This window comes from Peptoniphilus sp. HCN-40583 (assembly GCF_037892835.1).
Classification (GTDB): Bacteria; Bacillota; Clostridia; order Tissierellales; family Peptoniphilaceae; genus Aedoeadaptatus; species Aedoeadaptatus rachelemmaiella.
Map to the genome: position 1 here is coordinate 1 of NZ_JBBKBU010000010.1, position 57,671 is coordinate 57,671.

A 57,671-nucleotide genomic window follows, 5' to 3' on the forward strand; every position below is an offset into this window, starting at 1 on the left:
ATATTTTAGAAGAGACGCTAGAGCATTTGATAATGACGAAACTACAAGACCTGCTAGTATAAGCATTATCGTTGATGACCTAGTCTTAGCTTTGCCAATATATAAAGTCAAGACTACACCAATTAATCCAAAAGCTAAAGCAAATAATTGAATAGATAGGGTTGAAAGTGATAAAAGTATACCAATTACAGCTCCAAGACTTGCAGCCGAGCTTACACCTAGTATATCAGGAGTTGCCAAGGGGTTTGAAAAAACCCCTTGAAAGGCAAGACCTGCTGCGGAAAGACCAGCTCCCACTATTAGACCAGTAATAATCCTTGGTAATCTTACATTTATTATTACTGATTCAAGCATAGGATCAAAGTCTCCTCCTCCTAGATAAGCATTAAAAAATTCAATAATCTGTCCTATACTAAGAGGCATCCTACCTATGGCAAGTGCCAAAATACTAATTAATATGGGTAGACTTATGAGGATTATATATGAGCTTAATTTTATTTTTTTATCTTTGATAAAGATTTTTTTAATCATATATCAAACATATCCTCAACTTGTTCATTTGTTAATTCATAATCATACCATGTTTTATAGTAATCTTTAATCATTGCTTTTAGATCATAGTCTTTAAATTCCTCTGGGTAGGTTGATTTTGCAAGCCAAGCTAGTACAAGTGGTCCGTCTGGATTTGGTGTAAACCAATTCCACATACCAAGCTTAGTGTTATAAACTTTTTTATCCTTAACAGCTTTCATATTTGAAAAATTGATACCTTCTACTGAATTTTCAAATACATCTTTTGTTGTAATATCAAGAAGACCAGGTCCATCAAGATAAAGTATATCTGGATCCCATTGATAAAATTGTTCAATAGAAACTTTGGCAAAGCCTTTTGTTTCATCCGCTAAATTTTTAACACCAATTCTCTTTAACCAGAAATCCCCAAAAACACCCTTACCAGCAACCATTGGTACTCCTTCAACATACTTCCATAAAATCACACCACTTGGTTTTTTACTATCATCTATTTTTGAAATTCTTTCTTCAACATCTTTTACAATTTCTTGACCGGCTTTTATAAAATCATCTGTCTTCCCGCTTTCGCCAAATACATCTTCTAAGAGCTTTAACCATTGTGTGTACCTATCTATTGGGTCAGCTGGTCCATTTGTGCCAACTGTAGCAAATCCTACACAAGGAATCCCTGTCTTTTTAAGAACTTCATAGTGTTCTTTATTTGAAGCATTGTAAAAAATAACATCTGGTTTAAGCTTCATTATTTCCTCAATATTAATGTCAGATTGAGCTTGAACTGTATTTTGGCTATCAAGAAGCTCTGGAGCAATATCCTTTAAAACTGTATTTGAAATTACCTGCTTAAGAGAACCAGCATATCCTACTATATATGGGGCCTTTCCATGGTGATAAGCCATATAAGTAGATAAGATAGGAATCTGATCTATTACTATTCTTTCAATTTTCTCAGGAACCTCTACCGTGTTACCTGCATGGTCTGTGATTGTTCTAACTTTTTTATTTTCATCCTTAGGTTCTTCTGGCTTTTCTTCCTTTTTCTCAGTTTGAGCTACTTCCTTACTTTCTGAATTTTGTTCAGTTTTTATATTGCTACAAGCGGTCATGCCTGTTAAGGCAAGCACTGTCAGACATAAAATTAATGATATTTTTTTAATGGCTTCCATCTAATCCTCCTTTTTACCTAATCCTCCTTTTTACTTGCTAAAACTATATAATAAATGCTTGAATTTTTAGACCTCTCTAACATTTTTACAAATCTATCCCTATTTTCTTCTGAATAAGCGTTTTTATAAAAATTTGCAGCCCCTGCTGGTCCCTCATCTTTTATGATTGTATCCCTGTCTAAGAGAATCATCCTACCAGTCCTTTGTGAAAAAGGTCTAAAAGAATTTTCAACAAACAGTTTGTTCCAATTTTCTACGGTTAGAGGATACACGTCCATGTTTGTAAATCTTGAAAGTTGCCTTCTTATATCTTCACTTTCTTTTTCCACTGCCACATCATGAGTTAATAGATAGCCGCCTTTTTTTAAAACCCTGTGATAATTTTTAAGAGCCTTTGCTTTTTTTTCATTTGGAAGCATGGTAAGCATTGCTTCATTAATTATTAAATCAAATGTTTCATCCTCGAAATCCAACTTTAAGGCATCCATATTCATAACTTCAATTTCTTTGTCTAGACCTAAAAGCTTTATGTTCTCCAAAGCTTGATCTATGACAACTTGGTCATTATCTATGCCTATTATTTTGCATTTATATTTAGTATAAACTCTTATTAGGTTATCTCCTCTATTGCAAGCAACTTCCAAAACTTGCATATCTTTATCAATCTGTACCTGATCAAGTATCCAATCGGTCATAAGACCGCCGCCTGGTCTGAGTCTTGTTCTTCCAAGCATCTTTAAAAAATCATGCCCAAAAATAATTTTATTTTTTTCCATTTTCTCTTCCTCCTTGATAATAATTATCACTACATTTATAATTATACCAGAGATAAATTTTGTTGCAGTTGCAGAAGCAACAAATGGGGGATTTTATGGAAAAGATTATTTTTAAAAGTAAATTATTTTATAGTTTAGACGAAAGTACTATACACCACATACTTTCTTGTATTGATCATAAAACCTTAATTTATAGTAAAGGCGAATATCTATATGATTTCTCTAAGGGCTTTAAGGCAGGTATAGTTTTGAAGGGAAGAATTGATTTATCTACAATAGGTGATAATAAGGAAATTATAGATAGAATTTATGAGGCGTCAGATTCTTTTTCTCTAAATTTTTCCTCCCTAACTGATAGATTTATGGTTGCAAAAAAAGATTCTAAAGTTTTAGCCCTTGATGTTAGCGAAATCTTTGAAAAAAATAAAAAGTCTTGTTCAAGCAGGCCGATTTTTATGGAAAATATTATAAAATTGCATAATGAGCAAATTTCATACTTAACCTACAAATTAGATGTATATTCTAAACCTACGATTAGGGAGAAAATTAATAAATATATAGATAAATATGGTGAAGACTCCTTATTTTCTAATAAACTATCCAGAGAGGATTTAGCGAAATTTTTAGCTTGTAATAGGGCTGCCCTTTCAAGAGAGTTATCTCTTATGAAAAAAGAGGGATTAATATAAAAGTATTACTCATAGGACTGACCAAATATAAACAAAAATTGCAAAAAATCAATCTTAAGAGAATATGGATCTCATTTTAAACTCAAATGATATCTTTAACTCTTCAAAAACAAATCTCCATATTGAATTAGGTTCTTTTATCCTAGATTTTTACCCTTGAAAATTTCCATCCTTTAGTATTCTATCTACTTCAAATGATAAAACTGTTTTATATAAATAAACGGGAAGTCCTACTAAGGTTTCAGCTAAAAATCTCACACATGAATAAGCTGCTATTATCTACAGGGTAGTAGATTCATTGACATTTCTGCCAGCTGTTGTTCTTCCAAAAAAAATACGATGAAGATACCCTCTCCCTTTCTTTAGATATGTCTCCTGATTTGCTTGTACCCTTACTGTTAAATAGTTTATTTAGAAGTCCTATATTCCCACCTCTATTTTGGCATGAAAAAAGCACCTACTTTTGTAGATGCACTAATATAAATTATTGTTTTATAGCTATAAAGACAATCTGATCTTTTTTATCTAAATGATACTCACACTTAAAACCAAGTTTTGTTAAGATTCTAGTTAAATATTCTGGTGAGTATACTTTAAATTTAAGCATATCAGCCCATTTTTTTATGTTTTTATGATCTCTAAAAGCCCCTTCATTACATATTAAAAATTGTCCACCTTTTTTTAGAACACGATAGATTTCTTTAAAGCTTGTTTCTAAGTCACTCCAAAAATAGATAGTTTCAAATGCAGTTACAATATTTATTGATTGATCTTCAAAAGGTATTTTTGATACATCTCCTTCAATTATTTTGCACCTTCCATCTTTTATAGCTTCACTGTTTAATGATTTAGAAATATCTACACTAACTTTTGAATAATCCATTCCATATACCTTGTTAGCCTTAGTTAAAAAATATTGGATATTTCTACCTCCACCACAACCAAGGTCCAATAAAGTATCAGTCTGTCTAATGTTTAAAAATGATCTGCCCCACTTTGCTAACTTCTCATGACCAATATTCATGCCCTTAACCATAAAGCGACCACCAAAATTATCCTTTGGCTTTATTACATTCTCAAAAAAACTTTTTAACATTTTATACCCCTATTGATAATAATTCTCATTACAATCATATCATTTACTTACTACCATGTAAAGTATTTTTAAATAAATCCCTCTATTAGGATACTATTGTCCCTCTATCATCATAAACCGATTCACTTATATCATTCCCACAACTTATTGCCCTATCAAGTGCCATAATGGTAGCGATAACTCCGTCTATCTTCTCTATGGTTTTTCCTTGTCTGCCATGATGTTTCTAACAGGATCAGTTCGTATAAAAATATCATCCATCATCCATCTTAGAATTGGATGACCTCCATGGGCTATTATTCTTTTAAGGGTTAGTTTCATTAATTCTTTTGTTGGAGGAGACATGTCTTTAAAATTTCGACTAGATGTAATCTTAACTGTTTAAGTCATTTTCTTCAGTTGGATTTTACTTAGCTGATTCGCAGGTCTGTCTTGCCTTTTCTATCGGGACAGTTATTCCTAATGATGGATTTGCCTTATGCCATGCCTTTTCATCTGTTTGTTTACATTTGCCTGCCTCCGGCAATCATTCCTTTTCCACGCTGACAAAAAACAAAAATAGACAGCTTTTTCCGGCGAATTCTATTATAATCAGAGCCATAAGGAGGGGTCTATGGACGAGAAAAGAAAACTCAAATTCACCTTTTACTCATTTGCGTTTTTGCTCATCTTCGGCATGATCGGCTACAAAATTCTGCTGGATGTGGATTATATCGATGCCTTTTACATGACGGTGATCACCATTTCCACGGTGGGCTTCGGCGAAATCGGCACCACCAGCAATGCGTCCGAACTGTTCTCGGTCCTAATGATTTTTTTAGGCGTGGGCGTTGTGGGCTATGCCTTTTCCACGGTGGTGGCCATGTTTGTCGAAGGAAAAGTTGGAGATTTGTGGAAGGGAAGTAAAATGGACAAAAAAATTTCCGCACTTAATGATCACTACATCATTTGCGGCTCCGGCGAATTGGCCGAGGTCATCATCAATAAATTTATTCACGAAAAAATGGCCTTCGTCGTCATTACCGACAATCGGAAAGACTTAGACGATTTAAGCCACCACGATATTTTGGTCGTGGAAGGCCACGCCACGGAAGAAAGCGTCCTGGAACATGCCGGCATCGCGCGGGCCAAAGGGCTTTTGGCGACGCTGGATTCCGAGGTAGATAATATCGTCACCGTGCTCACGGCGCGGGACATGAACAAAGACATTTACATTATCGCCAACTCCGTGAGCAAATCGGGCAACGAGAAATTGTTAAAAGTCGGCGCCGACAAAACCCTCTCCGCCGTGGAAATCAGCGGCAAGCGCATGGCGTCTCTCATGATTAAGCCCAACATTATGTCTTTCTTAGATGTGGTCACCCGAATCGGCGATGTGGAGCTGGATTTGGAGGAAGTGGTGGTCTTTTCCGGCTCTTATCTGGAAAACAAGAATTTAATCGAGGCGGAAATTCCAAAAAAAACGGGCCTCGTGATCTTGGCCATTAAAAGGAAGGCCGACGGCAAGATGCTCTTCAATCCCCCGGTGGACTACACCTTTAAAACCGGCGATGTGCTCATCGTCTTGGGACAGGAAGAACAGGTAGAGAAGCTGCGCCACTTAGGCGACGAAATAAAAAAATAAAAAAGCGAAGGAAAATAATTTCAGGCGACCGCAAAAGGTCGCCTGTTTCTTTCGTTATTTAGTTGTAATTTTTAATTCACTTATACATTCTCGCTTTTGGTTATCTTCTGCACCTAATAAGTTGCCATCTTAAGTGTCTATGTCCTTATTATGATCGATCAAGTAAATTCGAGGAATTTCTTTTTTACGCAAGTTTCGTAATCCAGCTTTTTTAATCCTACTTCATCGAAATCAACAATCACCGAATTTCCCCGTATTTTTGAAATCGTACCTACGCCATATTTCCTGTGGCTTACTTTCTTTCCTACAATATCTGAGGGTATTTCTATTTTCTTTTTCGTCTCCACCTTCAATTCGACAGCCCGAGTAACCAAGGTCCCGCTTGTGCCCCTTCTTTTTTTATCTTTCTTCGCCTTCAGATATTCGGCGTCTACATTCTTCCCCCGTTTTAAGTAATCCTCCCGATTTTCAAATACATACATGGGCGGTTTTATAACGTCGTTATCCGGCACAGGCCGTATGGGAAAAATGCATACCTCTCTGTCCATGCCATCTTCGTCGGGCTGAGTATCCGTATATGGCGCCGATACCAGTTCAATCCTACCGCAGTAAATATACTCCGTCGGGTCGATTACCTCAAATAAATGCACGTCGACACCGTTTCTACCATTATCAGCTAAGGTTTGGTTCTGCGCCCATTGGATATCTTGGTCGCCTTTTTTCCCCATACCCGTGTAGTGGAGCACGCCCCCAATCCACTTGTCATGGTATATCCCCTTTGTGTAATCGGAAATCAACACCAGGGTGTTCGTTTTCTTTGACCGACGCATTCCCCCACTATTGCCGCATTTAAAAATTTCAATAATGTCCGCATTTTCGACGACCTGTCCAATGTTTAATCCCGGATCAAACATAGCGCCTCCTTTTTTAGTAAACCCAGACTCGTAACCTTACTCGACTCCTAGCGCCTTAAACACCGCGTCTTCGGCACTACGATAAAAAATCAAGTTGAAGCATCCGATTAAATCTGCCGGCACAGCACCAAGCTCTGCAGCCGAAGCGATGGGCAGGAGCACCCTCTTCGCGCCGCTGTCCAAACAAACCTGCAGCGAATTGGCCAGCTCATCTACCTTCATCATGGTTCCGCTAATACTAATTTCACCGAGAACCGCAAGGCTCCCAAGCGTCGGTTTCCCCAGTGCAATGGAACAGAGCGCAATAAGCGTAGGAAGGGCCAGCCTCCCCGTCATTCCGATGCCCTGCAAGTCCTGATAGTTAATGATGTAATCTTTCGTCGTAGTGCTAATGGCGCCGCTAATGCGATTCCCATTGGCCTTTAAAAAATTAAATGCCGTATTTGTCGATTCCTTTGCTTCGCGATCGCTGCCGATTCCCGTCTTTTCAAACTTGCCGTTTCCGGGAAGCATTTGGCTTTCCAGACGAAACACGCCAAGCATACCGCTCTTTCCCTGAGATACAGTATAGACTTGACCCGGGTTGCACATCCCTTCGGGGATTAATTTTCCCCCGCCTTGTTCCGGAACGGAAACATAGTCTTCCTCGAAAGTCTCCTTATCGATGTAAGAAAAATTCACGTCGTAAAATTCCATGCCGCCCAGCTTTTTGAGCTGCTCCTTGACTCGACGCCGCATTTCTAAAGAAATCTTCAGAGCCTCTTCTACATCCTCTTTCGTAAACACGCCATCGGGATAGAGAAGCTTCAAATAGCCGTCCACCATTCTGCGCACGGCGATGGTATCCCTCTGATTCAGATTCTTGCCTAAGCGGAAATAATGATCCATGGCATCGCCATACTGTTCCTTTCGAAGTTCGCGAATAAACTCCGCAAGATAATCGCTAATAAAGCCAAAGTCGTTGGTAAAATGCTCCGGACGGAACTTCGGAATCTCCCATCCCGGCAAATAGCAATGCATGCGATCGAGAAAAGCGGTATCCGTCCCCATCTCCGGAGGGAAGGGATCGAATAAGCTCGAAGTCTTCAAGAGAACGTCGACGCTTTGATTAATATTGCCTACGAAAACCATCGACGCCGAGGCCGCCTTTTCTTCCTTGCCACGGGCAAAGGAACCCGAGGCCATGTAGTCTTTCATGATCTGCACGCCATCTTTGTCCTTAAAGCGAATGCCTGCGACCTCGTCGAAGGCAACGCAATCCCACAGGCCGACGAGGCCCACCGTCTTTCGGCCCATATTATAAAACAAATTAGCCACGGTCGTCTGACCACCCGATACCAAGATGCTGTTCGGAGATATCTCCTTATAAAGATGGGATTTGCCCGTGCTTCGAGGACCAAGCTCGCAAAGATTAAAATTATTTTCCACCAAAGGAAGCATGCGCGTCAAAATGAGCCACTTCTCGCGATAGGACAACTCGTCCGGCTCCATGCCGATGGAGCGCAACAAAACATCGAGCCATTCATCCTTGGTAAAGGCCTTGCGACCCTGCTTAAGCTCATCTAAATCGATATGGGGCATTTGAATAGGCGTTAGCCTGCGAATGCTAATAGGAGAAATGTCCTTTTGTTTTTTCTGCTTTGTTTGAAGCGAATTGCCCTGTGAATCGATGATTCCGAAATTGTTGTCTCCCTCGCTTTCGTAATCCAGTTGAACGATACACCAGATTCCTCCGCACAAAAGCCTGTCGTATTTTTCAGGATAGTCGTCGATAATGGGAATATTAGATAAACCAAGATTGGAAAATTCGGCAAAAAAACAGTCCTTCTTAATGTCCAATCGCACCGTGACCATGTCGATGATGGTATGGCTGCCTCTGCTTCTGAGGCGCGACAAAATCTTTTGCGCTTCATCGGGCCTGACGAAATTATCGGCCAGGATTCGTTTGACATTTTGCACGCCCCGCTCGATGATCTCATCGTCGTCGGAACTGCAGTATTGTCCCAACAAAAACTCGAGAACATAAACCGGCACATTGGCGCCTTCCTTTATGGTCTTCGTCAAATCTTTGCGGACAATTTTACCGCTAAAATGCTGACGCAATTTTTCTTTTACAGTTTCACGACTGCTTTCGCCCGTTTTAACAACTTCGTCCAATTGCAACCCTCCTGTTTGAGGCATCAACTAAAAAAGTCAAACTCGTCCACCGCAAAGGCAATGTCGATTTGAAAGGCCTCCCTTTGTGGCATTTGAAGCCCGGTTTCATCTGCAATAACCAAGTAATAACTTGCCGTATTGTCATACTTCAGGGATTTCAAATTAAAACCACAGCGGAAGATTCGATCTTGACCATTGTCGCCGGTCTTGTCCGCGATGATCTTTACCGTATCACTGATCTGTTTCCCATCGGAGTCTTCGAAATACAGCAGATAATTCGCGGCGCTTCGATTGTCGGCGACCGCATCCTTTTGATAGAAATCCAGAGAAAACAACAGATTGCTGATCTTACGACTCGAAGAAAGGAGCCCTACCTCTACGGGCTTCGTATCATACTTCGCCTTATTTCGCTGATAAGTCTTTGAATCGTTGCGAAGGAAATGGTAATCGATAACCGGTACGACCATCTCCTGAAGGCTGATGCCGCCGTGAACGAAGTTTAAACCGCCGCCTTTTTTCTTGATGCGAATGCTCTCCCTCGGCGTAAACGCATCATAGCCTTCGTCCATAAACTTCACCGGAAGCAAATAATCTGGATCGGCGCCCTTTTTCGTAATCAGGTAGCGGCGGTCGATCTCGACATCCTGCTCACCGGGCGACGTCTTGTCCACCTTGGAATCTTCGGAGAGCGGGCTGTAGGTATAGAGAAAACCGTGATCCGAGGTAATGAACACGCGGGTGCCGCTAAACTCGTTGCGGATGATCCTCACGATATTTTTAATTTCTTCGATGGCCTCATCGCATGCGGGAAACACCATGTCGTCGGAAGTGTGGCTGGCCTCGTCGATCTTGTCGTGGTAAATATAAACCACATCCATCCCCTTGACCAAGGCACTTCGCTCCGCGCGCTTCATAGGGGCGATGTCCTTATACTTCAAGGCCACGCTGTTGTTATTGGCCCGTCGCAACACCTTCTCCCGATTGCCGGCATCCGTCGACATGCCGTCGGCCAAGACCTGTAAGTCGCCATTGCTTCGCTCGCTCACGCTAAGTTTCTTATGAGGAAGCAAGGCCGCCATGCCGAATTTCGTCACCGTGGGAAAAATCCCCGCACAAGAGGAAAGGGACACCTTGCTCTGCGTTTCACGGCGCAGCTGCTCTGCCAAAGACGCCGCCACCTCGTAACGAAGGGCATCGGAAATAATGACGAAGACGCGACTGTCTTGCACCTTTACGTACTGATTATAAAAGCCCGTCTGCTGAGGCACATCCACAATGCGCCCATATTGAGCCAGCTCATCGGCACAGACATCGGACCAATTTCTTCCAAGCTCGCCAAGGAACCGGTGGGTGTAAAGACCCTCCACCTTGTCCGTTACCTGCTTAAAGAGATCGTCCAAATAATCGTTGTCCACAGTGAAGCTCTTTCTAAAAGCCATGTGATACCGGCGATAAAAAGAATCCATGCGGTAGAAATCTTCGGTGTATTCTTTCCAGATTGCCTTCGCCTCTGCGGTATGGAAGCCTTCCCCATGGTCCGAGAAAAAGTCCTGCATCTTGGCCACTTCATAAATGCCCTCGTAATAGCACGCCACATCCTCATACCACGCCAAGGTGCGGCGCCCTTCGACCATCTTCACAATGCCCTCCCCATCGATCAGATGATTGGCAATGTCCTTCATCAGCCGAGCTAAAATACATTCGTCGACGCAGGGAAACACCTCCGTCGTCGTCAAATCGTCCAAGGGAATCCGATCGAATCGCTGTCTCAGATTAAGCGCATCTTCCACCCTCCGCGTCGTTTCGGCCAGGGCTCCTCGATCGCCCCTCCTAAACCAATCGGAGACAAAATCGTAGCACCAGGCTTGGTGAGGCGTAGAGATAAAATCATCCAAGCCCGCCAAATAATCCACGGCCAAGGTTCGCGTCGTCGCCGTCAATAAAATATGAGAAACCATGGCCTCAATGGATGCGTCATCGCCATCGGAGTAGCCGGAGACCTGCTTGACGAGAGCCCAGAAAGGTTCCTCCGCTCCATAGCTAGCGAGACGCTTATATACCTCGTTGGATTCCAAGAGAGCCCCGGCAAGGATCACCGCTCGAATGATGGTGTTGGGCTGTACATCCTCCGTGCCACAGATCGCCGCCATCACGGCCAAATGCAGCTGAGGCGCCGTCGCTATGCCGTGATTAAGCTTGGTAAAGGCGGCGCGCCTGGATTGTGCGGCAAAAAATTTCCTGTAATTCTTTACCAACTTCCGGAGCTCAGGCGATCCCGGTAAATTCATCTCATTCATCCAAATGGAAATCAAATCCGCCCGGAAAGATTCGCTGTAAAGCTCCAGATTTAATAGCCAGTTGTCTTCCAAAGAGCCGTATTGGAATGGACAGTAAACCAAATAATGGCTCGTCACATCCTCGACGCATAACCGCTTTTTCGCCGCAAAATTGTTCGTGCCCGTAAGCACCAAGAGCTTGGCGTTTTCCAACTGAAACTCGCCCAGCTGATCCGCAAATTCCCCTTCATCGTCGTGCCAGAAAATAATTCGACGCTTGTAAAACTCCGGCAGAGGCGCAGCAAATCGCTTGTTTAAATCTCGAATAATCGTATCTAAATGGCCCGAGCCACCTTCTCGCCCTTTCGGGCTCACCTTGTCCATACCGGCCACGCTGCCACCTCCTTACTTAACCTTCGCCAGCACATCTTGGAACTTGGCGTAATTGACCACCACGCCGTCGTCCAAATCCATGGCAATCATCTGATCCGCCAAGTGGTGAATTTTTTCCTCGTAAATCTGAACTTCCTTGGCCTGATCCGTCACCGCCTTCAACTTCTTGCTGAGCTTTACTCGCTCACTCGGCGATGCCTTTTCCATCCGCGCCTCCAGATCGTCTATGGCGCTCCGGTAACGGGCCTGCTGCTCGTGGACGTAGTCCGTGCGAATGCGGGCGATGGTGTCGGGACTGTAGCGATGCATATAGATCAAACACTTAAAGCCATTTTTTTTGCCAGAATCAAAGAGCCAATAAATGGGCCGCTTTCCAGAACCTGTTACAGAATATCTTGAACAATGGTCTGCATAAAAACCATTTAAGAAATAATTTCTGATGACCTCTTTTGGCTGGCCTTTGCCGCCGAGAGCATCGGCAATAAATTTCAGGTTTTCATCCAGCGTGTCTTTTCCATAAACCACTTCCACAAACTTCACGAAGCGGCTGAGAATATCGTCTTCGAAATAAACATCGTCGCTAATGGGAATAATATTATCCCTATCCGCCGGGAAGGAGAGGTATCTGCTTTCGTCCCAATCGCCGCCAGCATAGGCCAGGCCCTCCACGTCTAGGGAATAGCGTCCGAACATACAGCCCACAGCATAGGAAATAAAGGAGACGACCTCGTCCTCTTTCGTGCGGATATACCTGCTTCCCGCCATGGATTCCGGCACATCCTCCTTCGTGTCGAATACCCGGTACACCGTAATGTCCTTGTCCGCCACCTCCGGCGTGAGCTCGTCTTGTAAACCGTAAATGTCGATAAAGATGCGATTCAACTCTTCTTCATTTGCTTTGAGCTGGAGGAAGCGATCTTCACATTCGGCCTTCCATTGATTAAAAGATTCGGAGATAGTAGAACCCTTGCGAAGAAACGGATGATGTTTAAAATCCCATGAGGTTTCGTATGAATCCCAGTCTGTTCTCGCTATTACAACTGTATTTTCAACAAGCTTATTTATCCTTATTGAGGGCTTTTTTATAATAGGGACAAGTGCCATTTGACCTACTTCAAACTTCATATTTGGCGCCAATACTTCGAGACATTTTTGCGATACTACAGAGTTTAACAGACCAAAAAGATACATTAAATCCACATCCGCAAAAACACATGGACCTGATGCATTCGAAATGTAGCCAACCGGCTGATACCTAAATGCAATCTTTCCCTTAGCAGTCGTATCATTCCAAGATATTCCTTCCCTAAAGTAAAACTGCACATTTCGAGGACATGATCTGAGCTTTCCCTCTCCGTCCCTAAAGTTTCTTATTTCATCCCCATCATTCTCCCAATTAACGACATACTCATTATTTCCATACCATCGACGGAAATCACCACCCTTGGTCATCGGAAACCATTTGTCCCCATTCGAGAGCATACTGAATTTCTTTTCATCGACCTCATACCACAAGCGAGCGAAAATATCGTTATCGCCAGTTGTAAGGCCTTTACGAGGATAAGCAAAGTTTTTTAGTGGTTTTTCTTTGTCTAGAACTTCTAGCAATCCTAGACTCATCGAATATGCAATGGGGTAGCTTGCGATATTCAAAAATTTATTTTGTTTCGCAACAAAATACCCTTTCTTTTCAAAAAACCATTTCTCTTTCTGGTCAATCGAATCTACTGCACCCATTTCATCAAATAATTTATGAAATACAGCCGCATAGCCATCCGTATATGCTCTCCTAATTACAAAAGCAGTTGTACCAAAATCTGACCCGAATATACCCCTCCCACAATGGAGCATATTTACAAATGTATGCCATGCCAATATGCGATGACGCAACTCTTTAAAGCTTTTCTTTGACATCCATACTGGTATGTTTATCATTGCCATTATGCCTGTTCCATTACACATATCGAGCGTCTTTTCCATATAAAGAGTACTCATATCATATTTAGAAGTGGGATAGAATGTTTTTGCGTATTGATTGATTTTTTGGGAAGAATTACTGATTCTCAAATACGGCGGATTGGTCACTACTACATCGTATTTCTGCGCCAATGCCCGGGCGATCTCGACTAATGGCAACAGCTGTTTCCGTGCCGCTTCGCCCCGTAGGTCCACTTCTCCTTTTATGTCCTCGAAGCGATTATAGAGCCCCTCCCAATCCTGTGGGCTTACGGAAATAATGGAGCCGTATTCTTTGGCGTCGTGAAGTTCTTCTATAATGGTTTCCATAGCGTCTTTCAGCTTCTCGTCGCCGCCGCAGAAGTAGTCTACGGCGTGGGGATCCGCAGCATTGCTCTCTTCGATGGCATGGACGTGGGGTTGAATGCCCCGGTTGAAGAAGCTCCGGTCGTATTGCCGCGCCTTCATCATCACGGCAAAATAGGCCAGCTGCGCCGCCCTCTCGTCGATGTCCAGGCCGTAGAGATTGTTCTTCACAATGCTCGCTACCGCTTCTCTGGTCCTGTAGCCGTAGGATTCGTAAATCTGAACGAGGACATCGAAGAGGTAGACGAGAATATGCCCGCTGCCGCAGCAGGGATCGATGCAGCGAATGTCTTCGGGCTTCATCTCTCTATAAGCTTTGCGAATGGCCTCGAGCTCCTCCTCCACTTCCGGTTCCTGTTCCGCCTCTTCTAAGTAGTATTTCCAATTGGATTTCAGCGCCTCGTCGGGATGGCCTTCCATCCACAAGCGGCCCAGGGAGTTTTCCACCATGTAGCGCACGATCCAATCCGGCGTAAATAATTGGGTGACGGCGGGAATATTTTCCTTTGAAATTTTTACTTTATCTATATTAAGTGCAGCATTAACTTCGTCTTTCTTTTCGCTATTGTAGTATTGGTACAACCAGCCGATGATCTGAACGGCATCTTTCCAATCTTCTTCGGGTATGTTCTCAATCATTTGGTGAAGGACGCTGCCTTCTCGAAGAAGATTGTCCGGGAAGAGGAGCTCGGTGGCATCGGCGATCTTTTGAAACATCTTCGGGAGCACGCCGCTTAAAGCGTTGCACTGGGTAATCAGCAGGTATTTATAGAGATCGTCGTTGGCGTCGGCTTCTTTGTAGGCAAAGACTTTTTCTCTATCGAGCCCTTCCAACTCCAAGTGAATGGCCTCGGCGAGAATTTGCGGTTTAAAGGCGTTGTTCTCGTCGGTAAATACGCGCACGCGGCTGGGGAGGTAGCCGTTGACTTCCATGAAGCGCAGGGCGCAGTAGCGATTAAACCAAGTATAGGCCACTTCTTCCATGACTTGATCGTAGCTTTTTTCTTTGATCGCTTCGATTAATGCCGCCCGCTGTCTTTTTTCTATGGAAGAAAGCAAGCGGCCCTCTACGACATCATCCTCGGGATTGGCCGCGGTCTCCGGGGAAATTCCGTAAAGCAGCGCCCTTTGGCTCACCCGGGCCATGAGTTCCCGCCGCGCTTCTGTGGCGAATTTTTTTATCGCGTTTTTGTCCATTCCCGTCTCCTTACTTTACTTCGATTCCGTCGCAGTTCGCCAACATGGTGGTAAGTTGTGCTCTTATTCTTTCTACATAGGCATCAATGTCTTCCCGGCTCTGGAGGGTTTTCGACGGAAAGCTCTGTCTATACATGGTATGCATCTTTCTCTTTGGTTCGTTGTAGCCGCGGGGCTCATCGGCTGCCTCCGTTGTTTCTTCTTTCGCAGGCTCTGCCGGCCGTTTCTTGGCTTCCATTTCTCCGACGATATCATCTTTTAAGTTCCATATCTGTGGCTTCAAACCGTCGAGTAGTTGTAAACTTTTCAGCTCTTTTACTTGCTTCTTTTTCTCGTCGAATGAATGATCTGCCCGCCTGGAGATTGCCCTGGCCTCGGGAGCGTCGCTGGCCAATGTGTGAATTTCTTCTAAGCATTGGCGAATGATGTCAAGCACCTCTTCCCGCTTTTCCTCGAGAAGTCTGTCGTGGCCCTTCATCACCGTATCCATCAGGCCGTTTAACTCGGGTATGCGACGATAGACGCTGCTCTTTTCCCCATCCACCACGACGATCTTTCGAATCTCGTTTAGTGCTCCGTTGGCTTCATCATCTTCTTTAAGGTAGCTTCGATCGTATTTTAGTTCTGCCTCCATTTCCATGGCGGCATCGAATACTTGCACCTGATTTTTGAAAAAGCCTTCGACGTCTTGCATATCGTCTTTATTATCGAGAAGGTCGCCCGATCTGTCGATCAATCCATTGATCAGTGCCACATTGTCTTTGCGTTGCGAAAGGATATTTTCTATAAGGTGAAGGGCCTCTTCCACCAGTTGGCGATCCGGGTACTTTTTCCCCTTATAGCGTTCGTTTAGTTCTTCCACATGGGCCTTTTGCTCTTCAAATTTATCGACAATAGATCTGATGAGGCCATCTTCATCATCGGGAACGTCCATCATGTCGAAGTATTCCCGGAGCAGCTCTTTCGCCTCACGCATCTTCGCCGCAGCAATGACCTGGCGCTTGGCAATTTGCGTCTTTCCGATCTCGCTCTTTTTGCGAAGCATATCGGGAAGCTTCGGGTTCGTCGGCTGAATGGTTTCTCCCCCGTATTTGATGGTGACCTTTTGATCATAGATAAGCATGGCGGCGACCACGGCGATGTCGATTTCTCTCCAGCCGTAGGGAATTGCCTGGTAACGGCTTTGGATGTCGGCCATGGATGTGGGAAGGTTGGTCACGCTTCGCATCTCCAAATATTCTTCCACTTTTGCGGCCGCTTCGTGATTTTCTCTTTGTTCCGCCTCGAAAGCGTTCATCCCTACTCCCTGCAGTACGGCTCGCACGTCGGCGTCGGATTCGGCATTTTTTGTAATGAGGCCGAGCTCTTTGTAAACATGAGTCACTAAATAGTCCAAGACTTGATCCAACTTGCTCTTTGCGTCGTCGCCTTTAATTTCGATTCGCTCGCCCCCTACATAAAAGGTGGCGCCGACAATGGCCTTTTTCAACTCCTCTTTTGCAGTGGATTCGTCTTTTATGGCCTCGTCCCGATGATTGCGAATAATAGCCTGTATGGATCTGGGAAGCTGAGATACATTCCGCTGATTCACGTATTTATTCACTTTCATGGCCCTTTCCAGGGATTCGTAATAAGGCGTGTCGCTAAGCACGACGATGGCCTGATTTATGGATTCAGCCCTGAGGTGTATTTCGCTCTTCTCGTAAGCGTCGGTTGCTACGGTTAAAATGCGAAGTTGCATGCTGCCGGTCGCAGTGCCGATAATTGTCGTATCCACCATTTTATCGAACGAAAAATCGTACTTGCCGTGACGATATTTTCTCGTCGTGTAAATGTCCGCAAAAATTATATTGCCGATTCGTTGAACCACTTCCGAGGTGTCGACCATGATATTTTTGTAAATTTCCCGTTGAATGTCCTGCTCCTCGTCGGTAAGGAAGTTATAGATATCGCCGGCGCGTCCAATGTAGTTTTGGCTGAGAAGGCGCCCTAAACTATCGCGAACCGTTTCTTTCATGTCGATCTTGTCGAGACGAATGTCGTCGGCCATGAGGATGACGATGTTATCTAGATTTGCGGGAATGTCGTCCACGTAGCGTATAAGGTATAGGAGCTTTAATACATTCACGTCTTGCGGCTCGATGCCGTCGCCGCTATCTGCCGCTTTCTGGCACCGCTCTATAACCCGGCGAATAGTACTGTCGAGGAATGTGTGGACCGTGTCGTAAAATAGGTAGAAGGGCGCCAAGGCGTATTCGTCTCTATCCTGAATCTTTTGTGCCGCTTCTTGGAATCCGGAGAGCATGGAACGTTCCCCGCCGGAGAGGTGCTTACCGGAGTTGCCATGCTTGCGTATTTCAGCAAAGACTTTCTGCATGATGATGAATTGGTAGGGGACAAAGGGAAAGTTTCTGGTAAAATCCTGTGCCCCCGTGTAGCCCTTGATATCCAACATGGCATCGGTAAAGCTGAAAAGATTGCGAAGCACGGAGTCATTTTCGTTATAGACCTGCTCTAAGCGGGGCTCTACTTCGGGCTTTTTCTTTAAGATGCGCTTTTGAATGACTTCGTCGGCTGAAGACGACGTTAATGAAAGTCTGGTCTTAAAACGCGCTTGAATCCGAGAAAATTCGTTCTCCCGCGCCTTGATGATCTCGTCGATGGCTTCCTGCCCGGTGCAAACGATCCAAATCTTTCCGCCGCATTTGCTGCCGATTTCTTCGATCAAGGATTGTAGATTGAGAAGAAGCCCCGTATCGCCGCCGACGTATTGGCCTACCTCGTCGGCCATAAATAAAAGGCGAAAATCGTCGGGTTTCGCGTCGACGTATTCTTTCATCTCGCTTACGAGCTGTGCGATGCTCATCTCCGAGGTTTCGGTTCCGTTGAACCAATTACGTGCCGCATCTTCTTTCATGCCCAAGACGTCGACCATCGATTCGACGACTTCATTTTCTAAAAATACGAAGGTATTTCGGGATTCGATCCAGGGGCTGCCGTATTTTTCTTCAAATACGCGACGGAATTCCGCTGTCTTTCCTTTCTTTTCGACAAACTGCTCCAGCTTCGCCACCTTCAGATCTTCACCATAAAAGCCGAGATAATTGTAAAACATCTTTGCGAATACGCGGAGCACTGCCGTCTCGTCTTTATTGATGGAGCCTTCGACGTCGATATTGAAAAGGATGGTGTCCGTATGCCCTTTGGTAACGGCGTCGATTAACATAAAGGTAGCCGGGTCGTCGGCAAACTTTTCTCGAAATCGCTCCACAGTATGTACGCCTTGCACTTCACGATTGGCCAAGAGGTAAGAGAGCATCTTTAGAAAGTGAGATTTACCGCTTCCGAAAAAGCCGGAGATCCAAACGCCAATATCGGCGGTCTCTTCGTGAAAGGATTCGCCGTAATTATTAAAAAAGGTGATAAAGTGCTTCTTTAGATCCTTGGTAATAACATACTCATCTAATTCCTGAACGAGTACATCGTCCCTGTCTTGACCGACTTTAACGACGCCGTTGATTTTACGATTGATGTCCTTTTGGAATAATTGCTCTATAACCATTTACGTCCTCCTCTAAATTACATTAAACGCGCGGTAATAAGGATTTTTCTTCAAACAATTAAATAGCTGGACGTCCCGGCCGTCGTAGTTGCCCGGGTAAAGCACCAGGATCGGCACATCGGGAAATTCCGGCTGCATGGCATTTAGAAGATCATGAACGCGAATAAATGGAAATGCATCGCCAACGCCGGTGATGAGAATCACGTCCCCGGCCTGATGGGGTTCGTATTTCATCTTCTCTACAAAGGCAGAATTATTGGCCAGGCGGCTCAATTGATCGCGGATAAATTCTGTCCCCTTTTTATCTTCCATGGCCGGTATCTTTTCAACAATGCGCTTATCTTCGCATATTGAAAGAAATACCTCGTACAGGTTATACACGATCAGGTGGCAGTCCATGGATTGATCAGCCCTTATCTGCTCAATAAAATGTCTGACCATCATTTCCTCAGACGGATCGTAGCAAAAGATTCTTATATTTACCTCATTGCTTAGCCCTTTTCCCTCAAGAAATTCCGGCTTCTGCATTAAATCTCTAAGGTTATCGAGTCGTTCCTTTAGTTCCTGTTCACGCACGTGGCTTTACCTCCTTATGAGAAACAATTAAATGCAGATAGGGCAATTTCGTCGCCGCTCTTGCGAATCGACGCTTCGAGTGGTGGATGAATCCATACTAAATTAAGCTTTGTCCCACGAACGCTGTCAATGTATTGGTTCTCTGCCAGTACTTTCGTGATGACTTGCCTTAGCTTTTGCAATGTGGAATCGCTCCAGGTTGCCACCCAGTCGTCCTGTTCTTGTAAGCGAAGGAAATAGCTGTTCACATCGATTTTTCCAAAGGTAAAATCTGACGACCGATACTTCTCGCCTATGACGGTAATCATGAAATCCCAAATTAAACGATGCTGTTTCATCATGGCGTATAAGGAGATCTGTTTCGCCACATCAAAGGGCTGTGTTGCAATCGTTTCTACAAGCGTGTCGTCGCCAAGGGCGTTTAGTCGCCGCAACGATGCGAGTGCCATTCTTCGCATCGATTTTTCCGTAGGATATTGGAATAAATTTTCCGACACAATGCGCGCCACAGCTTCATCCGGTTTGTAGCCTTCATTAAGCAGCTTCGCGGTAATCCGCAATTCGTAAAACAGGAACTGTTCCCTTGTGATGATCGCGTTGTATGGACTCGCCGCTTGTAGAGCTGCTTTTTTTCTTTGATCCATTCAAATCCTCCCTACGAAGATACTTCTTTAATCGTATCTTCTCTTTACGTCACAAAGCCTTTGCTTAGTTCCAACTTTTTTACTACTTGTATTTATTGTCCTGATCATTCTTTCGAATAATGAACACTGGTTTTCTCTATTCGTATTATAACAAAACGATTAGCCTTTTGAGATGGTGCCACGAAAACTATTTCTATCCACCTTCCGCGCACCATAAATCCCTCATTATCCCGCATTATTCCCATTTTATGCTTGTTAAATTAAAATTTAATCCGACAATGTCGTCAAATTCATTTACTAAAGTAAAACGTTATATTATAATTGGAATGGTACATAGGAATCTTCGGATCCCATGCACGCATTTGATTTTTTAAGGAGGAGAACATGATAAACAAAAAGGTACGACTACTGTCGGTCCTCATCGCCTGTGTCATGTTGCTCGCAGCCTGTGGCGGCGCAGCAAACAATGGCGCAAACAAGAATGCTGAAGGCCAAAAGGTTTCCGGCGAGTCCGGCGGAACAAAGATTTTACGCACGAACAACAAATCTGAACCGGGCACTTTGGACCCGGCCATTGCAAAGGGTACCCACGAATCCTTCGTCCTTTACCACGCATTTGAAGGTTTGATGCGCTACGACGAAAACGATAAACTGGTTCCCGCACAAGCTGAATCTTACGAAGTCTCCGACGACGGCATGACCTACACCTTTAAGCTGCGCGACGGCTTGAAATGGTCCAACGGCGATCCGTTGACTGCCAAGGATTTCGAATATGCGTGGAAACGCGTCATCGATCCGAAGTTAGCTTCTGACTATTCTTTCCAAATCACCACTTATGTTAAGGGTGCGGAAGAATACTTTAACGGCAAAGGCTCCATCGACGATGTCGGCATTAAGGCTTTAGACGACAAGACCCTTGAAGTTCAATTAAAGGCTCCGACCCCCTACTTCTTGGACATCACCGCGTTCTACACCTTGCTTCCTGTGGATGAAAAGGTCGTCAGTGCAAATCCCGACTGGGCAAAAGATCCCCAAAACACGGAATTTGTCTCCAACGGTCCCTTCAAGATTACGGAATGGAACCACAAAGAAAACATCAAGATGGTTAAGAACGACAATTACTATGAAGCCGACAAGGTCAAATTAGACGGCCTTCAATTCGACATTTTGGAAGACGACAACACGGCTTACCAAAAATACGAAGGCGGCGAATACGATGTACTCGTTCAACCGGCACCGGCTGTTACGGCAAAGGCCGTACAATCCAAGGATCCCGAACTTGAATTAGGTAAGGACCTGGGTGTTTACTACTTCGAATTCAACACCACGAAGAAGCCCTTCAATAATGTCAATGTCCGCAAGGCCCTCTCTATGGCCCTTGACCGCAAGACCATTGTTGAAAACATTACCCAAGGCGGCCAAATGCCGGCTGAAGGGATCATTCCTTACGGTTTGAACGACGATACAAAGAAGGATTTCCGTGAAGCCAACGGCAACCTCATTACGGAAGATACCGCAAAGGCAAAAGAACTTCTGGAAAAAGGCCTGAAAGAAGAAGGCATGACCATGGAAGACTTCAAGAATTGCACCCTTTCTTACAATACCGATGAAGCGCACAAGAAGATCGCTCAAGCATTGCAAGAAATGTGGAAGCAAAAACTCGGCGTTGAGCTGAATCTTGAAAACATGGAATTCCAAGTCTTACTGGATAACCGTAAGGCCGGTAACTTTGAAATCGCTCGTGCCGGTTGGATGAGCGACTACAAAGACCCGATGTCCATGCTGGATCTCTTTATGACCGACAATCCGCAAAACAACTCCAGATGGTCGAACAAGGAATTTGACGCCCTCTTGAAGAAGGCTTCCTCCACCGGCGATCAAAAGGTTCGTATGGACAGCATGAAGGCTGCAGAAAAGATCATGATGGAAGAAATGCCCGTCATCCCCGTTTACTTCTACACGCAACCTAGATTGCAAAAGCCCAATGTCACCGGCGTTTATAAACCGCTTCTCGCTTATCCGAGATTTATCTACGCAGATATCGAAGCGAAATAATAAACCCAAGTTCAATTAAATGACAGGGATAATAATAGAGAGAACCGAAAGGCGGTTCTCTCTATTGTTCATCTCGGTTCCATTTTATGTAAAACGGAAAGGACGCACGATGAAAAAATTTGTGTTGAAGCGATTGCTCATGGCAATTGTCACAATGTGGGTCATCATCACCATTACATTTGTGATCATGCACGCCGTGCCGGGCGATCCCTTCGCGCGAGAAGGAAAAATGCCGGAACAGGTGTATCAAAACTTGCGCGCACAATATGGTTTAGATAAGCCCCTAGGCGAGCAATACGTTATTTACTTAAAAAATATTGTCAAAGGCGACTTCGGCAAGTCCATGAAGTCTCAAGCCGAAACTGTTAACCAAATGATCAAGCGCGGTGCACCCGTCTCGGCGCAAATCGGTTTGCAGGCCTTTATTATCTCCATTATTTTGGGCCCTGCCCTGGGGAGTATCGCCGCTTTATACCAAAACAAACTGCCTGATTACATCACCATGATCCTCGCCATCATCGGCATCTCGGTGCCGAGCTTTATCTTTGCCACCCTGCTTGTGCAGTTTGTGGCCAAGCAGGTGGCGTGGCTACCTATTAGCGGCTGGGGCACCTTCAGCCACTCCATACTGCCCTCGCTCTCACTGGCCCTCATGCCCATTGCGGCCAGCGCGCGGCTCATGCGCTCGTCCATGCTGGAAGTGTTGGGCCAAGACTACATTCGTACCGCCCGCTCCAAGGGCCTGTCGAAGTTAAAGGTCATTATGAACCACGCCGTACGAAACGCCATTATGCCTGTGGTCTCCACTTTAGGCACCACCCTTTCGGGCCTTTTAACCGGTTCCTTCGTTATCGAAAAAATCTTCGGGGTCCCCGGCTTGGGCAACTTCTTGATCTCCTCGGTTACCAACCGGGATTACACCCTGATTATGGGCACGACGATCTTTTATTCCATTGTATTGATCATTCTGCTCTTGATCGTGGACATTCTTTATGTCATCATCGATCCGAGAATTCAACTGACGGGAGGGAAACGATGAAAAACGAATCCGCAATGAACCCCATCGATCCCTCGCTCTTTACGCCGGCTCGAAAAGACGACAACAAGGAACGCATTACCCGCCCGGTCATCGGCTATTGGACCGACGTCTTCCGCCGTCTGCGCCAAAACAAATTGGCCATGGTGGGCTTAATTACGATTATTCTGCTTTTGATTATGGCCTTCGTCGGCCCCGCCATTGTGGGCTTCGATTACTCCACCCAAGATTACGCCCGGCTCAATATGGAGCCCAATCGCGTGAATCTTTTCGGCACCGACGAATTGGGCCGCGACCTCTTTACCCGCGTCTGCTACGGGATCCGCTACTCCCTTTTAATCGGAATTTTGGCCGCCGCTATGGACTTTGTCGTCGGCGTCACCTACGGCGGTATCGCCGGCATGGCCTCTTCCCGCGTGGACAACATTATGATGCGTATTGCGGAAGTGGTCTACGCCATCCCCTATTTGCTCATCGTTATCTTGATCTCGGTTATGTTATCCAACGATCAAGGGGCCAGTCTCTTTACCCTGGTTCTCGCCATGAGTATTACAGGCTGGGTGCCCATGGCCATTATGGTCCGTGGACAGGTATTACAGCTTCGCGAAAACGAATACGTCACCGCGGCCCGCTCCCTTGGGGCAGACAAAGGCTACATCTTAAAGAAACACATTATTCCCAACACCCTGGGTCCCATTCTCGTCAACATTACCCTCACCGTGCCCCGGGCCATTTTCTCGGAGGCCACTTTGAGCTTCATGAGTTTGGGTCTGCAACCGCCCCAACCTTCCTTGGGCGTGCTTTCCAACGACGGCCTCGGGGTCATGGGCATCGGCCTCTTTTATCAAATCTTCTTCCCTGCCCTCATGATCTCTCTTATCATGTTCTCGTTTAATGTGCTGGGCGACGGTTTGAGAGACGCCCTGGATCCGAGACTTAGAAAGTAGGTGGCATTGTGACAAACAACATTCTCGAGATACAAGATTTATCCGTCTCCTTCGCCACCTTCTTCGGCGAAGTGGAAGCGGTGCGCCGCGTGTCTTTCTCCGTAGGAAAAGGAAAGACCCTGGCCATCGTCGGCGAAAGCGGCTGCGGCAAAAGCGTCACGGCCAACGCCGTCATGCGGCTGTTGCCTCAACCGCCGGCCCTCTACAAGACGGGCAAAGTGCTCTTTGACGGCGAAGATCTCCTGACAAAGACGGAAAAAGAAATGACTGCCATTCGCGGAAACAAAATCGCCATGGTCTTCCAAGACCCGATGACCAGCTTGAATCCCACCATGAAAGTGGGAGCGCAAATCGTCGAAGGCGTGAAGCGGCACAGAGACATTTCCAAAGAAGAAGGCGAAAAACTCGCCATCGACATGCTGAAAAAAGTATCGGTGCCCAATCCGGAAAAGCGGATCAACCAGTACCCCCACGAATTTTCTGGCGGGATGCGCCAACGGGTCATGATCGCCATCGCCATGGCATCAAACCCCCAGCTGCTCATCGCCGACGAGCCCACCACGGCCCTGGATGTGACGGTACAGGCGCAAATCTTAAAGCTTATGAAAAAGCTGAAAGACGACATTAACGCCTCGATCATTATGATTACCCACGACCTGGGCGTCGTCGCCGACATGGCCGATGATGTCATCGTCATGTATGCCGGCGAGGTCATCGAAGAGGGCACGGTGGACGAAATTTTCGCCGCGCCGAAGCACCCCTACACGGTGCGCCTCTTGGCCGCCGTGCCCCAGCTCACCATGGACAAGGAAGAAACCCTTCACGCCATTGAAGGGACGCCGCCGGATCTTTACAAACCGCCGGAAGGCTGCGGTTTCTACGATCGCTGCTCCGAAGCCATGCGCATCTGCGAAAATCAAAAGCCCGAATTTATCGAACACAGCGAAGGCCACCGTTGCCGCTGCTGGAAGTACCACCCCTCCTATCCGAAAGCGAAGGAGTTGACACATGAATGAACCCATTCTGCAGGTAAAGAACCTGTCCAAACACTTTAAAGTAGAAAACGGCTTTCTCCAAGCTGTGGACGGATTAAATTTCGACATCTTCAAAGGCGAAACCTTCGGCCTGGTCGGCGAAAGCGGCTGCGGCAAATCCACGGCCGGGCGTACCATCCTGCGCCTCTACGAACCCACCGCCGGCGAAGTAGTCTTTGAAGGAAAAAACATCTACGACTTCAGCCCCAAGGAAATGAAGGAACACCGCAAGGAAATGCAAATGATCTTCCAAGATCCCTATGCCTCTTTGGATCCGCGGATGACCGTGGAAGAAATCATCTCCGAGCCCCTGGTCATCTACGGCATCGGCAATAAAAAAGAGCGCAGAGAGCGCGTCATCGAGCTGTTGGAAATGGTGGGCCTAAGCGCCGAGCACAGCCTCCGCTTCCCCCACGAATTCTCCGGCGGACAGAGACAGCGAATCGGCATCGCCCGTTCCCTGGCCCTGCGCCCCAAATTCATCATCTGCGACGAGCCCATCTCCGCCCTGGACGTTTCCATTCAGGCGCAAGTCGTGAACCTTCTGAAAGACGTGCAAAAGAAACTGGGCCTCACCCTGCTCTTCATCGCCCACGACCTTTCCATGGTTCGCTACATTTCCGACCGCGTCGCCGTCATGTATTTAGGCAAGCTCATGGAAGTGGGCACCACGGAAGACTTCTACACCAATCCCCTGCACCCTTACACGAAAGCCCTTCTATCGGCCATTCCCATCGCCGATCCCGACGAGCAACGCAAGCGCGTGCAAATCGAGCTGGAAGGCGACGTGCCGAGCCCCATTAACATGAAGCCCGGCTGCCGCTTCGTGGATCGCTGCCCCTACGGCGACGATACCTGCCGCGGAAGAGACCCCGAAATGGAAGAAATCCTCCCCGGTCAATACGTGGCCTGCTTCAAAGTGCGGGAAATCAATAAAGATCGACTCTAACGCAAAAGACCCCTGTGGCACATTGGCCGCAAGGGTCTTTTTTTGCGTTTTTCAAATGAACGGCGGCTACCTTAACTTTCGTGAAGGTAAATTTTGATGTCGATCTTTAGCCAGTTGCCCCGCATCTCCTTTTCGGCAACCGTTGCAAAAAGAAGCTTCCCTGCATCCATGAGGCGGGAGAAAACCACATTGTCCCGCCGGGGAACATAGCCGATCTTTTTCTTCTCCAATGTCTCGATGCGAATCGCCTGAGGGTCGTGGGGGTTGTCAGGCTCCCGGTAAAAAACCAACCGATCCCCGTCCCGAAGCGAAGCGGCCAGGGCTTCAATTCCCTCAATATGGGTCGTGCCTGCCACATAGGTATCGAAAAGATAAATGTCTCGCTCGAAAGGCGTCGGCAAGGGCACGGCCGTTTCATTATGTAGAAGGTACTTAATCAGCGCGCCCTGATCGCCCTTTGCCAAATGATTCATCGCACATCCCCCATTAAATCACAAATGTACGCTTCCTGGGTCTTGATGGCCGTTTTGAAATTCGCCAATTCCTCTTTCAGTTGACGCAATTTCTCCGCCTTTTTCTTCTCATCTTCCAAATAAATTCGCCAAGTATAGGGCGGATTGGATCGAATCCCTTCAATGTCCTTTTCCACCCCGTCGATTAAGCCTTCCAGCCGCTCCGATTCCTTTTCCAAGGCAACAGCGGAAGATAAATCATCGTCCTCAGCCTCACTGCCTTCCACAATGGCATCGATCAGGCGCAAGGCCTTTAGATCGCCACGCTTATAGGCTTCCGTGGCGCGGTAAAATAATTCGATTTCCGCCTCGGTCGCGGAAGGATTCAAATCCGGATGGAGGCACTTCACCAGCTGCTTGTAGAGCTTTTTAATCGCCTTCGTCTCCTCCTCCGACAAAAATTCCTTGGCCGAGTCCTTCAGTACCTGACTGATCTCCGACATCTTTTCGTCCAACTTTTTCTTGTACTGGAGAAATTCCTCATCCAGCTGTGCCTCCACGGCCTTTAAATCGATCCTTTCCCGACGATTCTTCTTCGCCTGAATCAAGTCCTTTTTTCTGCGCAAACGAAGGTAATCGCAGGACGCTTTGTACAGCTGATATTCAAGGCCGCCGAAAATCAAGGTATACTCCCTTTGAATATTCACACAAACCACGCTCCGGAGATGCTCCCTTTCCAAAAGAAGCGCCTCCAGATCCTGTTTGAGCTTGCGAACCGTCTCCCTTGATTGCTTCACATCGGGAAACTCAATCAATTCACCCATACCGCGCCCTCCTTTCTCCTTATCCAATTTATTATCCGACAAAAAGGTATTATTGCGCTTCTTCCTCTTCCAATTCCTTTAAGGTTCTACCGTCTTCCGTTTTCCATTCGGTTCTCCCATTTGCGTTGGTTCCTAAAACAAAGGCAGCGGCATAGGAAGGGCTGTTAAATAAATAGTTTTTACATAGCTTTCCGTCCAGTATTTCATTATGTTTTCTACAGGTATCCCGCAATTCTTTTATGGATCTCGGTATCGCCTGCGAATCGATCAATTCAATCATGCTGCCCTTCAGTACGACAAAGCCTTCACCGGTTCTTTTGCACCTGGCTTCAATCCGCCGATTTGATTTCCTGCTTTTTCTGGACAAAAACAAATCATATTGTTTCTCGAGTGCTTTTTCCTCCGACATTTCTTGCTGCCTTGCATCCACAATCGGCACAAAAACTTTATAGCCTAAGACGCCGAGAACCATTTTTGAATACTCGATAAAGTCTTCAAGTTCCGATTCTTTTTCCTCGGTCACATTCCCCGGATTCGGATCATTGTTGTTTCTAACTTTAAATCGATCCGTTTCTACGGCCATATTGGTAAATTTATTCTCCAAATAAGAAATTTCAGTGGGACCAAAGGAATTATTTTGAGTTGTTAGCATCACCGCGTCCGAAAAATACGTCTCATCCTTTAAGTGCTCCGCCACTCGAAACAGCACGCCCTCTCCGTTTTTTCTAATTCCGGCTTGGCCAATATACACCTCGTCTTCATCGTCGTCATTTTTCCCAAATAGAAAATAGACGCCACTTTGCTTTAAGTCTTGTCTATCTTTACTTTTATCCAAGTAAGATCTGGGAATTTTATATGCGAGGCCCGTCCAATTCGATAAGGTGCATTTTATTCTGCCCGTCACTTCGCCATCTATGAGAAAAAGATTAAAGTTTTTGCTGTTGTTCATTTTTCTCCTCTGCCTTCTCCATATAATACGACCTACTATCGACTAAAACATCCCGCCCGATCGAATGCTTTAGAGTAAACGATATTGATCAGAAACACACTACGCTTCCAATGACATATAAAAATGAATAAAGACGTTGATTGAATTCGCTAGGCGAGCGAAATGATCCTATCTAGGTTTTAGTAGATGATTTCTCTCTTAACCTCTCGATTTCATTCCATTTGAACTTGTCGGAATCTCCGATAAGTTTTTTCTTTATCTAATTTCTTCTCGAGATATATATTTTAAACAGGCTCTAAGATATTTGAGCAAGGCACATATGACAAATCAATCAGTTGAGGAACATTTAGTCATACTGTTTCACCTGTTCATCTTACCTCAAGTCTACTTGAGCCATCCTCACTTTGATAAAGAATCATTTCTCTTTTTGATTTCTCTTTATTCATGTCCTTATCTCGATCAAGTACACCTATTAGAATCGATACACATTCAATTTAGGCTTGCCCTAATTTTCACTTCAATTATTGACCCAAGTCTCCTCATGTTGTCACATAAAGCTAATACTTGCATCTATTTTATCGTCAATCAATGTCTTTATCCACTTTTCATTCAAGTATTTGGCAGATAAAGAGGGAGACATAGTAAATGATGTAGATGATGTTGAGCCAGCCGCCGCGAATAATCATGTGGGGGCCTTTGGGCAGTTTCCCCACCAGGGGTGTGACGAGTATAAGCACGACCGGGGTCAACAGCACCAGGAAGCGGGGAAATAGGGTTACACCGAAGAGGATCATGGCGCTCAGCGCCACGTTTCCTATGGCCATGATGCCGAAGGTGATAATGGCTTGGAATTTCAGGAATTTAAAAAATTCATCAAAGGCGCCTTGGCTTTCGTGGCGGGACAAAAGGCCCAAGTAGGCGCATTGAATGTGGTAGGCGCCGCCTAGCATGAGCCCGAGGGCATTGATGAGGTAGACGATGCGTCCCATGGTCTCATGGGGTTCCCGGCAGGCCAGGACCATGTGGTACAGGCCGATGCAGTAGATAAAAGCGCCGATGGGGCCGATGATGCCGCCGATGTATAGCCGTTTGACGGCCACTTGTTTCATAATGGCGGTAATGCTGTTGATCGTGTCTTTGCTGTCGTAATCGTCGCGACTGTAGTATAGGGTCATGTCGCCTGCAAACATAAGGCATGCGCCCACAAGGCCTATGAGGATGGATTGTTTCAGCGTCATCCTTTGTGCTCCTTTCATCTCGTTTTAGTGATAGTCGTTGTCGCTTTGATTATACCGCTCGGGAATTTTGAAAACCACCTCCATAAAAAAAGCACCTACTTTCGCAGATGCTTCCGGTGTTTTGTCCTCGTCGCGGGGCTTCCATGACGGGGAACTATTCGTCTTTTTCGTCTTCCAATGCTTCGGACACTTCTTCCGCCACGGCTTCTTTGATTTTTTTGTCTTCGATAATGGAGGATTCGGCCAGTTGATCCAGTTTTTCTTTGTCTTTTTTACTAAACTCCAGATCGTCGTCTAATTTCTTTCGAGTCAATCGAGTGATTTTTTTCCTTTTTTTAATCTCGGATTTTATTTCGCTCCGCTCCCGAATCCAAGCGCCGATTAAAATAAGGATCAGGATCAGTCCCAAATACCCTAAGATGGGATAGAGGATGGCCATGAGTTTTTTAAATCCCATAAAGGATAAGCCGAAGCCTGCCAAGGTGAAGAGGATCAGGTTTCGCTTAAAGCTGCCTTCTGTGTGGGAGAAGCGCCGCGCGGCGGAGTAGAAAAGGGACATGCCCGTGTTAAAGATCATGCCGAAGATGATGACGGACATGGCGAGGCCCATGGCGGGGTGCACGCTGTCCAGCACGGTCTGCATGGGAATGTCCGCGTCTTTTACGATTCCCAAGTCGAGAAAGAGAGTCGCGCCGACGAGCCCTGTCAGGATGGCCACGAGACCGCCGCCGATCATGCCGCCGATGCGGGCTTCGGCCGGGTCGGTTTTACTGCCCCCTAAGACGAAGGCCATGGAAATGCCGCTGATCATGCAGAGGCCGAAGTAGTTAATGGTGGAGAGGGGAAGGTTGGGTAGCGCCGGCGGCAGGCTTTTGCCCAGTGCGTCCAAAAACGCGGCATCCGGCGTGGCCTTGACCATGGTGTATACCGCGCCGATCAAGGTAAAGACCAGGACCAGGGGCGTGAAGGCCCCGATGATTTTCGCCACTTTGTCGAAATCCAACATGCCCACGACGACGATGAGCACCGTGCACAGAAGGGAACCGATCCAGGGCGCCAATCCGAATTGTTGATTCAGATTGGATCCGGCGCCGGCGATCATGACAAAGCCCATTAAAAAGCAATTGACGATGAGGGCGTAGTCCATGAATTTCGTCACGGCGGTGGAGGCCACCTCGTCGAGGACGTCGATGTGGCTCTCGGCGACGAAATGGCTGCCTAATTGCAGGACAATGCCACCCACCACCACGTGCAACACGCCCACGGCGGCGATGGCGTAAAGGCCCGAAAGACCGAAGGACAGAAAGTACTGCATGAGCTCCTGCCCGCTGGCCAGGCCGGCGCCGGTGAGGACGCCGACGTAGGCGAAAATTATGCTTCTTGTTTTTTTATTCATAAAACTCCTTTGTTAAAAATTACGACTTAACATAAATAGTTTATCATAAAATTTCCCTCCATCAAAATCGCCTGCCACTTTCTCCGATCCTCCGCCCCATCTCGACGAGGTTCACAAGGCTGCACTAGCGACCGAAAAGTTTGTCAAAGAACGACACTTTTTTGTACGGATTCTCCACCCCGATCCAATTGAAACTTCGACCCCATACTTAAACCTTCATAAAATTGAATGGGTTCCCCCTGAATCTGTTTTAAAATTGTGTCCTTCAGGTGTTTGGCCAATGCGTTCATGGCGCCCTTGACCTGATCGTTATTCATGCCAATGACGATTTCCGCACATTGAAAGTCTTTTAAGTATCTATTGACAAAAACAGGTGAAACGGAATAGGTCACGCCGATAAAATATTGGTACTTTTCTTTGTTAAAGATTTTATCGATGCTTAAATCATCTTCCTCTCCGTCCTTTACGATGTGAAGTGTATGGATCTTCTTCTCGCCCGATGGATCGTCAAAAAAGTTCATGTTTTCAGATTCCATAACGCCCTCCTTCACCCTTCTTTTCTCTTCATTATAACTTTATCATCCGTTTTTTCACCTTTGAATGCGAAAAATGTCCCTTTAGTCGAATAGGGCGCTCGCAATTTCGCTTCTATCGTCCTCATGCAACAAAAAAGCCCTCGTAAGGGCTGTGTTTGAGAGTCTCCTCGCCGGTTCTCTCTTTTATATGGAAGGCTTCTATAGTCGATGAGCTTGCGGCTTTCTCAGTCCCTATCCTCGTTCGGTTCTGTTTCATCTTTTATCTTCAGCAGATAGGCGCAGTAGGCCGCGGATATAACCGCCGTGGCGATGATGTAGATCCACAAAATGTTCGTCGTCTCTATGCCGAATTTCGAGCTTGCGTTGATGAAGCCGTGGAACAGGATCGAGGGCCAAAGGCTCTTGCTCTTATAAAAAACGATGGTGAACATAAAGCCCCATGCCACGGCAAAGATGATCTGGGCCACGGTCTCGGGTCCGCCTTGTCCCGTAAGCAGATTGATGATGTGGCCCATGCCGAAGGTGACGGCCACGATGACGATGGATTTCAGGAGGCCGTCTCTCGGCACCAGGGCTTTAAATAGGAAGCCGCGGAAGATGACTTCCTCGATGATGCCGATAAGGAGCATGGACAAACACGCCCATACTTGTGCGATGCCGCCATAGGCGGGGGCGATGCCGTTCCACAGATTGCCCGTGGCCAAGAAACACATGGGGAGAAAGTAGAGGTATTTTTTGCTTCCTTTCGGCCATGCATTCAGCCCGTATTTTCCCTGTAAATCGTATTTTTTCATCCACAGGCCGATTACCGCAGCCATGGCGGCTAGGGAAAGGAGCAGGTAGATGCTTTCGTCGCCGAATTGCCCGCGGAGGGTCATGGTCACCGCGCAATAGACGACGATCCACAACAGGGCAAAGGCCAGTTCGTTTCTCTTGTACAGGTCGTGCATGTCATTCCTCCTCATCGACATCGAATGTCTGAAGTTTATATCCTTTCCTCTAAGTTGCGATTCATGGTCCACATCAGTTGTCGCTTCCCATGCCATCGCCCTTTGCCGTATTCAGCTCCATTAATATGCTTGTATGCGGCAGATAGCTTACATCGGCCAATACATTTTCACCGGGTTGCCATTTTTCTTTTTCGCGATCATAAGTTTGAAAATTTATCTCGAATATTTCGATCGCATCTGTATCCGTATATCCGAAAAGTCTGTACATGGTGGAGTATTCATAATTGTTATCTCTTTCGAAGGTGACGTTATTAAGTCGCATCGATGCAGGTGAATTGATATAGGGCAAATCGAGGATTGGCGCTTTTAATAAACAAAATACGCCAATCGGAAAAAATATCGCACAGATCCACCAAATCACGACGGACTTTTTTCTTTCTTTTATAAAATAACCCGCTGCCAATACAATGGCGGCAATAAGGATAGAAAATATTCGAAGCACAAAATCGCAAATAAAACCGATCACGCCTTCTTGATAGTATCCGGCACCGTGACTTAGGATCAGGTAAAGGGACGCGACGGCCGATATCATAAGTATAAAGAATAAAATATCAAATGCCGCTTTTCTTGCAATAGAAATGTTCGCTCTTTTTTTCATGCGTCCCCTCTTAAGTCGTGAGAATTAGCTTCTTTATTTTCCGTAAGTCATAGCTAGCTATACGAATATCAAACCTACCCATTTAGATCTCCCAAAATTTATACATTTCAAAGATGACGATGACCATGCATTGGACTATGGCCAAAAGCACGGTGATGAGAAATTTCCTTCGTTCTTTCTTTGTCACATTTCCGTACGCATTTTTTCGTGCCGACAACATAGAAATGATCATAAGCAAAACCAATACGCCGAAAAATGCGCTTTGGATCATATAGGATACCGGGCCTCCGATGTCCCCCGTCCTGTATCCGGTGCTCAGTCGCGCAAAAAGAATGACGAGATTCGCAAGGGCAAGGGCCATCCACCCCGACAAGACATAGGCGTGCTTTCGTAGCGAATCGGTGGAAACATGGCGCTTTTTCTTTATTAAGGAATCTACGATAAGTCCGCCGACGATTTTTACCAATCCGTAGAGCCCCGCAAGGATGAAAAAAACCATGCACGACACATTGGCCACGGCCTGAACCGTGGATATGGTAAAGTCTGAAAAGGGCGTTTCCACCGTTTTATCTTCTACGTACCACCAATTGTCCAAATCTTCTTCACTGTAGGTGATCACGCCCATGGCTCCCAAAAAAGACAGGGGCCCTTCAATGAGTCCGCGGGTATTGAGCAAAAGACCCTTCGGTACCTCTCTTTTCATCCGGGCGAGCGTCGAGTCGGCAAACTTTCCGTAAACCAACTCATACATGTCGTCATTATAGATGGTTTCATGGGCTTGGTTGGTCGCCAGCACCATCCCCACACCGCTGACAGGGTCAAACTGCAACATGGAGGAGCAACCGAAGGTGTTTCCGCCGTGGCCGAGGGTCTCAATGCCGTAATAGCTTGCAAATAATCCATGGAGATTTTTTTCCACATCTGTCGATCCGTAAAAACCCGTCGGCGTTTCCATTTCTTTTAACGTCGCCTGCTTTTTAAATAATGGAGAAGGACGCTTCTCATCGGGGGTAAGCGCCCGGGCGAATTTCGCAAGGTCACCGACGGTACCCGCTGCGCTGCCTGCGGGATAGAGTAATATATAGTAAAGTCCGGCGCCGCCAATGGGTTCGCCGTCGGAATCGTAGCATTTCAATTTCAATCGATTATTATGCACCCATTCATTGTCGCCGTAAGTGGGGCTGATAGAGGTATGCTCCATATGAAGGGGCTCAAAGATATGCTCGTGAACATAGTTTACATAATCCATGCCGGAAATCCGCTGAACGATGTAAGCCGCCAAGGCTGCTCCCCAATTTGAATAGGCCGTGTGCTCTCCCGGCGCATAAACCTGCTTCGGCTGCCTTGTCCTCAAGGCCTCTTCAAGAGACGTCAACTCGAAAATATCCGCTGTTTGAATAAAATATGTATCTTGAAAACCGGCCTGATGATTCATCAAATCGATCATGGTAATGGGCTTGTCAAATCGCAAATTTGTAAGAAAGCCCTCAGGCAAGTAATTTTGAATGTCTGCCTTTAAATCGAGTTTCCCTTCTTCGTAAAGTTGCATGACACTGACCCAAACCATGAGTTTGGAAATGGAACCCCATTCGTACACCGTATTCGCATTCGACAAAAGAATGCTTTCTTTGTTGGCGTAGCCGAAGGAATTCTCGTAGATCGTTTCGTCGCGATCGTAAACAATCACGTTCAGACCACAAGTAGTTTTCTCGTGATTACTGACGTATGCTTCGATTGCCGCAGGAAGGTCGCCATACGCCAAACCTGAAGGAAGCATTTTTCCGGCTGCTTTTACAGAACATAGCGGTGAAACGATGAAAAAAAAGGCCAGGCTGAACACCAAAGCCATGCTGCGTGATTTTTTCATCCGACTCCCCTCCTTGGTCCCATTCTACCTTTCATGTCTACTGTTTATGTTATGACGACGTAAACCCCTTGTCAATTTTAGAACGGCTTCCTATTCCATTTAAACAGGTAATGACGAGGGGGAAATGCGGTTCTATCCTGAGGGTACATAAAAATACCGACGTCAGCATAAAATCTGACGCCGGTATTTTTATATCGATTCGTTTTCTATTTCCCAAATTTTATTTTTTTCTTGTTTAAGATAAAGGAGCCGAGGAGCACCAGTGCCAGTCCCACGGCCATGTTTAGGGTAAATGCCTCTCCCAACACGAGGACGGACAAAAGGGAGCCGAAAATCGGTATAAACAGTTTGTAGACGCCGAACTCATTGGCGTGGTAGTGTTGCAAAACCCAGGTCCACATGGAAAATGAGGTCGCCGAAATAAAAGCGCCGTATAAAATCATGAGGCAGCCTTTTGCCGTGAGGGCCAGGGGTCTCGCGGCAAGTGTGTGCCCCAAAAGAATAAGCACCACGGCACCGATGATGAATTGAAAGGACGTGAGAATAAAGGAATTTTCGCCTTTTCCGTATTTTCGAATCATGACCGAGGCCAGGGCGTTTAATGTGGTGGCGATGAGCACAAAGCCTTCCCCGGAAAAACGCACACCGCCTGTGCCCTCCGCCGGGCCATTGGAAATAATGATGCCAAGAGTCCCCAACACGAGGGCGATGAGAATGTTCGGGTTCACCTTTTCGTTGGGGATCAGAATCGCTGAAATCAACACCACGAGAAAGGCATTGGTGGATTGAATAATCGAGGATTTCACGCCGGCCACGTGGGAAAGGCCCACATAATAAAAAATGTATTGAAGGGACGTTTGGATCAAAGCCAGGATCACGACGAATTTCCAGTTCACTTTCTTAAATTCAATCCTCCGCCCCTTTTCGCTCACTTTAAAATAGACCATGGTCAAAAAACCGGCCAGCAAAAAGCGGATGCCCGCCACCCATATTTTCAGTCCCGTGTCCGTTTTTCCGATGCCCAGCTCCACAAAGGTGCATTTAATTAAGGGGATGGCACTCCCCCACAAAAGCATGGCGAGGATACTCATAACTATGGCTTTTTTCTTTTCTCTTAACAAATCTACCTCCGCATCGATACTTATCCCCGCTCCGCCGAAGCCCGCGAAAGGGGAATTCCATGGCACACGGCCAATGAAAAACCCCGACGTGGCAGGGATAAATCACCATGTCGAGGTTTGTTTTATTTATTTCTCTTTTTTCACGCTTATTCTAGAGCCATGGTTTCAACAAAAGACGTTTTCTGTTTCGACCCCATGGGATCGATGACGCCTTTATCATAACACAAAGTAAGGGGTTCGCGACAACAATAGAATCGCCCATGGCTATTCCGCTTCCCAGATCCTTACAAAAAATTAAAGGAGAAAAACGTAAACGCACCGGTGGTAGAGTAGCTGCCGCCGTTTTTCAACAGGCGGTAGCGGGTGTAGGAGTACAAAACAGCGCGATAAGAGGACAGGGCCCCCTCTTCGCCGGCGCAGGGAATGGGAATACACAGCAGGACACACAAAAGAAGCAATTTCTTTTTCTTACGCATTTGCTTTTTCATCAATCGCCGCTTTTCTCATGCCCGAGGCATTCTTAGCCCTTGCCCATGACGGACATGAAGCGTTCAAACATCATGTTGGAATAGCCGTCTTTTTCCACGAGACCCTTCCAATGGAGAACGGCCTCCGCGTCGGTGACTTCATCGGGGAGCGTCATACTTCCGTCCTTCAAGCTGATGGAGGGAGAAAATGCCGTAATATCGTCTCTGTAGCGAATGGTGATCTTGCCGTTTGGGGCGATGTCGCTGATGTTTTGGCAAATAAAGGTGGGTCCGGTGGTTCCAAGGGTATCCAAAGAGGGATTGTCCACTTCCTTCAGCTTTCCGCCCTCTGAAACCGCAAGTTCCTTGAGGCAAACAGAGGCGTTCTTGTACTTGGGAATCACAAGGTAGCATTCCTCGCCGTTGAGATGGGGCCTGCCTGCGCCCTCGCTCTCTTTCACGGAAAGAAGCATGTTCGGATCTTCCCAATTCGTGAACACGCCTGTCCAAACGTGTAATTTCGCCAGGGTCTCTTTCAAGCTCCCTTCGTCAAAGGCACCGCCCAGGTGGATGATGAAGGCCTTGTGGTTTTCATCGGCCGGATCGACGCCGAGTTTTCTCGCCATTCTTACATAAACATCGGATATGGGATCTGCGTCAAATTTGTCGGCCCTCAGTTTTAAAAGGGACGGGCACAGTCCCACGTCCGGGTCGATGGATTGGGCGCAGACAAACATAGGCGCGCCCACTTCGTCGATATAGATCCGTTGATCCGGAGCCTTGCCTTTGTCCCAGAGATTGTTAAGCACCAAACCGGTGTAGTGGTTCGGATTGTAGAAATAGGACGAATCGGTGCTGTCTCGATAATAAATGCTCGTTTCTTTCGCCTGCGCTTCGACCAAGCTGTTTTCGATGAGTCCCAACAGCTCGCCCTTCGCCACGCCGAAATGCTTCATAAGGGCATCGTCGTCGATGAACTTGCCGTCGGGAAGGGAGAAATTAAACACGGTGTAATGAGCCGGCCCCTGTTCCCAAAGATCGAAAGTTTCGATCATGACGCTTAGCACGTCCTCGTCTTGATAGGCGGAAAAAGCAGCACAGATTCCGGGATCGTTGCCTTCCATTTCCTTCTCATATTTCTCGTAGGTGGCATTCATGGCGTTCACCATGTCGTCGATCCGCTTGTTGGCCCCGGCCGCGTCCTCGGAATCCAATAGAATCCGCGGCACGTGGAGGCCGCGATCCTCCCGCTTTGCAAAGGCCGCGTACTTCTCGTCGACGAAATCTTTCCACACCTTTCTGTCTTCCACATAATAAGAAACGGATCCGATCGTCGCGCCTTTCACAGGGTTTAATTGGGCCACTGCCTTTGAAGCGGTATCATTCGCCGCCCCATTCCCACGCTTCGCACTTTCCTTTCCGGACTCGGCAGAGTGATTGGCGCATCCTGCGAGGAGTGCCGCCGCCAAAAAGAACATCAACGCCATCGAACTTCTTTTCATGTCATCGCCTCCTTTTAAAAAAATATTTCCTCTTTGCTTTATTATAGTATAGAAATGGCGTGAAAGGATAAGAAAAAACGCTTCTATGGACCACTTCGTCGTAAGTACTTAAAAACAATCTTTCCCCAATAAAAGCTGTCGCACTACGTGATGCAAAAAAAATATGGCTTCTACGGTTTTTAAAACCTTAAAAGCCATTGCAAAGAGCGCAGACTTCATCGGATCGCCCGAATCCAGTGCCGATGAAAATAAATAAACCGCAAACTTGTTTCCTTCTATAAAATCAAAACACTCCGGTTTGGGTTGATTCCCTATTCCGGAGCGTTTTGTTTTATTTCTTTTCTATTCATAGATTAGCAACATTTCTTGTCGCGTACGGGCGTAAAGTGCTTGGCTCCTTCGCCGCTTTTGCCGCCGAATAATTGAATCCCATCTTTTCATTCTTTCTCTTCATGATGAAAAACAAACCGCATTCCTTACTTGATTAATCTGCAAATTTACTTTCCATTGAATTCGCCACTCTGACCAAGAACAACATGACGGGAACCTCCACCAGAACGCCGACCACCGTCGCCAAGGTCGCCCCCGACGATAAACCAAACAGGGAAATCGCCACGGCGACGGCTAGTTCAAAGAAATTCGAAGCACCGATCATGGCGCAGGGCGCCGCAATACTGTAAGGCAATTTCGCAAGATGTGCCATGGCAAAGGTTATGGCAAAGATAAATAAGGTTTGAATGATAAGGGGGACGGCGATGCGTAGGATGTTCATCGGTTGCTCCGCAATGTGATGCCCTTGAAACGAGAAAATAATCACTAAAGTGAGCAATAAGCCGACCATCGTATACTTATCAAATCGAGGAATAAATTCTTTTTCTAAGTACGCTTCGCTTTTTCTCGTCAGAATATACCGCCTTGTGGCGATGCTTGCCACCAGGGGCACGACGATGAATAGGACAACCGATAAAAACAATGTTTCCCACGGAATGGTGATATTGCTCATATTCAGCAGAAAACTTACAATCGGTATATATGCAATGAGAAGGATCAGATCATTGGACGCCACTTGAACCAAGGTGTACGCACTGTCCCCATTTGTCAACTTACTCCATACAAAGACCATGGCGGTGCAGGGGGCCGCACCCAATAACACGGTACCCGCCAGGTATTCGGCGGCTAAATCGGGGCGCAGGAATTTTTCGTAGACACCAAAAAAGAACGCATGAGAAATCAAATACATGGATAGCGGCTTAATGACCCAGTTGGCTATCCAGGTGATAAACAAGCCTTTCGGGTTCTCTTTAATTCCCTTGATGCCGGCAAAATTAATTTTTAGCATCATGGGATAAATCATGATCCACAATAAGATCGTCGTGGGAATGGATACATTGTAAAACTCGAATCGAGCCAAGGTGTTTGGAATGATCGGTAGAAATTTCCCGATGAAAATTCCAATCACCATGCATATTAAAACCCAAAATGTAAGATTTCGCTCGAAAAAGCTTATCTCTTTTTCTTCCGTCATATTATTCCCCCTCCTCTTCGGCCCTTTTAATCAATTCAATCACTTTTTCCTCGATCCTGCGGATCACGTTTATGAATGCTTCATCGCCTTTTCCCGTGGGATCTTCCAGGCCCCAATCCTCACTTTTGTAGGAAAAGGGCAAAACCGGGCATACGACATTGCATCCCATGGTAATCACTTCATCCACCGGCGGAATTGCTTGAATCAATTTGGGTTTTTGCGTTTTTTCCATGTCGATACCATGCATCTCCATCATCAACCGTCGGGCATCCGGATTAATCTCCTCTTTTATTTCAGTGCCGGCTGAATACACCTCCAGCACATCGCTCCCTAATTTCTTAGCCAAGGCTTCAGCGATTTGGCTTCTGCAGGAATTATGCACGCAGACAAATGCAACTTTCTTTTTCATAAATCACCGTTTCATCTTATTTACAGATACAATCTGTTTTTGCCGTGGTAATCGTCGCGAGAAATGCTTTTAATTCAGATATTCTGGATTGATTCAAGGTGTATTTCATCCAGGGGCCGTCCTTTCGTCCGTCCACAAGCCCACTTTTCGTCAATAAATTCATATGGTAACTTAATGTGGACTGCGAAATACTTAATTTTTCTAAAATATCGCAGGCGCACAGTTCGCCGCAGGAAAGCATGTCGATTATTTTTAAGCGCGTTTCTTCGGAAATGGTTTTTAACATGAGGACGTAATCCCCGTAAGAATCCTTCATTTTATTTTTCCCCCTTGCTGCAGAAAGTAAGATCGATATTCATCGATGTCCCCGGCATTTTATCAAGTACATCGATGGTTGTCAATGTGTTTCGGCCTGCGCGCTCCATAAAAATCGTTTATTCCATGAAAAAAGTTAGGGTATCTCACCTAACTTTTTTCATCCATTTGCAAAAATTTACATAAGCGCGTCCGGCGTCGATTCGAACACACCGGAAACGAATGATCGTATCTTTCGACGCAGTGCGGGCTACTCTATGCTTCTTCTATTGCACCTACGGGACAGCTGTTCTTTGCTTCCGTTGCCGCCGCTTCCGATTCCGGAGGTACGTCTGTTTCAATGGCCCTGGCCATGCCTTCATCGGTCATCGAAAAACTTCCGGGTAAATCCCTGCGCAAAGTCCGCATCCGATGCATTGATCATTTACTCGATACTTCATAAATTTTCATCTCCCTTTCTTTTTATTCCAAGGTAAGAAGAAGCGCCATCTTAAATTTCTTCGTGGCTTTTACCGAGTGGAGGCCGCCCTTGGCAAAGTGAAAATTTTCGCCGGCGTGAATCACATGCTCTTGCCCCTCGTATCCGATCACGGCCTCGCCGTCCAAGGCGAAGACAATTGCCTCGCCGGGAGCGGCGTGCTCCGAAAGGCTCGTGCCTTCATCAAAGGCCATAACCACAAGCTTCATTTTGTCATTGTGGACCACGTCCATGTTGACGATTTTGCCTTCTGCATAAGGAACAAGGTCTTCCAGCCTAAAAACTTCTCCTGCTTTAACTAATTCGTTCATCGTGCTCTCCTTTCCTACGGACACTTCCGTATACACACTGCCTTCTGTCGTTTGCATGCCCACGGGGACATCCGTCGGTGTTAAGATGCTTTCCCCGGCACGCACTACTTGCGAAAAGCCGTCTTTTCCGTAAACCGCCACGCTGCCTTCTGCCACGATCAATAGTTTATGGTAGGGATAAATTTCTGCGCTGATATCCGTATGCTTCGCAAGGGAAAAAAAGATGATCCCCTTATCGCCGCCGAAGGCTTTTGAGACGGTGCATCCCGGAATCGGCGGATTCTCCTTTCCGATGGAAAAGACTTCGCCGACTGTTTTCTTTTCGTTGCCCTTCATGTCCTTCATCTTTTTCCTCCTCTCTCGCTTTTCTACTTGTATTATAGTAAAATCGTGACAACAGGTACGTTGTTATGACAACACTTCGGAGGTTTTTATGAACACTTTTTTTCTGTCGAAGACGCCGCTTTTTCTGGGCATTAGAGAAGACGAAATTGCAGAGCTTCTTCTCTGTCTCGGCGCCTATGAGCGGAAATTTCAAAAAGGCGACGTCATCTTTCGAGCCGGATCGCCTGTCACCGATATGGGGCTTGTGGTACACGGCAGCGTCAATATCGTCGTGAACCTTTATTGGGGTAACAGCATTATTTTCGGGCATGTAGGTAAGGGGGAGGTCTTTGCGGAAAACTACGCGGCCATTCCCGGAAAAGAGCTCCTGTGCGATGTGGTCGCCTGCGAAACTACCACTATCATCTTTCTGAAAATGCAGAGTATAATGACGACCTGCCGGAAGGGATGCGCCTACCATAACCGCATCATTCAGAATATGCTTCGCATTTCCGCTCAAAAAAATCTGAACATGTCTTCCCGCATGATGCATACGGCTTCAAAATCTCTAAGGGAAAGGCTCTTGTCTTATTTCTCCGAGCAAGCCTTGGAACACGGAAGCGCACACTTCACCATTCCCTTTAACCGGCAACAGCTTGCCGATTACCTCGCCGTCAACCGCAGTGCCATGTCCAATGAACTTTCGAAAATGCAGGCGGAAGGGCTTATTGCCTACCGCAAAAATGAATTCCTGTTGAAGGAGGTCGCACATGATGAATGAGTTTCGATGCAAGCGCATTTATGAGCCGGCGGCGGACACCGATGGTTTCCGCGTGCTCGTAGACAGGCTCTGGCCGCGGGGCATAAGAAAGGAAAATGCCGGAATCAATTTATGGGCAAAGGAAATTGCTCCATCAAAGGAGCTTCGAAAATGGTTTTCTCATGATCCTGCAAAATACGATGCGTTTGAGGCGCTTTACAGACAGGAATTGAATAGAAACCCGGCGTCACAAGAATTCAAAAATTTGTGCATGCAAAAAGCACAGGACCAACAGGTAACTCTGCTGTACGGTGCAAAAGACGAGAAGTACAATCATGCCGTTGTCTTGAAAGAATGGTTGGAGGAAAGGATCGATCCGTAAGATAAACGGTTGATCCCATGCAAGGAAAGCGGAAGTCACAGCGCACAGAACTCTGCATACCTTGTGGCATCATTTGTTTGCTCGACGATCGCCTAAAACACATGGTCCGGACACCTTCACGAGATATGTGATGATAATGCGGAATGTACAACATGTCAAAAAAAATCTCTGTCCATGATAGGGACAGAGATTCTTTTTTGTTGCGTAAAATCAGGCTTTGTCCCCGAGAAAATGGTCTTTTGCAAACATCATGTCCTGAACCAATTCCATGGTGCCGAGGTAGTTGCCGGCCCTGTCCCGCACGGCCATGTATCGAACCAGCATGGTACGCCCTTCTTTTTCCATCCATACTTCCACAGAATCGCGACGTCCGTGTCTGAAATCATCGATGATCTGACGAACCATGGGCTCGATTTTCGGCGGATGACACGAGAACACCTCGCGGTTCAGCGCCATGAGGGGCCGCTTGAATACCTTCGGCCCTTCGTCGAAGAAGCGATTGATATTGTCTGCATCGACAAAGGTGATCTCCATGGGGATCGTGTTTAAAAGGGCTGTCAGCTCCTCAATCTTCAGGCGACCGCCCGGCATGACGATCTCCCCTTCCCGAACGGCCGCCGCCGCTTGCGCCATAGTTTCGGCCTCTTCCCACGTCTTTTGTTCCACGCCGAAGCAGCCAGCATAATCTTTGGCATCCCGATAAATGCCGTACCATTCCTCTTGCGTAAAATTAACCGCACAGATGGGAAAGAGAATGTTCTGTTCCTTATAAATCATCTCCTCCGCACGGGTAAGTGCGGCATCCAGGCGGGCGTTCCATGCGTCGTCATGTTCTTTTTCCTTGACCAGGGAAGCGAGGGCGTCGCGAATTTCATCGTCGACCGTCCACATGACATCGGAAGGACCGGAGATTTCGTAATGAACCTTGAGCAGCGGGTAGAGCAGATCGCCTTTCTTGGCGTAATGAATCGAAAGCTCGCGAATTTTTGGAAGGAGCGATTCATCTCTGTGCTCTTTAAATTCAGCGAGCAGCGCCGACAAGGCGTCGTTTTCTTTCTTGAAGGTGTACAGAGGATGCCCCGTGATGGCTTCCAGGGCCGCCGTCTTCGCCTTCTTTTCTTGCTTAACCGCCTGCGCCTTTTTTCTTATGGCCGATGCCTCCACTTCCCTTTCGGCATTGGCGATTTTTTCTTCCGTGGTGGAACCGTGGAACAAAGCCGAGTGCACGTCACACAAGCGCTGCACCTCGCTGAGGGGCGTGCCTTCTTTCAAAAGCGCCTGCTCCGCCTCCATAATCTCGGATGCTTCCACTTCCCCGAACGCGCGAACGAAATCCGCCCGCACATCTTCCAAGGCTTCTCCGTCGCCGAGCCTTTTCAGATACGCCTTCAATTGTTCCCTGCGGTCCGCAGAAGGATGGCTTGTTTTCTCTTCCTGCCCCTGCGTCGTCGTAACCGAAGCCATATCCGGCATATCGCCCACGGGCTCAAAGCCATGGCGCATCAGCGTGGTCACCACATCGATCATGGAGATGTTCTTCATCTTTGCGCCCTTCGGGATGGTCATCATTTTGCCCACGGAATACAGCATGGCTTTTTTTGTAATTTCAGTAAACCCGAGTCCCGCCATAATATCGACCAGTTCCGGGTATTCCTGTGTCAGTTCGAAGACCGTTTTATTTAAATCAAGTTTCTTTGTCATGTCCATAACTCCTTTCATTTCTCTTTTTCTTAATCATAAACGCAAACAGATCCAAAGTATGTTGTTTCAGCAACGTTTTTGGTGATCTGGGGTTGATTTTTCGTCCAATTTCGGAAACAGTGCACGAAATCTTTCCACGCCTTTCTATCTTCCACATAAAATATGGCTTCTACGGCTATTAAAATCCCAAAAGCCATTGCTGCTACAATTTTTTAGCCTTAACTCAATTTTTCAAGACGATTGACCATCTTACAATGATTCAAGTTGCTCGCCCTGATTCCGTTTCACGTAGATCACGGAAGTATCTGTATTTCTTTCTTTTGCTCATCAATTAAAAAGATGATACTTGGGTCCCATTCATCCGTTGAAGTGCTTCGCTCTTTCATCCTCTATAAATCTTAAAGCAGACCGGCGACAGTATCGCCGTGTCGAGTTTCGTCCTTTCTCACGCTTTCAATCACGGGAAATTTTTCCACAACCGGCGCGTAGTTTTCGGCGGCAGCGTATTCTCCCTTTGCGATAAGCGGGTAGAGCCTCTTTTTTCCGATTATCTTATAAAGAATGGGCATGAGGATGGCCAAGGTTTTCTTTGGCTTTAAATTTTCGTTTGTAAGTCCGTGAAACACGGCCGCGTGGTGACCTTCTTCTGCAGCCAGCTTTCGAAAGGTGTCTGCGTCCTTTGTATCTTTCACTACCTCTGCAAGGGCTTGATACATAAGGACCGCATCCAATTCTCCTTGCTGGGATTTTAATAATATGTTCCTATCGTTGTCGCTTCTGGTCATTTCATTTTCCTTTCAATCACATGGATTTGTACCTACTCTAAAAGATACCCTCTTCCTTCATTATTAATATCAAATATCGAAACGTGAATAAGGTCCGATGCTACTCTATATCCATCGCTCCTTCGGCATAGAAAAAGGCCTTTAAGATTTAAAACCTTAAAGACCCTTTGTCTTCACGCTTCATTTACTATTGATTTTATTTTCTTTGTTTCTCAATTTTACCGATTGCAGGCAGGAATCTAATTTTAATATCTCGAAAAATTCATCGATGTCGTAATTTTTATGAAAAGTTAACGTGGCTTCAATGATTGTTTCGTCCTCGATGCCCGCGTCAATGATATCGAGTTTTCTCACTTCCACGCCCTTCTCGGAAGTGTAATTCAAAAAGCGGCCCCAGTCGAAATTCGCACTGTTAAATACCATAATATAAGACACTGTCGTTCGCTCATTGAGCGCATCGCTGAATCCCATGAGTGAGATTAAGGTCACCAGACAAACGACGGTCGCTATAATCGCGCCTTCATAATAGCCGATTCCCACGGCGAGTCCGATGGCGGCAGATAGCCACAAGGTGGCGGCGGTGGTGAGGCCCGATATCCCATCCTTTGTTTGAAGGATGGTGCCGGCACCTAAAAAGCCGATGCCGCTGACCACTTGGGCGGGAATCCTTAAGGCATCCCAGCCTCCGCTGCCGGATACTTTGCCCACGCCGTCGATACCTATGAGCATAATTAAACAGGCACCGACACTGACGATAATATGGGTTCGGAAGCCGGCGGCTTTGTGTTTCGTTTCCCTCTCGATGCCGATAATCGCCCCTAAAAAGGCCGCCAGAATGATTCTGCTTGCCACTAATAATACATTCATTCCCTGTCTCCTTCTATCCCGCCTCGTACCGGTTTAAGTCATTTATTTCGCAAAAGCCAATCCTCGTTGGAGATGCGCCGAATTTCAATATGTATTAAGATTACCACGGTAATAATTATACATCAAGACGGGGCCCTTCAGCCAAAGAACAAATTACACCAAAGGCAGGTGGCGGTCAACGTCTGCGATGCCGCATCCTCCTTGGATTGTCCTGCGCCTTTTGCGTGCATGGGAGGTTTCCTGAGATTTGGCGTAAGAAAAGCACCTACCTTCGTAGATGCTTTCAAAAAATTTACGCTTTTTTAAGACTTCAACAATTCAATGATTTCATCTTGCGCTTCTCTGCCTTCTCTGAAAAACCGCACCAAGGGATAGCAGTGGCACATGCCTTTGCCCACAGTGATTTCGTATGGGACATGGTATTTTTCCATTGCTTTTTTAAATTCGTCCGCATAGGCGTAGAGGCATTCATTTTCTCCGTAATAAAAGTATGTTTTCGGGAAGTCGGTAAAATCGCCCACCGTTTCGTCTAACATATATTCCGGGATATCTTTATCTCCCTTTAAGATCTCTCTCGCCGTTTTAAAATAGGTAGGCTCAATCATAATGTCTTTATGGTTCAGTTCATTGACCCTTTCCCATATTTCTTTATTTTCATCGAGGTTGACATCGGGAACACCGCCGGGAGATACGGAAATAATTTTTCCGGGCATGGGAAGGGGCTTGCCCAAGGCATTATTGTGTAAAAACAGCCCGAGAGACAGACCGGCTCCTGACGAAAATCCTAAGACGCCAATGTTTTCCGCCTTATAGGTTTCCGTCATTCGCCGATAGGTTTCAAAGCAAACGTCGTAGGTCTTATCCACCTTTACATCTTCCGAGCAGAGGGGATAGAACAAAAACCATACGTCTTTACCTGTTTTTTCCATGATTCGTTCCGCCAAAGAAAAATCCATTTTGTCCGGCTGCGTAATCATGCCGCCGCCGAAGAGATAAAGAACCGCCCCGTCGGCGGGCATTTGATCTTTTTGGTATGAAAGTAGCCTGTATCCCATGACCTCTCTTTCGAAAAGAAAATAGTTTCTCCTCTCGGCCCGCTTCATTGCCCTGTCCAAATCAAAGACTGCTTTTGCATTCTGTTTCTTTGCGTAGGCGAGTATGTCTTCTTTGTTTTTAATAAATATTTTTTTGACACCGAGAAGTCTTACGATCGTCGATGCCATCTTGTAAGTTAAACTCATTTTTCCCTCCTTGAAAGCAGCCTTCCATCCGGTTTCCCCCATGCTTTCGGTTTATTCTTTATCCCCTGTAATAAAATAATCGCAACAATCCGCTCCATTTGCTATGGTGTCTTTTCTGTGGAGTACGCCGTGTTGAAGACTGATCATCACATCATCCAGCTCGCAAAACAGGGGCATTAATTCAGCGACCCCGAGCTTCTCGGTGTAGGCACAAATCGGGCAACGAGTGATTCTGTAGTAGCAGGCGCCCTCATAGGGTTCGCCCACAAAATCCACTTTGAACGACGTGGGGTAGCGCTTTTCTTTTTCCGGCGTGTACCATTTGTAATACTTGAGGATGTTTTTCTTATTGGCCGCCTTCCCCCATTTCGTATTGAGGTCGACGAGAGAAAAATATGGCCGGACAAAGTAAAGGGATCGACGCATCATCTCCTGCACGATTTCAGGCGGAATCTTTTTCTCGCTTGCTAAGTAGGGGGCGACAAAAACGAGGGCAAATATCTCATTGTAGGCCATGGGATTATCCTCGCCGATATCGTCCATATTTTCTACAAGTTCCCGATAAACTTTTTTGCTCTTTCTGATAATTTCTGACGCATATGCTTTATCATACTTTTCTATAAGAACTTTCTTCATCGGACCCTTAAATAATAAGAAATAAATACCTTTATATTTCATCTCGCATACCCCATCCGTTTTTTATGCTGATTTGTATGTATTTTATTATTTTCTCCCGATAAGAAGCCTCGAGCCGGAAAGTCCCAGCAACATAGCTTCTTTGTGACCCATAAAAAGACCCTTTGTCGTATCGATGAATTGCACATCTTCATAGCCGTCTTTTTCCAGCTTTTCGATAAATTTATTCATATCTCCATATCTTGGCTTATCCATCAAATCGTGAATAACAAAAACGCCCCCTTTTTTAAGTACACGCAATGTTTCCAGTAAAAGTTTTTGTTTATTTTTCCCAAAAATATTGTGATAGACATAGTTGCTTGTCACTGCATCAAAACTTTCATCTTCAAAGGGAAGCTTCACTGCATTGCCATTTTCAAAGCGCACATTTCCTACTCCCTCAGCCCCGGCATTGTCCCGGCAAAGCTTCTCTGAAAATTCACTCTTGTATCCCCCGCTCCATATGTCACAGCCTACCATTATCGCCCCCGGGTTTTTCTTGGCACAGGCTATGGTAAGGGCTCCACTGCCGCAGCCCACATCTAAGCCCACGCCACCGTCCGGGATCTTTACATAGTCGGCAGTCCCTTCGACGATGACTTTCGCGAGCTTTCTTTTACCCTTGTAATCAAAGGTTCTGTATAAGATGGCAAGCCAGGCAGTTATTAATAGGAGTATTAAACATCCTATCCCTAAGATAAGGCCGCAAATGATCCTCGGCCTTCCTTGAAGAATTGCACCACTCGCACCAAATAAGATGAATAAGATAAGGCAAACCAGACTTTCGCCGATCTTCGCCTTCAATAATCTTTTAGGAACCCAGTTTTTGTAGTCGGGTTTTAGTTTCTTGTCCTCAGAAAAATGTGATTGTTTCATAAAATTCCCCTTTATCTCCTATTAATCATTTTAATTCCCGGCTTTATAGCTTATAAATTCATAGTCATGCAGTGTATCAATAAAGATAGGTAGTAAATAAAATAAATAAAGTTGAACCAACCTCCGCGAATAATCATATGGAGCCCCTTTGGCAATCTCCCGGCAATTGGAGTAAAAATCATTAGAAATATCGGTGTAAAGAAGGCTTGCCACCTTGGAAATACGGTGAATCCAAATAAAATGATCCATGCTAATGCTATGTTTGCTAAAGCCATCACTCCAAAAACAATTTTTGCTTGGAGTTTTAAAAATTTTAAAAATTCATCAAAGGCGCCTTTGTCTTCGTGCCTTGATAAAAGACCGAGGTAGGCACATTGAATGTGATAAGCGCCTCCCAGTATCATGCCGAAGCAATTGATTAAAAACACAAACCAACCGATGCTTAAATACTTCTCTTGCATGGCCAAAACAATATGATAAAAGCCGATGCAATAGATAAAGGCAGTTATGGGACCTAAAAGACCGCCAATGTACAATCTTTTTATGCCGACCTTTTTCATTATGCCGGCAATGCTGCTCATGGTGTCCTTGCCGTCGTAATCATTGGAATCGTAATATAAAGTCATATCTCCCAAAAACATAAGGAATGAACCTAAAAGACCGATCAAGATACTCTTGTATAATGTCACAGTGATGCACCTCCTCTGTTTAGATGATACTATCTATCAGCCTAATTATACCACTCGTTTCGATAGGATTTTTGCTTTTTATTCATTCTTCGTCCTGTATTTTTATTAATTTGTTATAATAAAATTACATAATTAAGGAGGTTCTCATGGACAAAATTTTGATCGGCAAGGGGAATGCGGAAAATTATATTCTTTTAAATAAAATGAATCGCCACGGACTGATCAGCGGCGCGACCGGTACCGGCAAAACCGTCACCCTAAAGGTGCTCGCAGAAGGTCTCTCCGATGCCGGGGTTCCGACCATTCTTGCGGATGTAAAGGGCGATCTAGCGAATCTGTCAATGGCCGGTGAGATGAATGATCAATTAAATTCACGCCTTGAAGAACTGGGGATTTCTGATTTTGATTTTAAAAATTATCCTGTAAACATGTGGGATATCTACGGCGAAAAAGGAATTCCTCTTCGGGTGACTGTTTCAGAGATGGGTCCCCTTATGCTCGCAAATATTTTGGAGCTCAACGATACGCAGACCGGGGTTTTAACTATTATTTTCAAAGTTGCCGACAACGAGGGGCTGTTGTTAATCGATTTAAAGGATCTTAAACAGGTGATCAATTTCGTCGGTGAAAATAGGGACGAGATCAGTAAGACCTACGGCAATGTGGCCGCTCAAAGTCTCTCTGCCATTTCCAGAAAACTTTTGTTTATCGAAGATGGTGGCGGCGATCTCCTCTTCGGGGAGCCTGCCATCGATATCAACGACCTGATCAAAACAGATACAAGCGGCAAGGGTGTGGTAAATATTTTAAATGCCACGAAGTTGATTGCAAATCCCCTTCTCTACTCCATGCTTCTTCTCTACTTGCTTTCGGAAATCTATGAAAATTTCCCGGAGGTTGGCGATTTGGAGAAACCGAAGCTTGTGTTCTTCTTTGACGAGGCCCATTTGCTCTTTAACAACACGCCGAAAATTTTACAGGACAAGATTATCCAAGTCGTTCGCCTCGTGCGCAGCAAAGGGGTGGGCGTATTCTTCATCACGCAAAATCCCCTCGACGTGCCGGAATCCGTGTCGTCACAACTTTCCAACCGAATCGTCCATCAGCTGAGGGCTTATTCTCCAAAGGAGCTAAAGGCGATAAACGCCGTGGCAGACACATTCAGACAGGACGAATCCATGGATATAAAAGAAGAAATCATCGGTCTCAGGACCGGAGAAGCAATGGTTTCATTTGCCAATGAAAGCGGCGCGCCGACGGTGGCAGACAAGGCACTGATCCTCCCGCCCCACTCCTCCTTCGTGACACTTACCGATGAGGCCTATGGCTCTTTGATCGAGTCTTCGCCCCTTTATGCAAAGTATAGGGAAGCAATCGACAGAGAATCCGCCTACGAAGTTCTCTTAGAACGAATCGAAAGAGAAAAATCGGAAGCTGAACAAGAAAAATTAGAAGCCGAAAGACAGAAAGAACTTGAAGCTCAAAGAAAAGAATCGGAAAGAGCACAAAAATCCCGCCGCAGCCAAAAGACTGCCATCGATAAGGGCATCGACTCCATGCTCGGCACCATTTCGCGATCCATCGGCCGCGAAATCGCACGCGGCCTCCTCGGTTCCATGAAAAAAAGAAGATAAGATAAAAGACCGGAATTCTAGAGTGACCCCAAGGGCGGGATCTGGGCTTTTTATTCCAAGACTACGGGATCTTCCCCCACTTGAGTGTCCGGGGAAACTTGGAAATTTTAAACCCGCCGCAAGAGGCGGTCGCCAAACTCCTGCGCCAATTCGGACTTCAATCCATTGAAAACCAACGGGCCGGTCAAATCTCCGGCGGTCAAAAACAGCGGCTCGCCCTGGCGCGGATCATGACCCGCAGAAACCGGGCCCTCCTTCTCGACGAACCTTTCTCCGCCCTGGACTATGCCTTGAAAGAGCAAATAAAATTTGAGCTCATGACGGAGCTCAATCATCTAAAACTGCCCTATATTATGGTGTCCCATTCCAATGTGGAGCTCTATGAATTTACAGACGAACTTATCGTACTGGACCGAGGGCGAATGATCTTAGAAGGGCCGACGGAAGCCATTTTCCACCGGCCTGAAAAATTAAAAGTCGCCAAGCTTCTCGGCGTGGAAAACCTCATTCCGGCCGACTCAAATTTAGGACAAAAAATTCCCCTAAGAGGGGATTACTTCGGAATCTATGAACGAGACATCAAGCTTGGTCCGGGGCAAATCCAATGGGAAGTGGAAATTAAAGAGCGCATCAAAAACCCCTTCAGCTTCGACTACCTAACAGTATGCGGCCTCCGGTTTAAATCGGCTAAGGAGCTCATGTCGGGGGATCGGGTCCTGATTCATGTGGAAAAAGACAAGATTCATCCCTTAACGGATGATTAAATCAAGTATGGAGCGGCACAAAGGCTGCTCTTTTTTAATGCCATAGGTGAAGATGGACATTCAGCCCACTTACAGGGCAGAGGCCCACCCTGATTAAAAAAGTGTGCCGTTCTTTGTTCGTATAAATTTTATTTTAAAGCTTTTTCAATTAAAACCAAGTTGACACCTTCCAGTCCGTTATAGGTGCAGGGAATAAAGTCGATTTCTTCATAGCCCAGCGATTTGTAGAGTCTTCTGGCCGCCTTATTTTTTTCATTGGTGTCCATGCGCAGATAGTTGCAATGATTTTTTAAAGCATACTCTTCATAAAATTTCATAAAAGCCCTGCCATAGCCTTTGCCCTTTTTACCGGGATCCATTGCAAGGGTGTGAAGCACCATGACTTCCGACGGATCTGCTTTGTATCTCCAATGGGCATCTTCATAAACATCCACTTGTTCCCTGTTAATACTTCCGCTGCCGATAATGACGCCATCCTCTTCAAGTACGAAAAGATCGCCTCGTTTCAGTGCGTCCTCGGCCGTTTGGCGGACGGGGTACACGCCCATTTCCCAACCGATATGTGCTTCACCCCTTTGTTCCGCCCGGTGAATTTCATTGTATATTCTCTCAACGGCATCCATGTCATTACCATTTGCTTTTCTAATGTTCATCTTTTACCCTTTCCTCTTTATAATGACTTCCACATCCGATACCGAAAAGCATGGACCCGATGATCCACGCGTACTCCGTTTGTCCGCTTTTATAGGACATGTGTATTGAAACCAGAAGTGTAATAAATGCGAGAATTGTTAATATCAGCCACAGATTCTTTTTGCCCATTTTTCCTCCTTAACTATGATTTATCGTTTTACTGCTTTATAATCTCATCAAACTTGAATCAATTCATCTGTTTATCCATGATGCCTCCCGGTTCTTTTCTTTCTTTTCGGATCCGGTCTTCGATTGCCCTTGAACTTAGTCCGAGGCTTTTCTGCCGAAAATCTTTTTTATGAATTTGCCCTTTAGTTCTTTCTCTTTTACCGGACCAAAGTCCCTCGAGTCGAAGCTGTCGCCCCTGTTGTCACCCATTAAGAACACTTCATCCTCTTTCAGGATAATGGATTTTTTACTATTAAGGACTACCCTCTCTCCCGGCATGGCGACGATTCTCTTCACAATCATCTTCTTGGAGCCCGGAAGATGGAGGAACACGATATCGCCTTTCTCGTATTCCTTTACGAGGGGAGATTTTACTACAAAATACCTGTCCCCCTCATGAAGAGTAGGTTCCATGCTGCTCCCCTTCACAGTCGGGATACCGAAGCAAAAAGAAAATAGAAGCAAAAGAATCGTTAAACTGACCATGGCGGTCATTAACTTTTTGAATTTCCTGTCGTCTGCAAGAAATTCATCACTGAAGAACATAGACCTCTCCTTCTTACTTTCTGTGGGGAACGGCGATTCCCTGATCCGGGGCTTTGTCCAGATGGATCGGGGTGGCTTGGAAGAATAATCTGTTCGATATGGGATTACTTGCATTGAAAGCGGTGTCGATGTAATAGGTTTCGTCCCCAATGACGACATAATTCCATCGGTGTTTCATGACCTTGCTGTTAATGCAACCCACTTTTAAACCCACCGCTTCACCTAAAATCAAAAACAGCTGGGCGAAGGCGGTGCATGTGCCTTTCTTTTTAATGGCAGCGGCGGCTGATCTGAACCGGTGTTCTCGGTCATAAGCTATGTTCTCGGTGACGTAAGCATTTAGAAATTCCACCTTCTCTAAATCAGTTAATCCAATTGTTTGTGGTTTAATCGTTTCCTCCAGAGCCATTAAGTCCTTAAAATTGTATTTTTCATCGAAAAACTGCACCAGCAATTCGCATTCATAGTAGTTCGACTTTGCTTTAATATCTTCAGCCTGCACGACCAAGAGGTTGTTCAAGGTCGAACTGCCCGGGATTTCATATTGCTTGTCGATTCCGTCCCGCTCACTGTTTTGTTCTAAAAAGTTCTTCAGCTCTTCATTTATCTTAATGGTTATCCGCCTGTATGCTTCTTGCTCTTCAGCCTCTTCAAACACCTCTTTCGCAATTAAGCCAAGGTCCGGTGGCGTTGTTAAAATATCATTATTTCGCATCATATCTTCCACCCTTGCTGTTATTTCTTAGCTATTTTATAACTTGCCGAACCCGATAAACTTGGAGGGTTGTAGATCATTATTTAATCAAATGACTACTGATTCTATCAAATGTTTCTTCTCTTACCTTCCAAATACCTGAATATGGCTGTTCAACATAACGACTGTTTTTGTCTTTATATAAATACGCAATGCTTGGACTTGCTTCTGCATTTTTATAATGAAATTTAACGATAATATAATCCTTTATATTTGTGGGTTGATCATTAACACTTTCCTTACCGGTATCATTGGTGTTTTCCTTAATCTCTTCAATTATGCCGGATATTTCCTCTTGATCCTCAATTTTCAAACTCTCTTCTGAAGTGTTTTTCATAATTTCAATTTCTTTTATTTCTTCGGCTTTTGGTAGAACTATTTTTTTATTACTGCTATGACTACCACATGCAGTTAATGTCAAAATAGTGATTAAAACGAATGCTATTCCAACGTGTTTTTTTATGGTTTTCATCTCCCTTTTCGATTTATTATAATGATTCATCAGTACAGCTCCACATTTTTTAATCTGTGCAATATAAGGCGTTGAAAGCTTTGAAGTTATATTGTCTCAAATACACTCCTTGATTTGCGCATAAGCAGCTTCACTTTCGGTGCTAATCCAGTCAAGCTCATCTGGCTTAATTTCAACATCTATATGCTTATCATATAAGTTTGGACAATAAGGCGATGGCTCGAGTGGTCAGCATGAATAAAATTTCATATTTCTGAAAAGCCTCGTATGTGGGAATATATCCATAACGAATAAGTTAAGTTATTCATTAGAAGTCTAAACTTTCCCTGTTTAACAAAAAGTCAAATAAATTCATCGTCAGTATCCCGTGCTCGTCTAAAAACGGTTTGACCCGGTCGTTTACAATGATGATTTTTTTAAATGAATCGTCGATCGTCAACAAGGATGCTTTTTCTTGATTTATTTTTTCTACAGAGGGAAGGCGATATGCCGATTGAATGTAATATCTCTTGCTTCCCAGATTGGCGATAAAATCAACTTCCAGCTGTTTTTTTATATCTTTATTATTCTCATCCTTTTCCCTTTTCACCACCATGCCCACATCCACCATATACCCTCGATACCTCAGCTCGTTATAAATAATATTCTCCATAAGATGGGTCGGTTCGATCTGTCTAAAATTTAATCTTGCATTCCGAAGCCCCACATCTTCAAAATATAATTTATAAGGCGTTCCAATGTACTTTCTTCCCTTAACATCATACCTGTACACCCTTTTCAACATGAAGGAGTCTTCAAAATAGCCGATAAATTTATCGATGGTATTGGCGGAAATTTTTGATTTCTTAATCGACGAAAAGGTGGACGCCAGTTTTGTCGGATTGGTCAGCGTTGCAGTGCCCGATGCCAAAATATTGAGTAAATCTTCCAGCTCGGCCGTTAAGCGAATGTCGTACCTGTGAACAATGTCTCGCAAATAGACATTTTCCAATTGCCCCTTGAGGTAATTCATCTTGTCTTCTTCCGTCTTCATCAAAACTTGCGCCGGCAAGCCGCCGTAGACTTGATAGTCCGCAAAGGCATCTTCTTTATCGCCGTCGTAGGCCTGAAGAAATTCGGAAAAGACCAGGGGCATGACATGGATTTCGTCGCCTCTTCCGGCAAATTCGGTGATGACATCTTTCGATAAAAACTTTGAGTTGCTTCCCGTGACATAGACATCGAAATTATCTTGACGTAAAAAGCCGTTTAATACTTGTTCAAAGGACGCCAACAATTGCACTTCGTCCAAGAGGATATAAAACTTCTCACCGCCCTTTGTTTTGCTCATAATATAGTCTAAAAACTTTTTAGGATCGACCAACCTTTCCCCGCTCAGCACGTCCAGATCCATGAGATCCTCGCCGATTTTCAACAGATCTCTCCCTGAGTCAAAGGCAAATTTAATAATATGGTTTTTATCGACGCCGCTTTCAAGTAAGTGATTGTAAAACAGCTGATTGAGTAAGTAGGATTTCCCGCTCCTCCTGATTCCTGTGATGATTTTAATCAATCCATTATCCTTTTTCCGTATTAATTTCTCTAAATAATAATCCCGCTTGATCTCCATAAGCCTATCTCCCTTTCTATTTAAAATTATTTCCATAGCGGACCTTAATCTAAGTATAGAAGATGCCCCTGCTAAATTCAATCCTATTTCGAAATAATTCCACAACGGAACTATTTTGAAATTCACTTCCGCAAATGGGACGAAGCATTTCAAATACTCGCTTTTCTGTTCTTTCCTTCCGGCACTTCCGTTTTCTGTAATCAATCTCCCTCTCGTTATTTCCTTTCAACACTTTTCTCTTTATTCAAAACTGCCGACATAAAAAAGACTTTCGGGATGATACCTTAACCCTGAAAGCCTTATAAGCTATTTATTTAATTTTCAGAAGACGAGAATCACCTCAGTCGTCGAATCTTGCCAATCGAATCACCCTTGCGGGCGCTTCTCTTGAAGATTCTTGGCATGATCAAGACCTAACATGATGAGAAAACGCGAATCAATGTAGGTCAGCAGCATGGCTTGATTGGTCAGCATGGATAAAATTTCATATTTTTTAAAAACCTCGTATGTGAGAACAGGTCAATCGATAAACATCTTGTTATTAATTGTATCATTCGGCAGGATAGAGAAAACAGCCCACAAAAGGGCTGTTTGAATTATTGTCTTCTTGTTCTCGTCCCATTTCTTATATTAGATGTCCTACAAACATGGCCATAGGAAGTATCAAGATTAAAAGTAGATTTAATACTATAAACAACTTATCCTTTTCCTTTACCCCAACGATTAAACCGATTAGTCCAACAATCGGACAGACAAACATGGATGTGAGCCCCGTTGGCCTTAGATTTGTATAGCTTTGAAGTATGTCTACCGGAAGTAGGTAAGAAATCACAAATAGTACAAGTCCAAGTAAAAATAGCTTCTTGCTTAAATTCGCTTTCATAAAGCCTCCTCCATTATTCTAAGCTCCTAATTCTGTCTACAAGACTTTTTCTAGCAGTGCTTTCTATACAAATTGCAAAAACTATTCTAGCAACATTTTCCTTACATAGCCATATTCCATTGAAAACCGAAAATATTATTGTACCCATACCAAATACTAACCGTATATTACTAGCTCTTCACAAACCCCAGTCTGTTATTTAAGAATAATCACACAGACTCCGATGACAGTTAGGCTAATTCCGATAATCAATTCGACCAATCCCACCCTCTTGGCATCTAATTCTGTTTTTCTACCTGCTTTAGAAGCTTCTTCAAATCCGTTGATTAGATTATACTTCTTTCGAAAATAAATCGCATATCCAAATGTGGTAAATGCAACACCGACCGCCATTAGTATAATTTTTACTATCAACATTTCATTAAACAACTCCATCCTATTTTCGGCTTATTTTAACTTGCAACGCTCGCTTAGCATGGCTTTGTTGAATCTCATTATTTAATCAACTTACCACTGATCTCATCAAATGTTTCTTCTCTTAATTTCCAAATACCTGAATATGGTTGTTCAACATAACGACTGTTTTTGTCTTTATATAAATACGCAATGCTTGGACTTGCTTTTGCATTTTTATAATGAAATTTAACGATTATATAATCCTTTATATTTGTGGGTTGATCATTAACACTTTCCTTACCGGTATCATTGGTGTTTTCCCTAATCTCTTCAATTATGCCGGATATTTCCTCTTGATCCTCAATTTTCAAACTCTCTTCTGAAGTGTTTTTCATAATTTCAATTTCTTTTACTTCTTCGGCTTTTGGTAGACTTATTTTTTTATTACTGCCACCACATGCAGTTAATGACAAAATAGCGATTAAAACCAATGCTAGTCCAAGGTATTTT

Annotated in this window: 55 protein-coding genes (1 of these 55 running past the window's edge); 11 read left to right on the top strand and 44 right to left on the bottom strand. The window is 45.3% G+C overall.

The annotated features are described in order from the left end of the window. The 3 genes from WKT05_RS04365 to WKT05_RS04375 form a co-directional block, all read right to left on the bottom strand. A partial coding sequence (locus tag WKT05_RS04365; RefSeq protein WP_340413057.1) for a FecCD family ABC transporter permease occupies positions 1 to 531 on the bottom strand: 531 nt, incomplete at its 3' end. Further along, complete coding sequence (locus WKT05_RS04370; RefSeq protein ID WP_340413058.1) at positions 528 to 1,697, bottom strand: ABC transporter substrate-binding protein; 1,170 nt, start codon at positions 1,695 to 1,697, stop codon at positions 528 to 530. The genes WKT05_RS04370 and WKT05_RS04365, both read right to left, overlap by 4 nt. 17 nt (positions 1,698 to 1,714) lie before the next feature. After that, positions 1,715 to 2,473: a class I SAM-dependent methyltransferase gene (locus WKT05_RS04375; RefSeq protein WP_340413059.1), complete on the bottom strand. Its 759-nt coding sequence runs from the start codon at positions 2,471 to 2,473 to the stop codon at positions 1,715 to 1,717. A gap of 95 nt (positions 2,474 to 2,568) precedes the next feature. Between WKT05_RS04375 and WKT05_RS04380 the strand changes: the two genes are divergently transcribed. After that, positions 2,569 to 3,162 carry a Crp/Fnr family transcriptional regulator gene (locus tag WKT05_RS04380; protein WP_340413060.1) on the top strand — a complete coding sequence of 198 codons (594 nt, stop codon included), beginning with the start codon at positions 2,569 to 2,571 and terminating at the stop codon, positions 3,160 to 3,162. 484 nt (positions 3,163 to 3,646) lie between these two features. Here the strand turns inward: WKT05_RS04380 and WKT05_RS04385 are convergent, their stop codons facing one another. Then, on the bottom strand, positions 3,647 to 4,258 hold the full coding sequence (locus WKT05_RS04385; RefSeq protein WP_215508892.1) for a class I SAM-dependent methyltransferase: 612 nt from the start codon (positions 4,256 to 4,258) through the stop codon (positions 3,647 to 3,649). A 613-nt stretch (positions 4,259 to 4,871) separates the two neighbouring features. Here WKT05_RS04385 and WKT05_RS04395 point away from each other — a divergent pair. Continuing rightward, entirely contained in the window at positions 4,872 to 5,882 is a 1,011-nt protein-coding gene (locus WKT05_RS04395; protein ID WP_340413061.1) for a potassium channel family protein, read from the top strand. A gap of 158 nt (positions 5,883 to 6,040) precedes the next feature. Here the strand turns inward: WKT05_RS04395 and WKT05_RS04400 are convergent, their stop codons facing one another. From WKT05_RS04400 to WKT05_RS04430, 7 genes are read right to left on the bottom strand one after another with little or no spacing between them, the layout of a single operon-like run. Next, on the bottom strand, positions 6,041 to 6,796 hold the full coding sequence (locus WKT05_RS04400; protein ID WP_340413062.1) for a hypothetical protein: 756 nt from the start codon (positions 6,794 to 6,796) through the stop codon (positions 6,041 to 6,043). A gap of 36 nt (positions 6,797 to 6,832) precedes the next feature. Continuing rightward, on the bottom strand, positions 6,833 to 8,953 hold the full coding sequence (gene brxL / locus WKT05_RS04405) for a protease Lon-related BREX system protein BrxL (RefSeq protein WP_340413063.1): 2,121 nt from the start codon (positions 8,951 to 8,953) through the stop codon (positions 6,833 to 6,835). Between the two features lie 23 nt (positions 8,954 to 8,976). Further along, positions 8,977 to 11,613, bottom strand: coding sequence for a BREX-1 system phosphatase PglZ type A (gene pglZ, locus WKT05_RS04410; RefSeq protein ID WP_340413116.1), 2,637 nt, complete (start codon positions 11,611 to 11,613; stop codon positions 8,977 to 8,979). 21 nt (positions 11,614 to 11,634) lie between these two features. Continuing rightward, positions 11,635 to 15,141, bottom strand: coding sequence for a BREX-1 system adenine-specific DNA-methyltransferase PglX (gene pglX / locus WKT05_RS04415; RefSeq protein WP_340413064.1), 3,507 nt, complete (start codon positions 15,139 to 15,141; stop codon positions 11,635 to 11,637). Between the two features lie 10 nt (positions 15,142 to 15,151). After that, positions 15,152 to 18,703 (bottom strand): BREX system P-loop protein BrxC, encoded by a 3,552-nt coding sequence (gene brxC / locus WKT05_RS04420; RefSeq protein ID WP_340413065.1) that lies wholly within the window; start codon positions 18,701 to 18,703, stop codon positions 15,152 to 15,154. A gap of 12 nt (positions 18,704 to 18,715) precedes the next feature. Beyond that, a complete protein-coding gene (locus tag WKT05_RS04425) occupies positions 18,716 to 19,279 on the bottom strand; it encodes a DUF1788 domain-containing protein (RefSeq protein WP_340413066.1) in 564 nt (187 codons plus the stop codon). Positions 19,280 to 19,293: 14 nt separating this feature from the next. Then, on the bottom strand, positions 19,294 to 19,923 hold the full coding sequence (locus WKT05_RS04430) for a DUF1819 family protein (RefSeq protein WP_340413067.1): 630 nt from the start codon (positions 19,921 to 19,923) through the stop codon (positions 19,294 to 19,296). Between the two features lie 384 nt (positions 19,924 to 20,307). Here WKT05_RS04430 and WKT05_RS04435 point away from each other — a divergent pair, with 384 nt between their 5' ends. From WKT05_RS04435 to WKT05_RS04455, 5 genes are all read left to right on the top strand, one after another. Continuing rightward, positions 20,308 to 21,978 (top strand): peptide ABC transporter substrate-binding protein, encoded by a 1,671-nt coding sequence (locus tag WKT05_RS04435; protein WP_340413068.1) that lies wholly within the window; start codon positions 20,308 to 20,310, stop codon positions 21,976 to 21,978. A 109-nt stretch (positions 21,979 to 22,087) separates the two neighbouring features. Then, a complete protein-coding gene (locus tag WKT05_RS04440) occupies positions 22,088 to 23,017 on the top strand; it encodes an ABC transporter permease (RefSeq protein WP_340413069.1) in 930 nt (309 codons plus the stop codon). After that, positions 23,014 to 23,961 (top strand): ABC transporter permease, encoded by a 948-nt coding sequence (locus tag WKT05_RS04445; protein ID WP_340413070.1) that lies wholly within the window; start codon positions 23,014 to 23,016, stop codon positions 23,959 to 23,961. The genes WKT05_RS04440 and WKT05_RS04445 overlap by 4 nt, the downstream gene beginning before the upstream one ends. A gap of 8 nt (positions 23,962 to 23,969) precedes the next feature. After that, entirely contained in the window at positions 23,970 to 24,977 is a 1,008-nt protein-coding gene (locus tag WKT05_RS04450) for an ABC transporter ATP-binding protein (RefSeq protein WP_340413071.1), read from the top strand. After that, positions 24,970 to 25,944: an ABC transporter ATP-binding protein gene (locus WKT05_RS04455; protein ID WP_340413072.1), complete on the top strand. Its 975-nt coding sequence runs from the start codon at positions 24,970 to 24,972 to the stop codon at positions 25,942 to 25,944. The genes WKT05_RS04450 and WKT05_RS04455 overlap by 8 nt, the downstream gene beginning before the upstream one ends. A 71-nt stretch (positions 25,945 to 26,015) precedes the next feature. On the opposite strand, the gene WKT05_RS04460 is transcribed toward WKT05_RS04455, so the two are convergent. The 17 genes from WKT05_RS04460 to WKT05_RS04545 form a co-directional block, all read right to left on the bottom strand. Beyond that, positions 26,016 to 26,417: an HIRAN domain-containing protein gene (locus WKT05_RS04460; RefSeq protein WP_340413073.1), complete on the bottom strand. Its 402-nt coding sequence runs from the start codon at positions 26,415 to 26,417 to the stop codon at positions 26,016 to 26,018. After that, complete coding sequence (locus WKT05_RS04465) at positions 26,414 to 27,220, bottom strand: molecular chaperone DnaJ (RefSeq protein WP_340413074.1); 807 nt, start codon at positions 27,218 to 27,220, stop codon at positions 26,414 to 26,416. The genes WKT05_RS04460 and WKT05_RS04465 overlap by 4 nt, the downstream gene beginning before the upstream one ends. A 49-nt stretch (positions 27,221 to 27,269) precedes the next feature. After that, complete coding sequence (locus WKT05_RS04470; protein ID WP_340413075.1) at positions 27,270 to 28,169, bottom strand: GIY-YIG nuclease family protein; 900 nt, start codon at positions 28,167 to 28,169, stop codon at positions 27,270 to 27,272. 605 nt (positions 28,170 to 28,774) lie between these two features. Beyond that, positions 28,775 to 29,407 (bottom strand): DUF6796 family protein, encoded by a 633-nt coding sequence (locus tag WKT05_RS04475; RefSeq protein WP_340413076.1) that lies wholly within the window; start codon positions 29,405 to 29,407, stop codon positions 28,775 to 28,777. Between the two features lie 154 nt (positions 29,408 to 29,561). Continuing rightward, positions 29,562 to 30,803, bottom strand: coding sequence for a hypothetical protein (locus WKT05_RS04480; RefSeq protein WP_340413077.1), 1,242 nt, complete (start codon positions 30,801 to 30,803; stop codon positions 29,562 to 29,564). Positions 30,804 to 30,946: 143 nt separating this feature from the next. Then, positions 30,947 to 31,339: a hypothetical protein gene (locus WKT05_RS04485; RefSeq protein WP_340413078.1), complete on the bottom strand. Its 393-nt coding sequence runs from the start codon at positions 31,337 to 31,339 to the stop codon at positions 30,947 to 30,949. 224 nt (positions 31,340 to 31,563) lie between these two features. Next, positions 31,564 to 32,289 carry a CPBP family intramembrane glutamic endopeptidase gene (locus WKT05_RS04490; protein ID WP_340413079.1) on the bottom strand — a complete coding sequence of 242 codons (726 nt, stop codon included), beginning with the start codon at positions 32,287 to 32,289 and terminating at the stop codon, positions 31,564 to 31,566. Positions 32,290 to 32,362: 73 nt separating this feature from the next. Next, positions 32,363 to 32,947 (bottom strand): hypothetical protein, encoded by a 585-nt coding sequence (locus WKT05_RS04495; RefSeq protein WP_340413080.1) that lies wholly within the window; start codon positions 32,945 to 32,947, stop codon positions 32,363 to 32,365. Between the two features lie 82 nt (positions 32,948 to 33,029). Beyond that, positions 33,030 to 34,814, bottom strand: coding sequence for a serine hydrolase domain-containing protein (locus tag WKT05_RS04500; protein WP_340413081.1), 1,785 nt, complete (start codon positions 34,812 to 34,814; stop codon positions 33,030 to 33,032). A 206-nt stretch (positions 34,815 to 35,020) separates the two neighbouring features. Next, positions 35,021 to 35,935, bottom strand: a complete 915-nt coding sequence (locus WKT05_RS04505) for a DMT family transporter (RefSeq protein WP_340413082.1) — start codon at positions 35,933 to 35,935, stop codon at positions 35,021 to 35,023. 284 nt (positions 35,936 to 36,219) lie between these two features. Next, the gene (locus tag WKT05_RS04510; protein ID WP_340413083.1) at positions 36,220 to 36,423 is read right to left on the bottom strand and encodes a hypothetical protein; all 204 of its coding nucleotides are present in this window, start codon (positions 36,421 to 36,423) and stop codon (positions 36,220 to 36,222) included. Positions 36,424 to 36,455: 32 nt separating this feature from the next. After that, a complete protein-coding gene (locus WKT05_RS04515; protein WP_340413084.1) occupies positions 36,456 to 37,904 on the bottom strand; it encodes a hypothetical protein in 1,449 nt (482 codons plus the stop codon). Positions 37,905 to 38,388: 484 nt separating this feature from the next. After that, positions 38,389 to 39,429, bottom strand: a complete 1,041-nt coding sequence (gene arsB, locus WKT05_RS04520; protein WP_340413085.1) for an ACR3 family arsenite efflux transporter — start codon at positions 39,427 to 39,429, stop codon at positions 38,389 to 38,391. Between the two features lies 1 nt (position 39,430). Beyond that, a complete protein-coding gene (locus WKT05_RS04525) occupies positions 39,431 to 39,838 on the bottom strand; it encodes an arsenate reductase ArsC (protein WP_340413086.1) in 408 nt (135 codons plus the stop codon). Between the two features lie 16 nt (positions 39,839 to 39,854). Beyond that, positions 39,855 to 40,154 (bottom strand): ArsR/SmtB family transcription factor, encoded by a 300-nt coding sequence (locus WKT05_RS04530; RefSeq protein ID WP_340413087.1) that lies wholly within the window; start codon positions 40,152 to 40,154, stop codon positions 39,855 to 39,857. A gap of 254 nt (positions 40,155 to 40,408) precedes the next feature. Beyond that, positions 40,409 to 40,570, bottom strand: coding sequence for a ferredoxin (locus WKT05_RS04535; protein WP_445323179.1), 162 nt, complete (start codon positions 40,568 to 40,570; stop codon positions 40,409 to 40,411). A 45-nt stretch (positions 40,571 to 40,615) separates the two neighbouring features. After that, entirely contained in the window at positions 40,616 to 41,287 is a 672-nt protein-coding gene (locus tag WKT05_RS04545; RefSeq protein WP_340413090.1) for a cupin domain-containing protein, read from the bottom strand. 88 nt (positions 41,288 to 41,375) lie between these two features. On the opposite strand from WKT05_RS04545, the gene WKT05_RS04550 reads away from it, so the two are divergent. Then, on the top strand, positions 41,376 to 42,047 hold the full coding sequence (locus WKT05_RS04550) for a Crp/Fnr family transcriptional regulator (protein WP_340413091.1): 672 nt from the start codon (positions 41,376 to 41,378) through the stop codon (positions 42,045 to 42,047). Next, positions 42,037 to 42,408 carry a DUF488 domain-containing protein gene (locus WKT05_RS04555; RefSeq protein WP_340413092.1) on the top strand — a complete coding sequence of 124 codons (372 nt, stop codon included), beginning with the start codon at positions 42,037 to 42,039 and terminating at the stop codon, positions 42,406 to 42,408. The genes WKT05_RS04550 and WKT05_RS04555 overlap by 11 nt, the downstream gene beginning before the upstream one ends. Positions 42,409 to 42,618: 210 nt before the next feature. On the opposite strand, the gene WKT05_RS04560 is transcribed toward WKT05_RS04555, so the two are convergent. The 7 genes from WKT05_RS04560 to WKT05_RS04590 all read right to left on the bottom strand — a co-directional run bounded on the left by WKT05_RS04560 (position 42,619) and on the right by WKT05_RS04590 (position 49,242). Continuing rightward, positions 42,619 to 44,109, bottom strand: a complete 1,491-nt coding sequence (locus tag WKT05_RS04560) for a DUF438 domain-containing protein (RefSeq protein WP_340413093.1) — start codon at positions 44,107 to 44,109, stop codon at positions 42,619 to 42,621. 398 nt (positions 44,110 to 44,507) lie between these two features. Beyond that, on the bottom strand, positions 44,508 to 44,894 hold the full coding sequence (locus WKT05_RS04565) for a ferritin family protein (protein WP_340413095.1): 387 nt from the start codon (positions 44,892 to 44,894) through the stop codon (positions 44,508 to 44,510). 180 nt (positions 44,895 to 45,074) lie between these two features. Then, complete coding sequence (locus tag WKT05_RS04570) at positions 45,075 to 45,761, bottom strand: MgtC/SapB family protein (RefSeq protein WP_340413096.1); 687 nt, start codon at positions 45,759 to 45,761, stop codon at positions 45,075 to 45,077. Positions 45,762 to 46,063: 302 nt separating this feature from the next. Further along, entirely contained in the window at positions 46,064 to 47,002 is a 939-nt protein-coding gene (locus WKT05_RS04575; RefSeq protein ID WP_340413097.1) for an alpha/beta hydrolase, read from the bottom strand. A gap of 51 nt (positions 47,003 to 47,053) precedes the next feature. After that, the gene (locus tag WKT05_RS04580) at positions 47,054 to 47,680 is read right to left on the bottom strand and encodes an L-2-amino-thiazoline-4-carboxylic acid hydrolase (RefSeq protein ID WP_340413098.1); all 627 of its coding nucleotides are present in this window, start codon (positions 47,678 to 47,680) and stop codon (positions 47,054 to 47,056) included. A 45-nt stretch (positions 47,681 to 47,725) separates the two neighbouring features. After that, complete coding sequence (locus WKT05_RS04585) at positions 47,726 to 48,553, bottom strand: class I SAM-dependent methyltransferase (RefSeq protein WP_340413099.1); 828 nt, start codon at positions 48,551 to 48,553, stop codon at positions 47,726 to 47,728. Positions 48,554 to 48,603: 50 nt separating this feature from the next. Beyond that, entirely contained in the window at positions 48,604 to 49,242 is a 639-nt protein-coding gene (locus WKT05_RS04590; RefSeq protein WP_340413100.1) for a DUF6796 family protein, read from the bottom strand. A 146-nt stretch (positions 49,243 to 49,388) separates the two neighbouring features. On the opposite strand from WKT05_RS04590, the gene WKT05_RS04595 reads away from it, so the two are divergent. After that, entirely contained in the window at positions 49,389 to 50,876 is a 1,488-nt protein-coding gene (locus WKT05_RS04595) for a helicase HerA-like domain-containing protein (protein WP_340413101.1), read from the top strand. Positions 50,877 to 50,917: 41 nt separating this feature from the next. Then, on the top strand, positions 50,918 to 51,640 hold the full coding sequence (locus WKT05_RS04600) for an ATP-binding cassette domain-containing protein (protein WP_340413118.1): 723 nt from the start codon (positions 50,918 to 50,920) through the stop codon (positions 51,638 to 51,640). Between the two features lie 128 nt (positions 51,641 to 51,768). On the opposite strand, the gene WKT05_RS04605 is transcribed toward WKT05_RS04600, so the two are convergent. The 9 genes from WKT05_RS04605 to WKT05_RS04645 form a co-directional block, all read right to left on the bottom strand. Then, on the bottom strand, positions 51,769 to 52,293 hold the full coding sequence (locus WKT05_RS04605) for a GNAT family N-acetyltransferase (protein WP_340413102.1): 525 nt from the start codon (positions 52,291 to 52,293) through the stop codon (positions 51,769 to 51,771). Further along, complete coding sequence (locus WKT05_RS04610; protein WP_340413103.1) at positions 52,283 to 52,462, bottom strand: hypothetical protein; 180 nt, start codon at positions 52,460 to 52,462, stop codon at positions 52,283 to 52,285. The genes WKT05_RS04605 and WKT05_RS04610 overlap by 11 nt, the downstream gene beginning before the upstream one ends. 135 nt (positions 52,463 to 52,597) lie before the next feature. Continuing rightward, complete coding sequence (lepB, locus tag WKT05_RS04615) at positions 52,598 to 53,047, bottom strand: signal peptidase I (RefSeq protein ID WP_340413104.1); 450 nt, start codon at positions 53,045 to 53,047, stop codon at positions 52,598 to 52,600. Between the two features lie 13 nt (positions 53,048 to 53,060). Further along, positions 53,061 to 53,765 carry a transglutaminase-like domain-containing protein gene (locus tag WKT05_RS04620; RefSeq protein WP_340413105.1) on the bottom strand — a complete coding sequence of 235 codons (705 nt, stop codon included), beginning with the start codon at positions 53,763 to 53,765 and terminating at the stop codon, positions 53,061 to 53,063. Between the two features lie 76 nt (positions 53,766 to 53,841). Next, positions 53,842 to 54,303 (bottom strand): DUF5301 domain-containing protein, encoded by a 462-nt coding sequence (locus WKT05_RS04625; RefSeq protein ID WP_340413106.1) that lies wholly within the window; start codon positions 54,301 to 54,303, stop codon positions 53,842 to 53,844. Between the two features lie 277 nt (positions 54,304 to 54,580). Continuing rightward, on the bottom strand, positions 54,581 to 55,882 hold the full coding sequence (locus tag WKT05_RS04630) for an ATP-binding protein (RefSeq protein WP_340413107.1): 1,302 nt from the start codon (positions 55,880 to 55,882) through the stop codon (positions 54,581 to 54,583). A 625-nt stretch (positions 55,883 to 56,507) separates the two neighbouring features. Then, positions 56,508 to 56,765 carry a hypothetical protein gene (locus WKT05_RS04635; protein ID WP_340413108.1) on the bottom strand — a complete coding sequence of 86 codons (258 nt, stop codon included), beginning with the start codon at positions 56,763 to 56,765 and terminating at the stop codon, positions 56,508 to 56,510. 195 nt (positions 56,766 to 56,960) lie between these two features. Next, positions 56,961 to 57,194, bottom strand: a complete 234-nt coding sequence (locus WKT05_RS04640) for a DUF3784 domain-containing protein (protein ID WP_340413109.1) — start codon at positions 57,192 to 57,194, stop codon at positions 56,961 to 56,963. A 65-nt stretch (positions 57,195 to 57,259) separates the two neighbouring features. Then, positions 57,260 to 57,671: the 3' portion of a DUF5301 domain-containing protein gene (locus WKT05_RS04645; RefSeq protein ID WP_340413110.1), read on the bottom strand. It continues 5 nt past the right edge of the window; only the last 412 of its 417 coding nucleotides appear in the window; its start codon lies beyond the right edge, outside the window — the gene reads right to left on this strand; its stop codon occupies positions 57,260 to 57,262.

What these genes read in the sequence shown, in the direction of transcription:
- WKT05_RS04370 (WP_340413058.1), bottom strand. Translation starts at nt 1,697, where the DNA reads ATGGAAGCCATTAAAAAAATATCATTAATTTTATGTCTGACAGTGCTT.
- WKT05_RS04375 (WP_340413059.1), bottom strand. Translation starts at nt 2,473, where the DNA reads ATGGAAAAAAATAAAATTATTTTTGGGCATGATTTTTTAAAGATGCTT.
- WKT05_RS04380 (WP_340413060.1), top strand. Translation starts at nt 2,569, where the DNA reads ATGGAAAAGATTATTTTTAAAAGTAAATTATTTTATAGTTTAGACGAA.
- WKT05_RS04385 (WP_215508892.1), bottom strand. Translation starts at nt 4,258, where the DNA reads ATGTTAAAAAGTTTTTTTGAGAATGTAATAAAGCCAAAGGATAATTTT.
- WKT05_RS04395 (WP_340413061.1), top strand. Translation starts at nt 4,872, where the DNA reads ATGGACGAGAAAAGAAAACTCAAATTCACCTTTTACTCATTTGCGTTT.
- WKT05_RS04400 (WP_340413062.1), bottom strand. Translation starts at nt 6,796, where the DNA reads ATGTTTGATCCGGGATTAAACATTGGACAGGTCGTCGAAAATGCGGAC.
- pglZ (WP_340413116.1), bottom strand. Translation starts at nt 11,613, where the DNA reads ATGGACAAGGTGAGCCCGAAAGGGCGAGAAGGTGGCTCGGGCCATTTA.
- pglX (WP_340413064.1), bottom strand. Translation starts at nt 15,141, where the DNA reads ATGGACAAAAACGCGATAAAAAAATTCGCCACAGAAGCGCGGCGGGAA.
- brxC (WP_340413065.1), bottom strand. Translation starts at nt 18,703, where the DNA reads ATGGTTATAGAGCAATTATTCCAAAAGGACATCAATCGTAAAATCAAC.
- WKT05_RS04430 (WP_340413067.1), bottom strand. Translation starts at nt 19,923, where the DNA reads ATGGATCAAAGAAAAAAAGCAGCTCTACAAGCGGCGAGTCCATACAAC.
- WKT05_RS04435 (WP_340413068.1), top strand. Translation starts at nt 20,308, where the DNA reads ATGATAAACAAAAAGGTACGACTACTGTCGGTCCTCATCGCCTGTGTC.
- WKT05_RS04440 (WP_340413069.1), top strand. Translation starts at nt 22,088, where the DNA reads ATGAAAAAATTTGTGTTGAAGCGATTGCTCATGGCAATTGTCACAATG.
- WKT05_RS04445 (WP_340413070.1), top strand. Translation starts at nt 23,014, where the DNA reads ATGAAAAACGAATCCGCAATGAACCCCATCGATCCCTCGCTCTTTACG.
- WKT05_RS04455 (WP_340413072.1), top strand. Translation starts at nt 24,970, where the DNA reads ATGAATGAACCCATTCTGCAGGTAAAGAACCTGTCCAAACACTTTAAA.
- WKT05_RS04460 (WP_340413073.1), bottom strand. Translation starts at nt 26,417, where the DNA reads ATGAATCATTTGGCAAAGGGCGATCAGGGCGCGCTGATTAAGTACCTT.
- WKT05_RS04465 (WP_340413074.1), bottom strand. Translation starts at nt 27,220, where the DNA reads ATGGGTGAATTGATTGAGTTTCCCGATGTGAAGCAATCAAGGGAGACG.
- WKT05_RS04470 (WP_340413075.1), bottom strand. Translation starts at nt 28,169, where the DNA reads ATGAACAACAGCAAAAACTTTAATCTTTTTCTCATAGATGGCGAAGTG.
- WKT05_RS04475 (WP_340413076.1), bottom strand. Translation starts at nt 29,407, where the DNA reads ATGACGCTGAAACAATCCATCCTCATAGGCCTTGTGGGCGCATGCCTT.
- WKT05_RS04480 (WP_340413077.1), bottom strand. Translation starts at nt 30,803, where the DNA reads ATGAATAAAAAAACAAGAAGCATAATTTTCGCCTACGTCGGCGTCCTC.
- WKT05_RS04485 (WP_340413078.1), bottom strand. Translation starts at nt 31,339, where the DNA reads ATGGAATCTGAAAACATGAACTTTTTTGACGATCCATCGGGCGAGAAG.
- WKT05_RS04490 (WP_340413079.1), bottom strand. Translation starts at nt 32,289, where the DNA reads ATGCACGACCTGTACAAGAGAAACGAACTGGCCTTTGCCCTGTTGTGG.
- WKT05_RS04495 (WP_340413080.1), bottom strand. Translation starts at nt 32,947, where the DNA reads ATGAAAAAAAGAGCGAACATTTCTATTGCAAGAAAAGCGGCATTTGAT.
- WKT05_RS04500 (WP_340413081.1), bottom strand. Translation starts at nt 34,814, where the DNA reads ATGAAAAAATCACGCAGCATGGCTTTGGTGTTCAGCCTGGCCTTTTTT.
- WKT05_RS04510 (WP_340413083.1), bottom strand. Translation starts at nt 36,423, where the DNA reads ATGAAAAAGCAAATGCGTAAGAAAAAGAAATTGCTTCTTTTGTGTGTC.
- WKT05_RS04515 (WP_340413084.1), bottom strand. Translation starts at nt 37,904, where the DNA reads ATGAAAAGAAGTTCGATGGCGTTGATGTTCTTTTTGGCGGCGGCACTC.
- arsB (WP_340413085.1), bottom strand. Translation starts at nt 39,429, where the DNA reads ATGACGGAAGAAAAAGAGATAAGCTTTTTCGAGCGAAATCTTACATTT.
- WKT05_RS04525 (WP_340413086.1), bottom strand. Translation starts at nt 39,838, where the DNA reads ATGAAAAAGAAAGTTGCATTTGTCTGCGTGCATAATTCCTGCAGAAGC.
- WKT05_RS04530 (WP_340413087.1), bottom strand. Translation starts at nt 40,154, where the DNA reads ATGAAGGATTCTTACGGGGATTACGTCCTCATGTTAAAAACCATTTCC.
- WKT05_RS04535 (WP_445323179.1), bottom strand. Translation starts at nt 40,570, where the DNA reads ATGCATCGGATGCGGACTTTGCGCAGGGATTTACCCGGAAGTTTTTCG.
- WKT05_RS04545 (WP_340413090.1), bottom strand. Translation starts at nt 41,287, where the DNA reads ATGAAGGACATGAAGGGCAACGAAAAGAAAACAGTCGGCGAAGTCTTT.
- WKT05_RS04550 (WP_340413091.1), top strand. Translation starts at nt 41,376, where the DNA reads ATGAACACTTTTTTTCTGTCGAAGACGCCGCTTTTTCTGGGCATTAGA.
- WKT05_RS04555 (WP_340413092.1), top strand. Translation starts at nt 42,037, where the DNA reads ATGATGAATGAGTTTCGATGCAAGCGCATTTATGAGCCGGCGGCGGAC.
- WKT05_RS04560 (WP_340413093.1), bottom strand. Translation starts at nt 44,109, where the DNA reads ATGACAAAGAAACTTGATTTAAATAAAACGGTCTTCGAACTGACACAG.
- WKT05_RS04565 (WP_340413095.1), bottom strand. Translation starts at nt 44,894, where the DNA reads ATGACCAGAAGCGACAACGATAGGAACATATTATTAAAATCCCAGCAA.
- WKT05_RS04570 (WP_340413096.1), bottom strand. Translation starts at nt 45,761, where the DNA reads ATGAATGTATTATTAGTGGCAAGCAGAATCATTCTGGCGGCCTTTTTA.
- WKT05_RS04575 (WP_340413097.1), bottom strand. Translation starts at nt 47,002, where the DNA reads ATGAGTTTAACTTACAAGATGGCATCGACGATCGTAAGACTTCTCGGT.
- WKT05_RS04580 (WP_340413098.1), bottom strand. Translation starts at nt 47,680, where the DNA reads ATGAAATATAAAGGTATTTATTTCTTATTATTTAAGGGTCCGATGAAG.
- WKT05_RS04585 (WP_340413099.1), bottom strand. Translation starts at nt 48,553, where the DNA reads ATGAAACAATCACATTTTTCTGAGGACAAGAAACTAAAACCCGACTAC.
- WKT05_RS04595 (WP_340413101.1), top strand. Translation starts at nt 49,389, where the DNA reads ATGGACAAAATTTTGATCGGCAAGGGGAATGCGGAAAATTATATTCTT.
- WKT05_RS04605 (WP_340413102.1), bottom strand. Translation starts at nt 52,293, where the DNA reads ATGAACATTAGAAAAGCAAATGGTAATGACATGGATGCCGTTGAGAGA.
- WKT05_RS04610 (WP_340413103.1), bottom strand. Translation starts at nt 52,462, where the DNA reads ATGGGCAAAAAGAATCTGTGGCTGATATTAACAATTCTCGCATTTATT.
- lepB (WP_340413104.1), bottom strand. Translation starts at nt 53,047, where the DNA reads ATGTTCTTCAGTGATGAATTTCTTGCAGACGACAGGAAATTCAAAAAG.
- WKT05_RS04620 (WP_340413105.1), bottom strand. Translation starts at nt 53,765, where the DNA reads ATGATGCGAAATAATGATATTTTAACAACGCCACCGGACCTTGGCTTA.
- WKT05_RS04625 (WP_340413106.1), bottom strand. Translation starts at nt 54,303, where the DNA reads ATGAATCATTATAATAAATCGAAAAGGGAGATGAAAACCATAAAAAAA.
- WKT05_RS04630 (WP_340413107.1), bottom strand. Translation starts at nt 55,882, where the DNA reads ATGGAGATCAAGCGGGATTATTATTTAGAGAAATTAATACGGAAAAAG.
- WKT05_RS04635 (WP_340413108.1), bottom strand. Translation starts at nt 56,765, where the DNA reads ATGAAAGCGAATTTAAGCAAGAAGCTATTTTTACTTGGACTTGTACTA.